We start from the raw sequence: 54524 nt of genomic DNA on the forward strand, positions 1-54524 counted from the left end.
TCACCTCGCTGTTCGTCCGCCGCGCCCAGCTGCTCGCCGGGGGCGTGGGCGCCGGTCTGACGTTCGCCGCGCTGTCCAACAGCTGCCTGATGGGCTCCGTCCTCATGAAGCTGCCCTACAACCGCTCGCGGACCTACGACGTCCGTGACGTGATGGGGCAGCTCGCCGCCCCGGCCCGGGCCTGAGCGACGTGCTGACCGAGCTGGCCACCGGCAACCTGTGGCTGGTGCTGCTGCTGGCGGTCGCGGTCGGGGTGTCGCTGGGCCTGCTCGGCGGCGGCGGCTCGATCCTGGCCGTCCCGCTGCTGGTCTACGTCGCCGGGCTGGACAGCAAGGAGGCCATCGCCACCTCGCTGCTGGTCGTCGGCGTCACCAGCCTCGCGGCGCTGATCCCGCACGCCCGGGCCGGTCGCGTCCGCTGGCGCACCGGTCTGGTGTTCGGCACCGCGGCCATGGTGGGCGCCTACGTCGGCGGCCGGCTGGCGGAGTTCATCCCCGGCACGGTCCTGCTCATCGCGTTCTCGCTCATGATGCTGGCCACCGCGGTCGCCATGATCCGCGGCCGCCGCGCCGTGGCCGAGCGGGAGGGCGGCATGCGCGTCGGCCTGGTCCTGCTGGAGGGCGGCGTCGGCCTGGTCCTGCTGGAGGGCGGCGTCGGCCTGGTCCTGCTGGAGGGCGGCGTCGGCCTGGTCCTGCTGGAGGGCGGTGTCGTCGGTCTGGTCACGGGCATGGTCGGCGCGGGCGGCGGGTTCCTCGTCGTCCCGGCCCTGGTCCTGCTCGGCGGGCTGCCGATGAGCGCCGCCGTCGGCACGTCGCTCCTGGTGATCGCCATGAAGTCGTTCGCCGGCCTCGGCGGGTACCTCGCCAGCGTCCAGATCGACTGGGCCCTCGCCGCTGCCGTCACCGCCGCCGCGGTCCTCGGCTCGGTCGTCGGCGGCACCCTGACCGGGCGGATCCCCGCCGACACCCTCCGACGGGGCTTCGGCTGGTTCGTGGTCGTCATGGGCGTCTTCGTCCTCGCCCAGCAGGCCGGGGACGTGCTCGGCTCGAACCTCGCCGGCAGCATCGGCATCGCCGCGGCTGTGGGCGCGGTGACGGTCACGCGCGCCCTGCTGCCGCGTCGCCGCGACACCCCGCCGACACCCTCCGACGGGGCTTCGGCTGGTTCGTGGTCGTCATGGGCGTCTTCGTCCTCGCCCAGCAGGCGGGGGACGTGCTCGGCTCGAACCTCGCCGGCAGCATCGGCATCGCCGCGGCCGTGGGCGCGGTGACGGTCACGCTCGCCCTGCTGCCGCGTCGCCGCGACACCCCGACGCCTCCGGGCCCGACCAGGGGCACCCCCGAGAAGGGGACGTCGCCCGGGCCCCAGGAGCACCGCGCACCCACGTGACGCGCAGTGACGGGACGCTCGCGGTGCATGACCGCCCGCGCAGCGGGCACCCGTCTCCCGCAGGGCGACGACCGCACGGCACCAGCAGGTGCCCCGGGACGCGTCGACACGCACGACGGCGCAGGAGGTGCCCGGTGGGACAGGGCAACAGGGGCACCGACCGGGAACGGCCGACGGCCCGCCGCAACCGCCCGTGGCGGTCCAGGTCGTCACGGTGGCTGCTGCTCCCCCCGGACCCGACCGTCGTCCGCCGGGCGAGGGGGCTCGTCGAGGACGTCTGCCGTGCGGCGGACCTCGACGAGGAGACCTGCCGGACAGCGGTGCTCCTGGCCAGCGAGACGGTCACCAACGCGGTCGTCCACGCCCGGGGCGACGCCACGCTCGAGGTGAGCGCCGGGGAGGGCCTCGTCCTGGTCGAGGTCGGCGACGAGGACGACCGACGTCCCGGACCGGTCGACGGCGACCCGCAGGCGCAGGACGGACGCGGGCTGGAGATCGTCCGCATGCTGTCCCGGCGGTGGGGGGTACGGGACGACCCTCCGGGCAAGGTCGTCTGGTTCGAGGTCGGGACGCCCCTCAGCGCGTAGCGCCTGCACGCTCAGGCCGCGGCGGTGGTGAGGCTGCGGAGCGCGCTGCCCCCGTCCGCCCAGGCCCGCTGCGCGCGCTGCCCGACGAGCTCGTCCAGGCCGAGGCAGACCGCCGCCCCCCACAGCACGTCCTGGTGCCGGTCGGGGTCGTCCTCGACGAGGCTGCCGCACAGGTCGTGCGCGGCGACCTGCTCGTGCACGGCGTCGGCCTCCACGTGCTCGTCGAAGAACACGACCGCGGCCTCGTCCACGCCGAGGCGCCGCAGGCCCTGGGCCCAGCGCGCCGACGGCAGGGACGACGTCATCTCGAACGCGGCCAGGTGCCCGCACAGCGCCCCGACCAGGCGCCGGTGCAACCCGAACATCGAGATCGCGTTCACCGACGCGAGCGACGGCGCGGCCACCACGTCGAGGTAGGCGTTGGGCGTGTCGTCCAGGCCCAGCTCGCGCATCGTGGTGGCGAACAGCGTCGCGTGCATGCGCTCCGCCCGGCCACCGCCGTACTCGTCGGTCTGGATGTCGACCAGGGCCGCCTTGGCCCGCCCCCGCAGGCGCGGGATCCCCCAGGTGTGCGGGTCGGCCTCCTTGAGCTGGTAGACGGAGCGCTGCACGAGCAGCTCGGCCACCTGCTCCCGGGTCGCCCGGCGCGCCACGTGCACCGCGGTGCTGCCCGGTCCGGGCCGCGCGGCGTCGGCGGTGAGCTCGAACAGCGCCTCGGCCACCGGTCGGTCCGGCTGCGGGGCCGGCCACCGTCGCCGCAGGTCGGCCTCGAAGGCCGCCTCGAGCACCGCCCGGGCCGCGAGCAGGTCCGGGGACCACTCCCAGTCCTCGTCGACGCCGGCCAGGCCGTAGTGCAGCTCGTACACCAGGTAGAGGGCGAGCTGGACGTCCTCGCCCAGGACGCTGTCGGTCGGGCCGGCGCCATTCGGGTCGAGGCCGGTCAGGGCGTCGGCGGCCAGCCCGGGCAGCTCGGGCACGGGGTGCGCCGGGGTGCGCAGCGCGTCGATCAGTGCGGCCGACAGCGGCCCGCGGGGTGTCACGTCCATGCCCTCCCACTTCCCCGCCGACGGGGGCTCAAACGTCGCAGGATTGCCCGGGACCGGACCGGGTAGGGAGTCCTCGTGAGCACCCCACCCCCCACCCGCGTCCGGCTCTGCCCGGACGGCCCGATGCTGCTGAGCGGCGACGTCACCGTCCTCACCGAGGACGGACGCGAGGTGGAGGCGCAGCGCCGGACCGTCGCGGTGTGCCGCTGCGGGCGCTCGGCCCGGGCGCCGTGGTGCGACGGGTCCCACAAGCTCCTGACGCGCCGGTCCCCCTCCACGCCGGCGGGCTGAGCCGGGACGCATGGACGCCGGGGTTCGGGGGTAGGCACCCGTGAGTCCGGCGCGCCGCCGGGCCGGGACGACCAGGAGCCGGGATGCCACCCTCCGACCAGCGACCGATGGTCCGCGCGACCGACCGCGGCTGGGGGGTCGTCGACCCCCCGCCCGGTACCGCACCGGCGGGGTGGACCGACCGGGTGCACGACGTGGTCGTGGTGGGTGCCGGCATCACCGGGCTGACCACCGCGGTGATGCTCCGTCGGGCGGGTGTGGACGTCCTGGTCGTCGAGGCCAGGCAGGCGGGCGCCGGGACCACGGGCGGCACCACGGGCAAGGTCACCGTGATGCAGGGCCAGCACGTCCAGCAGGTCCGCTCCCGCCACGGTGCGGCCGGGGCCGCCGACTACCTGGCCCGCAGCCTCGCCGCCCAGCGGTGGGTCGACGTCGAGACCCGTGGGCTGGAGGGTGTCGTCGAGAGACGCCCCGCCGTGACGTACGCGACGACCGGCTCCGGGCGCAAGCGGCTGGAGCGCGAGGTGGCCGCGCTGGCCTGCGGCGAGGTGTCGCCGACCTGGCACGACACCGTGGCCGAGCTGCCGTACGAGGTGACGGGCGCCATCCGGCTGGAGGACCAGCTGCAGCTGCAGCCCGTCCGGTACCTGCAGCACCTGCAGGACGAGCTGACCCGGCCGGCACGGGCCGGTGAGGGTCGGGCGCAGGTCGTGACCGGCTGGCGCGTCACGGGGGTGAAGGACGGGCGCCCCGTGCAGCTGGCGGTCTCCCGCGGCGACGACGAGCGCGTGCTGCGGGCCGCCCGTGTGGTGGTGGCGACGCTGCTGCCGTTCCTGGACCGTGGTCTGCTGTTCGCCCGGTCGGAGCCGATGCGGTCCTGGTGCCTGACCGCGGAGCTCGACGGGCCCGTGCCGTCCGGCATGTACCTCGGCGTCGACCGACCGACGCGGTCCCTGCGCAGCGGTCCGGGTCCCGGCCGGCTCCTGGTCGGCGGCAACGGTCACACCACCGGCCGCGGCGGCCCCACGTCCGAGCGGCTGGCCGACCTGGACGCCTGGACGCGGCGGCACTTCACCGTGCGTCGGGTGGCGTCGGGATGGGCCGCGCAGGACTACTCCACCGCGGACAGGCTGCCGTTCGTGGGGCCGCTGCGGCCCGGCCGAGACCGGGTGCTGGCGGCCTCCGGCTTCGCCAAGTGGGGCATGACGGGAGGCACGGCGGCCGCGATGCAGCTGAGCCACGCCCTGGCCGGGGGGCCGCAGGACTGGCCCTGGAGCCCGTGGCGCGGGGACGTCGTCCGGCAGGCGGCGGGTTCGGTGCCCATGAACGCCGGGGTGGCCTGGCAGATGAAGAAGGGCTGGGTCCGGGGCGTGGGCCGCAGCGCCGACAGCTCGGTCCCGGTCGACGGCCAGGGCGCCGTGCGACGCTCGGGCGCGCGGCTGTGCGGGATCAGCTCGGTCGACGGGGTGACGACCAGCCGTTCCGCGATCTGCACCCACCTGGGGGGTGTCGTGGCCTGGAACGACGCCGAACGGTCCTGGGACTGCCCCCTGCACGGGTCCCGGTTCGGTCCTGAGGGGGACGTCCTCGACGGTCCCGCGGTGCAGGACCTCTCGTGAGCGCCCGACCGGTCCGAGACGGTGGCGCCGCGCCCGGCGGCACCGCCGGCACGCGCGCGCCTGTCCCGTCCCCCCGCGCGCGCACGCCCGTCAGGCCCGGCCGGCCGTGGTGGAGCCGTCGGTGTGGCGTCGCGGCCACAGGGCCGTGACCAGGCCGATGAGCACCGACCCGCCGTGCAGCCAGTTGTCGGCCGTGTTCAGGTTGAGCAGGTTGCCGTCCTCCTGGCCGGCCACCACGAGGCCGTAGACCAGGGTGGCGCCGTACCCGACGGCGAGCAGCCAGCCGTACAGGCGGGCGCTGCGGTCCTCGCGGCCGAGCAGGAGGCCGCCCACCCCGATCACCAGGTGGACCACGTTGTGCAGCGGGTTGACCGCGAACCCGAGCAGGGTCTGGTCGGGGTCGTGCTCGGTCCAGCCGTCGAACCCCGTGACGAGGAAGCCGGCGAGGCCCGTGAGGGTGAAGGCCGCACCCACCGCCAGTGCCAGCCACTGGGGGACGGTGCGTGCCGTGCGGTGGTCGGTGCGGTTCCGGTCGACGTTCGCGTTGGTAGCCATACGGGCTCCTACCCACGCCCCGCAGCTCCACGCCCCCGTCCGTCGCTCATCGGTGCGGGCTCGTCGACCTCCAGCTGGACGCGCAGCCGTCGCAGCGCCCGGCTGAGCAACCGCGACACCTGCATCTGGGTGATGCCGATCTCGGCGCCGATCTGCGTCTGCGTCATGTCGGCGAAGAACCGCATGGCCAGGATGGCCCGGTCCCGGGGCGGGAGCCCGGCGAGCAGGGCCTGCAGGGCCATCCGGTCCGGGGTGGCCGCCAGCTCGTCGTCGGTGTCCGGGACCAGGTCGGCCCAGCTGCCCTGCTCCCCGTCCGGCGGCGCGTCCAGCGACAGGGCGTGGTAGCCGTTGCCGGAGACCATCGCCTCCAGCACGTCGTCGATGGACGCCTCGAGGTGCCGGGCGAGGTCCTTGACCGTCGGGGCGCACCCCAGCTGCTGGGTCAGCTCCTCGGTGGCCCGGGCGATTCGGGGTCGCAGCTCCTGGAGCCGCCGCGACGGCCGGACGACCCACCGCGTGTCGCGGAAGTAGCGCTTGAGCTCACCGGTGATGGTCGGGGTGGCGTAGGCCATGAACTCCGGACCCCGGTCGCAGTCGTAGCCCCGCACGGCCTTGACGAGCCCCAGCGCGGCCACCTGGAACAGGTCGTCCAGGGCGACCCCGCGGTCCCGGTAGCGCAGGGCGAGCGCACGCGCGGCCGGCAGGTGCAGCCTCACGACCTCGTCGGTGAGGTCCTGCCGCTGGGTCGGGTCGACCGCCGCCGCCAGGCGGCGCAGCAGGTCGGCCGCCGGCGGGTCGGGTCGGTGCGTCCTGCCGTCGCGGCGCGTGGGCCGCGTGTCGCGCCCCTCCTCAAGGGTGGGGTACGTGGTCCCGGTCATCACAGCCTCCGGCTCGGAAGGACGGCACCGGGGCCGGGGCACCACGCGGCGCGTCGCGGCCGCCCCTGATGTATACCTCGCCCCGCCCCCGGTGTCGACACCTCACGACCGGGTCCGGGCCCGTGGCCCACCGACGGGCCCGGACGCACGAACCGCCCACGACCAGCAGGTCGCGGGCGGTCCGTGGTCAGGCGGGTCAGCTGTTGCTGCTGACCTCGTCCTTGACGGCGTCCTGAGCGGCGTGGGCCGCGTCCTTGGTGCGGTCGGCCAGCTGTCCGCCGACCTCCTGCGCCTTGGCCCGGGCCTGCTCGGCCACGGGGCCGAGCTTCTCCTGCTCGACGCGGGTGGCCGGGACGGCGAGGCCGGCCAGGAACCCGACGGCGATGGCCCCGATGGCCAGGCCGAGCGGGTTGGACTCGGCGAGGCCCTTGGCGCGCTGAGCGCCGTCGCCCACCTTGTGGGCGGTGTCGCCCACCTTGTCGCTGGCGCCGTGCGCGCGGTCCTTGACGGACCCCGCTGCGTCGTGGCTCGTGCCGGAGACGGTCTGTCCCATGCCTGTCACCTTCTCCTTGATGCGGTCGGTCAGGTCGTGGACCTTGTCCTTGCTGCGCGCGGGGACGTCGGCCTTGTAGGCCAGCGCCTCGGCCCGCTCGCCCATCCGGGCGCGGGTCTCTTCTATGTCCTCGCGGAGCTGGTCGGGTGCTTCGCCCATGCGACGTCCTCCTTGATGGTCTCGATGGTCTCGGTGGGGACGGGCGACGCCGCCTCCTTGAGCTTCTTCTTGCCCTGCAACGCCAGCACGGCGGCCACGACGGACCACAGCACCAGCACGATCAGCACCGCGAGCCAGAGCTCGAGGAACGCGTCCAGGACCACGATGAGCAGGGTGGTCAGGGTCATCAGGGCCAGCAGCCCCACCACACCGGCGGCGACGAGCATGCCGACGCCCTTGCCGACGCGCTCGCCGGTCTCCTTGGCCTTGGCGGTGGTCTCGACCTTGGCCAGCTCGATCTCCTGCTTGACCAGGGTCGACATGTCGGTCGCCAGACCGCTCAGCAGGTCGCCGAACGACTCCTCGTGCAGCTCCTCGCGCGTGTGGCCGGACGCCCCGACCGGGCCGTGGTGACCCGGGTCAGCGGTCGACATCGGAGGGGCGGTAGAAGCCGGTGGACTCCGGGTCGTTGCCCGGGGTCGGGTCACCCAGGGGCGAGGGGTTGCTGTCCGGCACCGGGGACACGTCCGGGACCGGCGGCACGGCCGGCGGGACGTCCTGACCGGGCTCGGGCGCGATGGACGCGTGCGTGCCGTAGTCGGTCGTGCTGGTCCGGAAGTCGTTGCCCAGGGGGTCGGCCCCCAGGTCGTCGGTGTAGCCGGTGCCACCCGTGGCGGCGTAACCGGTGCCCGCGCCGGCCGCGCCGACGAAGTCGGCGCCGGTGCGCAGGTCGACGTCACGCTCGGCGCCGAGGGCCTCGTAGCTGGAGCCGTAGCCCAGCGACTCCGACGACTGACGACGGGCGTCGGTGCCGGCGCGGACGACGCGCGAGGCGGCGAACCCGAGCAGGACCCCGCCGGCGGCGACGGCCCAGGGCTGACGACGGGCGTAGGTCTCGACGTCGCCCAGCATGCGGTTGGCGTCGGCCTCGCGCAGGTACTTCGCGGCGTCCTCGGTCCACCCGGCGACGCGGTCGGCGATCTGGGCGAACGTGTCGTCGCCGCGCTCCCGCATCTGGTCGCCGACGGCGTGCAGGCTGTCCGCCTTGTCCTGCAGCTGCTCCCCGGCCTGGGTGCTGCGGCCGTCGACCTGGTCCTTGGCCTTCTCCTGGGCCTGCGAACCGACCTCGCGGGCCGTGTCCTTCGCGGACTCTGTGGTGTCGTGCACCGTCTGGTTCACGGGGACTACCTCCATGGTCGAGCGTTCTGTTGCGGTCGAGAGCCCAGTACCCGGCGAACCGGACACCATGCACGGCATCGGTCCTGCCGTTCCTCGTGCCCGTCTCGCCCCGCCCGGTGTACCGGCCAGCGACACGACACGCGGCCCCGACGGCGAGGACCCCGGATCGGCGCCCGTTCGGTCGCTGGTCGGTCCGCCTCCGGCAGGAACGGCGCCAGCGAGCAGCCCCGGCCACCCCGCCACCTTTGCTACGGTATTCCGGTAAACCGAACTTCCTACGACTTATCGGAGGCCGGGTGGGCGACGACCGTCTGCGGGCGCTGGAACGGCGGGTGGCCGCGCTCGAGCAACGGCTCGCCGACGCAGCCGACAGCGGCGACGCAACCCCCACCGACACCCGGTGGGCCGACACCTTCTGGGCGCTCGAGGGTGTCCGCGCCCGCAGCGGTGCCGCCTCCCACGTGCTGTGGACGGGCGACGTCACCCTGCCCACCGGTGCCGTGGCGCAGTGGCAGCAGACCGCCGACACCGACGACCTGCTGGGCCGCGACTGGGACGGGCCGGCCGCGGTGGTCGGTGCGCTCGGGCACCCCGTCCGGCTCAGGCTGCTCCAGGAGCTGCTGCGCGGCGTCGCGAGCGCGGCCGACCTGACCGAGGCCGCCGGCACGGGCAGCACCGGGCAGACCTACCACCACCTGCGCCAGCTCGTGGCGTCCGGGTGGGTCCGGCAGACCGGGCGGGGGCACCACGAGGTCCCCGCCGAACGGGTGGTCCCCCTCCTCGTGGTGATCGGAGCGTGCACGCGATGAACCGCCGGCTCACCGCCGTCCTGACCGCCCTGGCCGCGGCCACCGCCCTCACCGTCGTCGCCGCCGTGACGCTGGCACCCCGGCCGGCCCGGCTCGACGCCGCGCGCACCGGTGACGCCGCCGTCGTCGAGCGGGCGGTCGAGGCCGTCGGCAGCGAGCGGCTCAACGCCGTGTCGGTCGCCGTGGTCAGGCCCGACGGGGAGGGCGGGCGCACCGTCACCACCGGCGCGGCCGGACGCACCCGCGGCGACGGCACCCCGGTCACCGAGACCACCGCGTTCGAGACCGGTTCGGTGATGAAGCCGCTCACCGGGCACCTGCTGGCGGACCTGGTCGCCTCCGGCGACGCCGACCTCGACCGCCCCGTCGGCGACCTGGTGCCCGGCACCCCGCTGGCGGGCACCGGTGCGGGCACCCTGGGCGAGCTGGCCACGCACCGCTCCGGGCTGCCGCGTCTGGTCATGTCCCCGACCGAGCTCGCCCGGGGCCTGCTCGTCCCGTTCGGTGCGGACCCCTACACCGGCACGGCCGACAGCCTGCTCGCGCGGGCCGGCGAGGACGGCGTCCCCGGCCGTGGCGACCCGCTGTACTCCAACTACGGCGCGGCCGTCCTCGGGCACGCGCTGGCCGCGTCCCAGGGCACCGGCTACGGGGCCCTGCTCACCGAGCGCGTGCTGGGCCCGCTGGGGATGACCGCGACGGTCGTCCTGGACGAGGGGGACGACCTGCCGCAGGGGCGCGCGGCCGGGGGCGCCGCCTCGGGCGTGCCGCGCTCCCCGTGGCTGGCCGAGGCCTGGCAGCCCGCCGGCATCGGCACCTGGTCCACCGCCCAGGACCTGGCCCGCCTGCTGGTCGGAGTGCTGGACGGGACCGCCCCCGGGGTCGCGGCCGTCGAGCCGCTCGCCGACCTGGACGGCGACCGGGTCGGGCTGTTCTGGATCACCAGCGAGCACGGGGGCCGCACCCTCACCTGGCACGACGGGGCCACGGGCGGGTCGACGGCGTTCGTGGGCGTCGACCGGGACAGCGGCGTGGGCCTGGTGCTGCTCAGCGACACCGACACGGCCACCACGGCCGGGGCCCTGGACCTGCTGGCCGAGCTGGCCGCCGAGGCCGAGGCGGGCCGGTGACGGTCGTCCTGGACCTCGTCGCGGTGGTCGTGCCCGTGCTGGTGTGCCTGGTGTTCCCCGCCGCCCTGGTCTGGCAGGTGAGCGGCGACCTGCGCCGGCGCGCCGCCGGCCGTCCGGCCCCGACCAGGACGGCCGGGGTGTCCGGCGCGGCCCAGGCGGTCCTGTTCCTCACCGTCGGCACCCTGAACGCCCCGTGGGGCACCGTGCCCGTGCCGCTGTGGTGGCTCGCGGTGTGGCTGCTCGCCCTCGGTGTCGTGGTCCTCGCCCTGCGGTGGCGACGGTTGGCCCCGAACGGTCCGAGGCCGCGGCGGGAGCTCCTCGGGGCCTCCGTCTGGGTGCTGCTGGCCGGGGCGCTGCTCGCGGTGGTCTGAGCGCTCTCAGGCGTCCATCTCGGCGAGCATGGTCCGCATCCGGTCGATCTCGATGTTCTGGTCGGACTCGATGTGACCGGCGAGCTGGAAGACCATCATCTCCTCGCCGCCGCCCTCGGCGAACAGCTCCTGCACCATCGTGATGGCGCCCTCGTGGTGGCGGGTCATGAGCTCGATGAACAGGCGGTCGAACTCCTCGCCGGTGGCCGCCTCGAGCGCGGCCATCTCGTCCTCCGTGGCCATCCCCGGCATCAGGTCGCCGTCCATCATCATCATGCCGTCGGAGTGGCCGCCCTGGGCGCCGAAGACGGGGTCCCAGGCGGGGACCTCCTCGCCCTTGTCCTCCAGCCAGTCCTGCATCTGCTCGATCTCGCCGACCTGGGTGATGTCCATCCGCTCGACGAACAGCTGCAGGCTCTCGTTCTCCGAGCGCTCCTGCACCATGCTCGTCATCACGATGGCCTGCGCGTGGTGGCCGATCATGTCCTGCATGAAGGCGACGTCGACCTCGGTGTGCGGGGCGGGCGCCACGCTCGGCATGACGGTCGCGTCCAGCTTGACGCTGTCCTCGCCCGGAGCCCCGGGCTGCACGACGTTGGGGGCGCGCTGGGTGCTGGGGGCGGCCACGGCGTCGTCGCCGTCGGAGCAGGCGGCGAGGCCCAGGCAAGCGACGGCGAGGGTCGCGGTGACCACGGTACGGAGGGGGCGGGGCGACATCCGGGCTCGAGGTCCATTCGTGGGGTGACGGGCGATCTGCCCGTGCGGGGGCTGGTCAGGGGGCCCCATCGTGCACACAGAACCCTCCCGAACGGAAGGTCTGCTGCGCGCCCGCCCGGGGCAGCACCACCCCCGGCACGCGGGTCAGGGGCGGAAGAGGACCTTGACCATGCCGTCGTCCTTGGCCTGGAAGTCGGCGTAGGCCTGGGGCGCGTCGGCCAGCGGGAGACGGTGGGTGGCGAAGTCGTCGACGCCCAGGGGGTCCTCGTCGGTGAGCAGCGGCAGGATGTCGTCCACCCAGCGGTGGACGTTGGCCTGCCCCATCCTCACGGTGAGCTGCTTGTCGAACATCGTGAACAGCGGCATCGGGTCGGCCGCACCGGCGTACACGCCGGACACCGACAGCGTCCCGCCGCGACGGACGAGGTCGATGGCCAGGTCGAGGGCGTGCATCCGGTCGACGCCGGCCTTGCGCATGACCTTCTCGGCGAGCGCGTCCGGCAGCAGCCGCGACGCCTTCTGCACCGCGCCGGCCGCCGGGGACCCGTGCGCCTCGAGGCCGACGGCGTCGATCACGGCGTGGGGGCCGCGACCGTCGGTCAGGTCCTTCACCTGCTCGACGACGTCCTCACCGAGCACCAGGGCGGGGATGCCGCGACCGAGGGCCCGCTCGACGCGCTCGGGCACCACGTCGATGCCGATGACCTCGACCCCGCGGTGCAGGGCGATCCGGGCCGCCATGTCGCCGATCGGCCCCAGACCCACGACGACCAGGCTGTCGCCCGGCTGCACACCGGCGTACTCGACCCCCTGCCACGCCGTCGGCAGGACGTCGGACAGGTAGACGAACCGGTCGTCGGACGGCCCGTCCGGGACGGGGATGGGCAGCTGGTCGGCGAAGGGCACCCGCAGGTACTCCGCCTGCCCGCCGGGGACCTGGCCGTAGAGCTTGGTGTAGCCGAACAGCGAGCCCCCGGTGCCGTGCTCGCGGTTCTGGGTGGTCTCGCACTGGGAGTGCAGACCGGCCGTGCACGTGAAGCAGGTCCCGCAGGACACGTTGAACGGGACGACCACGCGCTGGCCGACCTTCAGGTGCCGGACCCCGGGTCCGACCTCCTCGACGACACCCATGGGCTCGTGGCCCAGGACGTCACCGGGCTCCAGGAACGCACCGAGCGGCTCGTACAGGTGCAGGTCCGACCCGCAGAGGCCGGTGCTGGTGATGCGGACGACCGCGTCGGTGGGGTCCTGCAGGACGGGGTCCGGGACCTCCTCGACGCGGACGTCGCGGGTGCCGTGCCAGGTGAGTGCCTTCATACCGGGCTCCTACCCTCGCCTCGACACACGAAACCGCCCCTGGGACGATGCGGTGTGTCCACCGAGGAGATGCAGACGACCCACGGCCCGTCCGCCGGTCAGACCGCCGGTCAGACCGCCGGTCAGACCGCCGAGGAGCTCGCCAGCGCGCTCGCCGAGCAGCAGCTGCGGGTCGAGGCCATCACCGGCGACGGCGACGTCGGCGGGCTGGGGACGATCCTCGGCGAGATCGACATCGCCCACGAGGAGCTGCGGGTCGCCGAGGAGGCCCTCCGCGCCCAGCAGCGGCGCCTGGACGACCTGCTGGCCGAGCGCTCGGACCCGCGGGCGTGGCGTCGGGGCCTGATCGCGTCGCTGCCCGTGGCGGCCCTGGTCACCGACCTGTCGGGTGTGGTCCTGGAGGTCAACGCCGCCGCCTGGGCGCTGCTGGGCCGACCCCGCGACGAGATCCTGCAGCACCCGCTGGGCGACCTGGTGGCCGCCTCCGACCACGACCGGCTCGGCGAGGCGCTGGCCGCGGTGACCTCGGCGCGGTCCACGTCGGCGGTCCGCCTGTCGCTGCTGTCCAAGCAGGGCGGGAGCCGACCCGTGGAGCTGGTGGCCGGTTCCGACACCCCGGACGCCCCGGGCGCCCTCATCACCTGGGTCGCCACCGACGCGTCCGTCGACGACGTCGAGCACCCGGGCGCCGCGATGCGCACGGCGGAGGCGTTCGCCGAGATGTGCCGGTTGCCGCTGCAGGCCGGGGCCGACACCCGTGACGTGCTGGCCCGGGCGGCGCTGCTGGTGGAGAAGGCCCTGCCGCACAGCGACGGGGTCAGCATCACGCTGGGGCCGCCGGCCGAGCCCGAGGCGCAGGCGACCGACAACACCATGGCCCAGGCCGTGGACGGCGCCCAGCTCCAGGCCGGCGAGGGCCCGTGCCTGTCGGCCTACACCAGCGGCACGGTGGTGGTGTGCCAGGACCTCAGGGAGGACCCCCGGTGGCAGCGGCTCGCCCCGCTGGCCGTGCCGCTGGGCGTCGCCGCCGTGCTGGGCTGCCCGATCCGGACGGACAAGCACTCCCTGGGGGTGCTCAACATCTACTCCCGGCGGACCGACGTCTTCGACGAGCGTGACCGCTACGTCGCGGACCTGCTGGTGTCGGCGGTGCTGGCCGTCGTCCAGGAGACCCGCGACCGGCAGGAGCTGACGGCACTCAGCCGCCAGCTGCGGGAGGCGCTGGACTCCCGTGCCGTCATCGACCAGGCCAAGGGCATCCTCATGAGCCGGGGCCGCTACGGCGCGGACACCGCGTTCGCCCAGCTGGTCGCGGCGAGCCGGCGCAGCAACGTCAAGGTCCGTGACGTCGCCCAGCTGGTGGTGGACGACGCGACCCGCGAGGCGGTGGAGACCGGCGAGCCGGGTGGTCCCGCGACCGGCGGTGCGGACCGGGCGGACGGGGCTCAGCCGGGGACGGGCGCCGCGATCGACCGGTAGACGCGCGCGGCCAGGTCCACCGGGACCAGGGCGTCGCGGCGGTCGATGGGCAGCTCGGCCTGGCCCAGCACCAGCAGGCCGCCGGGCCGCAGCGAGGCCAGCAGCCCGTCCAGCACCGTCACCTGCACGGCGTCGTCGAGGTACATCAGGACGTTGCGGCACAGGACCAGGTCGAACGGGGTGGCCGCGTCCTCCGGCGGCGCCTCACGCACGTCGTGGCGCCCGATCGACACGTGCGCGGCCAGGGACCCCGACACCTGCCACCCCGGCCCGGAGGCCTCCAGGTGCGGCTCGAGCAGCTCCGCCGCGTCCGGCGACAGCGGGGTGCGGGGGTAGCGCCCGCCGTGCAGCAGCCGCAGCGCGTGGGCGTCGACGTCGGTGGCCAGCAGCCACCAGGACGGCAGGCGGCCCGCCCCGACCGCCTCGGCCAGGCACGCCGCGACCGTCCAGACCTCCTGACCCTCGCCGCAGCCGGCCACCCAGGCCCGGACCCCACGGTCGCCGGCCCGGCCCGCCAGCGCGGGCAGCGCGGCGCGCAGGGCCTGCCAGACGTGCGCGTCACGGAACCAGCCCGACACCTGGACCAGCAGGTGGTCCAGCAGCGCCTCGGCCTCGTCCTGGTCCTCCGCCACGCGCTCGAGGTACCGGTCCAGGTCGCTGAAGCCGACCACGGCGGCCCGCTGCCCGGCCCGACGCGCGATCCCGGCCAGTCGGTAGCCCGTCAGGTCGTACCCCGTCCGCTCGAGCAGCAGTCGCAGCATCCGCTCCAGCACCGCCGGGTCGACGGCCCGGGGGTCGGTCACGCGTCGGCCATGACGACGTCGGCCACCAGCTCCCGCACCCGGGCACCCAGGCCCGCGGCCGACGCGACGGCGTGGTGGTGGGTGGCGGCCAGGGCGCTGCGCGGCATCCCGGTCACCAGCGCGTCGTCGGGGTCCTGCACGAGGACCTGGCCCCCGGCGTGCTCGACCGCCGCCGCCCCCGCGGCCCCGTCCTGCATCGCCCCCGACAGCACCACGGCCACGACCCTACGCCGGAGGACCTCGGCGGCCGACGCGAACAGCACGTCGACCGAGGGCCTGACCCCGTTGCAGGGCGGGGCGTCGGACTGCCTCACCAGGTCGGTGCCGGCCAGGTCGTCGTGGACGACCTCCAGGTGACGGTCCGGCGGGGCGAGCAGCACCGTCCCGACGTCGAGCCGCTGCACGGCCGCGGCCTGCCGCACCGGCAGGGAGCAGCCGGGGGCCACGATGTCGCAGAGCCGGTGCTGCGGCCGTCGGGGCTGGTGGACCACCGCGAGCACGGCGGCGGGCAGGTCGGCCGGCAGGTCGGCCAGCAGCCGTCGCAGGACCATCAGCCCACCCGCCGACGCACCCACCAGCACCAGGGCGGGGACGGCGCCACCAGCCCGGGCGGGGGCTATCGGTCGGCCCTCGTCCCGGTCCCGCCGTCCTCCTCCAGCTCCTCCCGCAGCCGCCGCAGGGCGCGGCTGAGCAGCCGTGACACCTGCATCTGCGTGACCCCGATCTCGGCCCCGATCTCGGACTGCGTCTTGTCCGCGAAGAACCGCAGCGCCAGGATCCGGCGCTCGCGCTCCGGCAGCCGGGCCAGCATGCCCTCCAGCGCCAGCCGGTCCGGCGTCGCGCTCAGGGCGGTGTCCTCGTCGGCGACCGTGTCCGCCCACGACCCGCTCTCGCCGTCGGGCGGCGCGTCCAACGACGACGTGGCGTAGCCGTTGCCGGACACCATCGCCTCGACGACCTCGTCCTGGTCCACCTCGAGGGCCGCCGCGAGCTCCTTGACCGTCGGGGCCCGACCGGTGTCCTGGGACAGGGACTGGGTGACCTGGGCCATCCGCGAGCGGAGCTCCTGGAGCCGCCGCGGCGGCCGGACGGCCCAGCCGGTGTCGCGGAAGTACCGCTTGATCTCCCCGGTCATGGTGGGCGCCGCGTAGGCGAGGAAGTCCTTCCCGCGCTCGGCGTCGTAGCCGTGCACGGCCTTGACCAGGCCGAGCGACGCCACCTGCACCAGGTCCTCGGCGGGCACGCCCCGCTCGCGGTAGCGCATCGCCAGCGAGCGGGCGACGGGCAGGTTGAGCAGGACGACCTCGTCGACGAGGCGCTGCCGTTCCGTCGGGTCGGTCTCCCGGCTCAGCCGGGCGAGCAGGTCGGCGGTCGCGTCGGCCGTGGCCTGCCGCTCCCCGCTGCGGGCCTCGGCGGCGGTCGGTCGAGCGGCGGGGGCGCCTTCGAGCACCCCGGTCACGCGTGCACGGCGGGAGCCACGGCCCCGGCGTGCCGGACGTCGACGACGTCGGCCGGGTCGACCGCCTCGCCGCCGGAGGGCTCCCCGAGCCTCCCGCGGGCCCGGTCGTGGACCCGGGAGGTGGCGTCGGCCAGCAGCTCGGGGTCGAACACCGCGTGGGCGCGGTCCCGCCCGGCCAGGCCGTAGGCCTCCAACCGGAACGGGTCCTGCAGCAGGGCGGCGACCCCGTCGCGGGTGTGGACCCGGTCGCGGGGCTCCACGAGCAGCCCGGTCACGCGGTCCACCACGAGCTCGTCGGCCCCGCCGACGGCGGCCGCGACCAGCGGGCGCGCCTCGAACATGGCGGCGAGCACGCCGAGCCCGCGGCCGGGGGTGCTGGACACGTCCACGACGAGGTCGGCCGTGGCGCACAGCGTCGACGCGGGCGCCAGCGCGACCTTGCAGCGCGTCCCGAGCCGCCGCACCACCGGCAGCTCGCGGAGCCGTTCCTTGACGGCGGCCGCAGCGGTCTCGTCCATGCCCGTGCTCCGCGCCACGAGCAGCCGCGCACCGGCGTGGTGCAGCACGGCCTCCGCGACCGGTCGCAGGCTGCCGACGTCGCCGGGGTCCCCCACCGACAGCACCAGCGGGTCCTCACCGGACGGCGACCGGGGCGCCTCGCCCTGCGGCAGGCGGGTGAGCGCCGGGCCGACCGCGTGCAGCCGGTCGGGCAGCACCCCGCGACGGACGGCGACGTCCCGGGCCCAGGTGGACTCGACGACGACGTGGTCGGCCGCGGCCAGCGCGGCCCAGCCCAGCCGGGCCATGACGGTGCCGTCCGCACGGTCGTCACCCGGGAACGAGGGCAGCTGGTCCACGTGGGCGACGACCGGGGTGCCGGTCTCGCCGCGGGCCGTCACCGCCACCGCGGTGGCGCGCCAGCCGACCGCGTGGACGATGCCGTCGGCCGCCACGCGGGCGAGCTCGCGGGCCAGCAGCCCCGCGGAGGCGATGCCGTCCGCACGCTGGTCCCGCACCCGGACCGGCACGTCGAGGACGACGTCGGGACGCAGGTGGTCGTCGCCGTCCGCGGCGGTCACGCCGGGGTCGAAGGCGGACACGAGGCGCACGTCGGCACCTCGGGCCCGCAGCCGGGAACGCAGGGCGGCGGCCTCGGCGAGCATGAACGCGGCGACGCCGCGGGACCGGCGGTCCGTGGGACCGATGAGGATGGTCGTTCGCATGATCCAGCTCCCAAAGATGGCTGGACGAAGGCACCGTTTGCTTGAGCGCCTGCGACAGACCCGGGGGTCGGTCGCGTCCGCCATGTGTATCCCCACATCCGGGGCATGTCTAACCGGACGGCGGGTACCGGACGACATGCCGTCGACAGGGTTGAGATCGGCGCCGGGAGGGGACTCGACGGGGATGACCCAGCAGCCTGACCACCCGACCGGGCACCAGGACGGCTCCACCTCGGCGGAGCAGCCACCGTCCGAGGTCCTCACGGGCTACCCGCCCGAGGCGGCCCCGGCCGCGGACGACGGCACCGAGGCCGTGGCCGTCCCCGGTGAGCAGACCGACCCGGATCGTCGGCTCGACGTGTTCCCCGAGGACGACCGGCCCGCCACCGCCGACTGACCGCGCCGCCCCTGCTCGTCGTCCCTGCGACGTCCCGCGCCGGCGCCGGGCGTGCGGCCTCAGCGCCGGGCGTGCGGCCTCAGCGCCGGGCGTGCGGCATCAGCGCGCCGTCGGGGACGACGCCCAGGCGACCGGCCTGGAAGTCCTCGACGGCCTGGACCAGCTCGCGTCGGGTGTTCATGACGAACGGCCCGTGCTGCGCGACCGGCTCGCGGATCGGCCGGCCGCCCATCACCAGGACGTCCAGGACCGGCTCGTGGGCGTCCTGGCCGCGGTCGGCGTCCACACGCAGCACCCCGCCCGGACCCATCACCGCCAGCTGTCCCTTGCGCACCGCGTCGCCACCACGGCCGACCCGGCCGCGCCCGGACAGCACGTAGACGAGGGCGTTGAAGTCCGTGCGCCACGGCAGCTCGAGCCGGGCCCCCGCCGTCACCGTCGCGTGCACGAGCGTGATGGGGGTGAACGTCGACCCGGGCCCGCTGTGCCCGTCCACCTGGCCCGCGATGAGGCGCAGCAGCGCACCGCCGTCGGGGCTCGCCAGCAGCGTGACGTCGTCGCCCTCGAGCGACTGGTACGCCGGCGGTCGCATCTTGTGCGCCGCGGGCAGGTTGACCCAGAGCTGGAAGCCGTGGAACAGCCCGCCCGACACCACCAGGGACTCCGGTGGGGTCTCGATGTGCAGGATGCCCCCGCCGGCCGTCATCCACTGGGTCGCGCCGTCGGCGATGAGGCCGCCGCCACCGTGGGAGTCCTGGTGCTGCATCGCCCCGTCGAGCATGTACGTGACGGTCTCGAACCCGCGGTGCGGGTGCCAGGGCGTGCCCTTGGGCTCACCGGGGCTGTACTCGACCTCGCCCATCTGGTCCAGGTGGATGAAGGGGTCCAGGTCCTGCGGGGAGACACCGGCGAACGCACGACGCACGGGGAAGCCCTCGCCCTCGTAGCCCTGGGGGGCGGTCGTGACGGAGCGGGTGGCCCGTACGGTCGCGTCCGGCGGGACGGCCACCCTCGGCAGGGTCACGGTGTCTGCGGTCACTGCGGGCATGTCGTCCTCCTAGGTTGTTCAGTATTGAACTACCTGGGCCGGCCCGCGTCCACCCCGCGACCACGCGCCACCCGTGCGCACGCACGAACCCCGCCCCCCAGGAGCGGGGACGGGGTCCGACGGGTGCGGGGCGGCTCAGAGCGGCGCGGTGCTGCCCGTGTCGACGTCGCCGCGCCACGAACCGGTGGCGGTGCCGCGCTCCTCGATGAACTGCTTGAAGCCCTGCAGGTCCTTCTTGGCCTGGCTCTCGACGATGCCGAGCGCGTCACCGGCCTTCTCGACGAGGCCCTCGGGCTGCCAGTCCATGGCCAGCGTGACCTCGGTGCGGGTGTCGTCCAGCCGGACGAACGTGACCCGGCCGGCGTGGGTTGGGCCGTCGGTGCTGCGCCAGGACACGCCCTGGTCGGGACGCTGCACCAGCACCTCGGCGTCGAACTCGCGGCTCACGCCGGCGATCTTCATCACCCAGTGGGTCCGCCTGTCGTCCAGCTGCGTGATCGTCTCGACCCCGCTCATGAACCGCGGGAAGTCCTCGAACTGCGTCCACTGGTCGTACGCGGTCTGCAGGGGGACGTCGACCTCGATGACGCTGGTGATGGTGTCCATTGCTGGGTCCTCTCGTCCGGAGCACGTGCTGCGAGCAGGTGACGGGAGCGCCTTCGGGAGCGCTCCCCCCTTCTGGCTACCCGCAGCCCCACCCGGCAAACCTCGGGCGGTCAGGCGTCGAGCGCGTGCACCGCCAACCGGGCGAGGCCCTCCCAGGCCAGCTCCACCGTGGTGGCGTCGTGGGCGAACCGGAGCCGGACGTCACGGTGGCCACCGGGCACGGACACCCGGACCACCAGACCGCGGCGGTCCAGCCGCACGGGTACCGCGGACCTCGCCCCCCGACCGCCCGGCCCGGCGGTCACCAGGCGCTCCAGGCGGGCGCAGAGGTCACGGTCGTGCTGCAGCGCGAGCAGCAGGTCCGCCTCCCAGGAGGCCAGCGGGTCCGGCGCCGCGTCGCGGTACTCCTCCTCGTCGACCGGGACCGGCTCCCCGTCCGCCGGGTGCCACACGATCTCGACCGGGTCCAGGCGCACCCGCAACCCCGCCCGGGCGCCACCCCCGGGCGCCACCCGCAGCCAGCCGGCGAGCGCCAGCCGACCGCGCACCCGGTCGGGGCCGGCCAGCGGCGCGACGTCGGTCAGGCCGACGCAGACCCCGAGGTCGCCGTCCTGCCGCCGCGCGGCGGACAGCCGACGGTGCAGGGAGGTGCCGTCCGGCACGTCCCACGCGAGCCCCCCGCCGGGCAGCGCGGTCAGCCCCTCGACCACGGCGCAGGACCCGTCGTCCCAGACGACGTCGACCGACCCGGCGGCCTCGACGGCCGAGCGGGCCCGCGCGGCATGAGCGGGTGCTCGGGTGGTGGCCGACCGTGGGCGTGAGGCTGTCATGGTTTCGAGGTTAGGCTACCCTTAGCGATAAGCACAATGGCATCAGCCGCAATTCGCGGTGAGCCGGCCCCGAGGAGGAACGTGCGCACCAACGGCCCGAAGATCAAGCTCTCCCGCGCCCTGGGACTGGCCCTGACGCCCAAGTCGCTCCCCTACCTGGAGCGTCGCCCGTACCCGCCGGGGGAGCACGGCCGCAACCGGCGCAAGGAGAGCGACTACCGGCTGCGCCTGATGGAGAAGCAGCGGCTGCGCGCGCAGTACGCGGTGAGCGAGGCCCAGCTGCGGCGGGTCTTCGCGAAGGCCTCGAGGTCGGGCGCCAAGACCGGAGAGGTCCTGGTCGAGGAGCTGGAGCGTCGCCTCGACGCCGTGGTGCTGCGGTCGGGGATGGCCCGGACGATCCACCAGGCGCGCCAGTTCGTCGGGCACGGGCACATCCAGGTCAACGGCCGTCGCGTCGACCGACCGTCCTACCGGGTGTCCGTGCACGACGTGGTCCGGGTGGACCCCCGCCGCCGCCACCTCCCGCCCTTCGTCGTCGCGGCGGCCGGCGCCCACGCCCTGGAGCGGGTACCCAGCCACCTGGACGTGGTGCTCCCGGCCCTCACGGTCGGGATCCAGGACGACCCCCGACGTGCGGACCTCCCGGTGGTGTGCGACGAGCAGCTGGTCGTCGAGTTCTACTCCCGCTGACCAGCCGGTCGCGGGGTCTCAGCCGGGCGTGACCTCGACCGTCACCCGACGGTTGTCGTCGGCCTCGGCCTCCTCGGCCTGGGTGGCCCCCGCAGCCACCACCTCGACCCGCTCGGCGGGGACCCCCCGCCGACCGAGCAGGTCGACCACCCGCAGCGCCCGCTCCAGCGACAGCTGCTTCTCCAGGTCGCGGTCGTTGCTGGGCTCGGCGTGGCCGATGACCCTCACGGTGGCGGCGGGGTCGCCGAGCAGGTCGTCGGCGACCCCGTCGAGCGCGTCTGCCGCCCCCGGCGACGGCGTGTCCGCCCCGCTGTCGAACCTCAGCTCGACCACGGCGGCGCCGGCTGCCGTGGAACCGTCGTCCGTGGCGTCGTCCGCGGCGACGGGCTCCGACGACGTCGTCGGGCTCACGACGGGCCCGGCGACCGCTGCGGCGTCCCCGTCGTCGCGCGCCGACGGGGCCAGGGCGAGCTGACCCGCCACCAGCAGGATCAGCAGGCTCGCGGCCACGCCGACGACCGGACCGGGCTCCCGACGCCTGGGGGCGTGGTAGCGGATGCCGTGCTCGTAGCCCTTCGTCCCGGCGGACGTCACGTGGGCGACCTCGACAGCTGCGCCCTGAGCCGGGCGATCTCCGCGTCCTTCTCGACCAGGTCCAGCTCGATCCGGCCCTGGACGAGGGACAGGGCCTCGTCGCGGGTCAGCCGGGCGGTGAAGAACCGCCGCCCCCACCACAACCAGCCGACGAGCACGCCCGCGGCGAACGCGGCGATCGTCAGCACGACCGGCAGCACGGCGGCTTCCACAGCATCTCCTTCGTCGAGGTCACTGACGGTGATGATGACGGCCGCACGGCCAGATCGCCAGCAGATGACCGGAACGCTCCGCCGCCCCTGGGGGACGCCCCACCGCAGGTCACCGGGCGTGTGTGCACGACCACGGTGCGTCCCCGGGATTGGTGGTGCGGCTTCTCGGGTACCCCGAGCGCGGTTCCGGTACGCCACGTACCGTCACCACGAGCGTCGCGGGCGTCCCGTCCACGACTCACCGTGACACCGACCTGCTGACGTGACGGAGCGCCCCATGACCGCCGAGCCCACCCTCCGGCCCTCCCGCCGCCCCCGCCGGGCCCTCGTCGTGCTGGCCGCCGCCGCCCTGGCCCTGGTGACCGTGCCGGGGGCCGCGGCGAACGCCACCGCCACCGGGGACCCGGCCTACCTGCGGCCCGCCCACCTGGTGCCCGAGCTGGGCGCCATGGACGTGCGACTCGCCCCGTTCGCCGACGAGGGCGAGGGCGTGGCCGCCGAGGACCGCCCCCTGCTGGAGACCACCGCCGCCTACGGGGCCGTCGGTGAGTACGGCGCCATGACCCCCGGCCGGTACGCGGTCACGCTGCGCCCGGCAGGCACGCCCGTGTCGGAGCCGCCGCTGCTGAGCCTGACGGTGGACCTCGAGGCCGGTCAGGCGTACACCGCGGCCGGGCTGGGCACGAAGGACGACCCCCGCCTGGAGCTGCTCGACGACGACCTGACACCTCCCGGGGACGGGCAGAGCCGGGTCCGGCTGCTGGCGGCCTCGGCCGCGGCCCCCGTCGTGGACGTCGAGGCCGTCGACGGGCCGGTCCTCGGCACGGACGTCGCGCTCGGGACCCCCACGGGCTACGAGAGCGCGCCGGTCGGGCCGTGGACGGTCCAGGCCACCGGTGACGGCGCCAGCGGCACCACGGACCTGGTCCTGGACAGCGGCAGCGTCTACACGCTGCTGGTGCTGGACGGCGAGGGCGACGAGCTGGTCGTCCGCCCGGTCGTCGACGCCGTCGGGGCCGGCACGACCCCGCAGGGCGGGGCGGCCACCGGGTTCGGCGGCGGCGTCCCCGACGACGCCCGGACCCCGTTGTGGATCGGCGCCGGCGTGCTCCTGGTGCTCGGCGCCAGCGCGCTGACGGCGAGCGCGCTCGTGCGCTCACGGCCGTGGGCGCGCACCACCGCCCGCCACGTCGCGGGGTGAGCGACGTGGGGGGCCTCGAGGCAGGACCCGGGCCCGGCCGAGCCCGGCACCGGACCCGACCGCGCCACCCCACCGGCCGTGGGGTCGTGGTGGTCCTCGCCGTCGCGGCCGTCGTCCTGGCCGCGGGCGGGCTCGCGTCGCTGGTCGCCGGCGACCGGTCCGCGACGGCAGTCCCCCGTTCCGGGTCCGGCACCGAGCGCGCGACCACCGCCGGCCCGACCGCTGCGTCGATTCCCGCGTCAGCCGCGCCGACCGCGCCCCTCGGGACCGGCCCGGCGACCGGCCCGTCCGCCGCCTCCGCGGCGACGCCGGCGACGGGTCCCGCGGTCCCGGGACCCCAGGGGGTGGTCGCCGCGAACGGCGCCCCCGCCCCCGTCTCGCTGCGCGTGCCGACGATCGACGTCGACCTGTCCTCGCTGGTCCGCCTGGGCGTCGCGGGGGACGGCACGATCGAGGTCCCCGAGGACCCCGACGACGCCGGCTGGCTGACCGCGAGCGCGTCACCGGGGCGCACCGGACCCGCCGTCATCGCCGGCCACGTGGACACCCGGGACGGCCCGGCCGTGTTCGCCCGGCTCGGCGAGCTGGCCCCCGGCGACGAGGTGGTGGTCGGGCTCGAGGACGGGACGGCCGTGACCTACGCCGTGACCGGGTCCGAGACGTACCCCAAGACCGAGTTCCCCACCGAGCGCGTCTACGGCCCCGCCCCGGCGCCGGTGCTCCGGCTCATCACCTGCGGGGGTGACTTCGACCGCTCGGTGTCCAGCTACGAGGACAACGTGGTGGTGTACGCGGTGCTCGTCGGCTGAGTCGCTCCGGTCTCACCCGGTCCTCACGACGCCCCCACCCCGCGGTCCGACGGTCCCGGCCGCGGTGCGCGGCTGAGACCCTGACCCGGTGAGCGACACCCCCACCGTCCTGGTCCCCCACCCGCTGCGGGCGCTGTGGTCCCGCTACCGCGCGTACCGGCCCCGGCTGGTGCTGGCCGTGGTGATGTCGGTGGTCAACAAGGTGCTCGACGTCATGCCCGAGCTGATCATCGGCGCCGCGATCGACGTGGTCGTGCGTGGTGAGGACTCCCTGGTCGCGACCGTGCTCGGCGTCGACGACCGGTTCGCCCAGCTGGGGTGGCTCGCCCTGCTGAACGTCGTGGTGTGGGTGGGCGAGTCCCTGAGCGACTACGCCGCGTCGGTGCTGTGGCGGGGGCTCGCGCAGGCCGTCGAGCACGACCTGCGGGTCGAGGCCTACGGCCACGTGCAGTCGCTGGACGTCGGCTGGCACGAGGCCCGGACGACGGGCGGCACGCTCGCGGTGCTCAACGACGACGTCAACCAGCTCGAGCGGTTCCTGGACGTCGGGGCGCCGACGATCATCGCGACGACGGTCAACATCGTCCTGGTGGGCGCCGTGTTCGCGGTCAGCTCGTTGCAGCTGACCCTGCTGGCCTTCGCCCCCATCCCCGTCATCGTCATCGGGTCGCTGTGGTTCCAGCGCCGCCTCGAGCCGCTGTACGCGCGGGTCCGGGAGTCGGTCTCGGTCCTCAACGGGACGTTGGCGGCCAACCTGGGCGGTCTGCCCACCATCAAGGCGTTCACCGCCGAGCAGCGCGAGCTCGACCGGGTGACGACGGCGTCCTCGGAGTACCGCGCGGCCAACACCCGGGCCATCCGGTCCTCGGCCGCGTTCGTCCCGCTGATCCGGATGGCGATCCTGGCCGGCTTCACCACGACGCTGCTGCTGGGCGGCTGGGCGGCGCTGAACGACGAGATCGAGATCGGCCTGTACTCGGTGCTGGTGTTCATGACCCAGCGGCTGCTGTGGCCGCTGACCGACGTCGGCGAGACCCTCGACCTGTACCAGCGGGGCATGGCCTCGGCCCGGCGCGTGCTCGCCCTGCTGCACGAGCGCGCCCACGTGGTCCCCGGCGCCGGTGTGCTGCCCGGGCCGGCGTCGGGCGGGGTCGAGCTGCGCGGCGTGACGGCCGGCTACGACGACGGGCCGGACGTGCTGCGCGGCGTGGACCTGGTCCTCCCGCCCGGTGAGGTGCACGCCGTGGTGGGGGCCACCGGGGCGGGCAAGTCGACCCTGCTGCGCCTCGTGCTCCGGTTCCAGGACCCGCGCGCCGGTCAGGTGCGCCTCGACGGCGTCGACGTGCGGGAGCTCGGCTGGGAGGCCCTGCGCGGGGCGATCGGCTACGTCAGCCAGGACGTGTTCATGTTCCGCGGCAGCGTGCGCGACAACATCGCCTACGGCCGCCCCGACGCCACCGACGCCCAGGTGCACGACGCCGCCCGCGCGGCCGAGGCGCACGACTTCGTCGTCGGGCTGGCCGACGGCTACCAGACCCTCGTCGGCGAGCGTGGGGTCACCCTGTCGGGCGGTCAGCGGCAGCGCCTGGCGCTGGCCCGCGCGATCCTGCGCGACCCGGCGCTGCTGGTGCTGGACGAGGCGACGTCCGCGGTCGACAACGAGACCGAGGCGGCCATCCAGCGCTCGCTGGCCCGGGTCACGGCCGGTCGCAGCGCCCTGATGGTCGCCCACCGGTTGTCCACCGTCCGCGACGCCGACAAGATCTGGGTGCTGGAGGGGGGCCAGGTCGTGGAGTCCGGCACGCACGACGCGCTGGTCGCCGCCGGGGGCTCGTACGCGGCGATGTGGTCGGTTCAGACGGGCGCCGGGCACGCCCGCGTGACGACCGGGACCCTCTCGACGACCGGGACCACCTCGACGGCAGGAGCGACGCCATGACCTACTCGATCATCGCCCGCGACCCCGAGACCGGGCAGATGGGCGTCGCGACGCAGTCCCAGGCGTTCGCCGTCGGCAGCAGCGTGTCCTGGGCCGCACCGGGCGCCGGCGTGGTGGCGACCCAGTCGATGGGTGAGCCGATGTACGGCGACCTCGGCCTGGACGCCCTGCGGGCCGGTCTCACCGCGGACGAGGCGCTGACCGCGCTGCGCAGCGTCGACCCGCACCCCGAGCGCCGCCAGGTCGGCATGGTCGACGCGGCGGGCCGGTTCGCGGTCTACACCGGGGAGGCGTGCGTCGCCGCGGCCGGGCACCTGGTCGGGGACTGCTCCGTGTCGCTGGCCAACATCGTCCGCGGGCCGCAGGTCTGGGAGGCCATGGTCGAGTCCTTCGAGGCCTCCACCGGCTGGCTGCCGCGCCGGCTGCTGGGGGCGCTGCGCGCGGCGGAGGACGCCGGCGGGGACGAGCGGGGCCAGCGCTCCGCCGCGGTCGTCGTCGTCCGGTCGCAGCGCAGCGGACGCCCCTGGCAGGACCAGGTGGTCGACCTGCGCGTGGACGACGCCCCCGACGCGGTGTCCGCGCTGTCGCGGCTGGTCGAGCACACCGACGTCTACCACCGCACGGTCGAGGCGTTCGAGCTGGCGCTGGACGGGCAGGGGGCGGCGGCCGTGGCGGCGCTGCCGGAGCAGGTGCCGACCCCCGCCGGTGAGCCCGACCTCACGCTGTGGCGGGCGGTCGTCCTGGCGGCCGCCGGCCGGGCCGAGGAGGCCCGGGACCTGGGGGTGGGGCTGGCGGCGGCCAGGCCCGACTTCGTCGAGGTCGCCCGGCGCTTCGTCCCCGCCGGGCTCGTGGACGCCGAGCTGCTCGACGTCGTGCTGCTCGACGTCCCGCCGCCGGACGGGCAGCCCGGGCAGACCCCGCCGTCGGCTACCGTTCCCTCCGGCGAAGGGGAGTAGCCCTCACGCCACCGGTCGACGCGCCCCGGTCCCGAGCCGTGAGAGAAGCCCCCGTGTTCGGTCTGCCCCCGTTCGACCTGGCGGTCGCGCTCAGCGCGTTCGTGCCGCTGCTGCTGCTCGAGCTGCCCGACAAGACGTTCATCGCCACCCTGGTGCTGTCGAGCCGGTTCCGGCCGCTGGCCGCCTGGGTGGGGGTGGGTCTGGCGTTCGGCGTGCAGACCGCGATCGCCGTGACCGCCGGCGGGCTGCTGTCGCGGCTGCCCGAGGCGCTCGTGGCCGGCGCGGCCGCGGTGCTGTTCGCCGCCGGCGCGGTGGTCCTCTACCGCGACAGCCGCTCCGGCGCCGCGCTGGACACCGACGGCGGGACCGCGACGGACGAGCGTCGGACCCCCTTCCTGCGGGCGGCCGGGACCAGCTTCGTCGTGCTGTTCATCGCGGAGTGGGGCGACCTGTCGCAGCTGTTCACCGCGGGGCTGGCGGCCCGCAGCGCCGACCCGGTGTCGATCCTCGTGGGCGCCTGGGCCGCGCTCCTGCTGGTGGCGGGGCTCGCCGCCACCATCGGCGCCTCGCTCGCGAGCCGGCTGCCGCTGCGGGCGGTGCGGCTGACCGGGGCCGGCGTGTGCGTCGTGCTGGCCGTGCTCGCCGGGCTCCAGGCGGTGGGGGTGCCGGTCCCGCTGTGAGCCCGACCGGCGCGCGTCAGGCGTGCCCGACCGGCTCGTGGTCGCGGTGCCCGACCGGCTCCAGCTGGAACGTCGAGTGCGCGAGGTCGAAGTGGTCCTCCACGCACCGGGACAGCTGGTCGAGCACCTCACCCACCGCGCCCCGCTCGACGCAGGCCGCGTCCACCACGACGTGCGCCGACAGCGCGGGCGACCCGCTGGTGATGGTCCAGGCGTGCAGGTCGTGCACGTCGACGACGGCGGGCACCTCGAGCAGGTGCCGGCGGACCTCGTCCAGGTCCAGGCCGCGGGGGGTGGCCTCCAGGAGGACGTGGACCACCTCGCCCAGCAGCGACCAGGCGCGCGGCAGAACGAGGGCCGCGACCAGCAGCGACGCCACGACGTCGGCCCTCGTCCAGCCCGTGGCCCAGATGGTGAGGGCCGCGACGACCACGAGGACCGACCCCAGGAGGTCGGCCAGCACCTCCAGGTAGGCGCCGCGCAGGTTGAGGCTCTCCTGGTGGGCGGGGCGGAGCACGAGCAGCGCCACCACGTTGGCCAGGCCACCCACGACCGCGGTGCCCAGCATGAGCCCGGTGGCGACCTCGGGCGGGGTGTCCCAGCGCCGGACGGCCTCGCTCACCACCCACACCGCGACGCCGAGCAGCAGCAGGCCGTTGACCAGGGCGGCCAGCACCTCGGCGCGCTGCCAGCCGTAGGACCGGGTCGCGGTGGCCGGGCGGGCGGCGAGCACCGCGGCCCCGAGCGCGACGGCGAGCCCGAGCGAGTCCACGAGCATGTGCCCGGCGTCGGCCAGCAGCGCCAGCGACCCCGACAGCACCCCCCCGACCACCTGGACCACGGCCACCGAGGCGGTGACGACCAGCGCGACGACCAGCCGGCCGCGGTTGCGGCCGGTCGCCGTCACGCCGTGGTCGTGGGGGTGCACCGGCGCAGCATATGCATGTATGCGCATGTCTGTCCACGTGCTGCGGGGCCCCGACGGTCGTGCGTCGTCGGGGCCCCTGGACGAGCGGCGGTCAGGTGGTGCCGAGCCGGCGCACCGCCTCGTCGTGCAGCCGGACGACCTCGGCCCGGACCTGCCGGCGCGAGGTCAGCGGGTCGTGCCAGGGGATCCGGACGAGCCGCTCCTCGCCGTCGACCACCGCGACGTAGGTGCCCGCCTCGGCGTCCAGGTGCGTCAACCACGCCTGGGTCGCCGAGCGCACGCCGCCGCAGCCGCGCACGATCGTCAACGTGTCCTCGGCGTGGTCCTCCCGCATGTGCCGGACGACGTCCGCGACCGCGTCGGGGTCGAGGAAGGAGTCCTCGCCGTCGGCGCCCGGGACGTCCGCCTCACCACGGCCGCGTCCGGCGCCGGAGGCCCGGACGGTCGCACCGCCGAGCCCGAGCAGACCGAGCCCGAGCAGCAGCGGGAGCAGGACGCCCGCGCCCGTGCGGGCCAGCCGGTCCGAGCCCGCCGTCGAGCCGGAGACCCCGGGGCCGCCGGCCGCCCCGCCGCCACCGTCGCCGTCCCCGTCGCCCCCGTCCTCGTCGTCCCCGTCGTCCGCAGCGGGCGCGACGACCGTCAGGTCACCTTCCGCCCGGACGCCGGACTCCCCGACGAGCACCAGGGTGTGCGCCCCGAGCGCCGTCCCGGCCGGGACGACGACGGTGGTCTCGAGGGTGCCGTCGGTGTCGCTGCTGACGGAGAGCAGCCGGTGCGGGTCCGAGAACAGCCACACCTCGACCTGCTCCTGCGGGTCGAACCCGGTCGCGCTCACCGTGACCGTGCCGCCGGGCTCGACCGACGACGCCGACAGCTCGGCGCGCAGGACCTCCAGACCGGGGCAGGCGCCGGGTGCGTAGGGCACACCGTCGGCGTCGCGCCCGTCGGTGCACGTCGGGTCGCCGGGCGCGGGGGGCGGGGTCGCCCCCTCCTCGACCAGCAGCGTCACCGACACCGGGTCCAGCGCCTCGCCCGCGTCGTAGAACCCGCCGAACGCGGGGGCACCGGCCTCGGTGAGCGTGGCCGGCAGGTCCGACAGCTCGACCACGCCGTCCACGGGGGTCAGGGACTCCCCCGTCAGGTCGAGGTCGGCGAGGGCCACGTCGTCGGCCACCACGTCGGCCCCCCCGAGGGACCGGCTGCGGACGTCGGCGACCAGGGACGCCTCGCCGTCGGCCACCACGACCGACAGGTCGGAGACGACCAGACCGAGCAGGGGTTCCCCGTCGACGACGTGACCGCTGAAGGACACCGACCCGTCGGTGGTGGCCACCAGGCTCTCGGCCGTCGCCTCGCCGCCGGTGACGGGGAAGCGGAACGTGCCGCTCCCGTTGCGGGTGGCGGGGTCGGCGACGTCGATCGTCCCCCGGGCGACGGACCCGGTGACGTAGGTGCGGAACGACTCCTTGACGCCCCAGTCCACGGCGCCCCCGACGATCTCGAGGTCGTCGCCCGCTTCGGGCGGCGGGGCGTGGACCGTGACGACCGCGCTGCCGCGACGGTCGTCGCCGGCGCCGGTCACGGCCACCAGGACCGGGCCCGGCGGCTGGTCGGCCGGGACGGTGAAGGTGAGGGCGTAGGCCCCCACCCCGTCGGCGACGGCCCCGGACGGCGAGACGAGCAGGTCCCCGAGCTCCACGCGCACCACCTCGCCGGCGTCCAGGCCGGTGGCGGTGACGCCCAGCGACGTGCCGGCCGTGACCTCGTCCCGGTCGGGTACGACCTCGAACGTGGCCGGACCGGGACCGACGGGCGGCTCGTCGCTCAGGGGCAGCGCGACGAACGCGTCCTGGGTCCGGTCGCCGCTGCGGTCGACGGGGGCGTTGTCGGTCGGGTCGAGGGACGAGAACGCCGCGACGAAGCACCCGGCCTCGGCGCAGTCGACCTCGACGCCCTCGTTGCTGAACCGGGTCTCGACGTCCTCCAGGGTCACCTCGAGGGTGCCGTCCTCGGCCGTGACGACGCGCTGGGCGCCGCTGAACGGCGAGGGGTGCGCGTCGCCGGACGTGCCCTGCGGCGTGAGGGCCACGTACAGCGCCCGCTCCGGCGCGAAGCCGGTGCCGCTCACGTCGAGGTCGTCGCCGTCGGCCACCGCCGTGCCCTCGGGCAGCGTCAGGACCGGGGTCGTCGGCTCCGGCTCCGGCTCCGGCTCCGGCTCGGGCTCCGGCTCGGGCTCGGGCTCCGGCTCGGCGAAGGTGATCGGGGTGGCGGTCTCCTGCGCCGCGTTGAGCACGCCACCCGCGGGGTAGGTGTAGACGCCGAGGACGCCCTGCACCTGCGCGGGCCGCTCGACCTCCAGCGTCACCTCGAACGTGCCGTCGGACTCGAGCAGCACCAGACCCGGCAGCTGACCCACCGCGTCGATCGTGGCCTGCGGCATCACCCAGGCCTGCTCCAGCACCCGACGCGACGCACCCGTCGCGCCCTGGCTCGGACGCCACTGCGCGTCGAAGTCACCGACCACGACATAGGCCCCCGCGGGGGAGCCCACCGGCACCGGCGGCCGCGTCGCCGCGTTCGCGGCCGGGTCGAACCCGCTGCCGCGCACGGTCAACGGACCGCCCTCGACCGGCAGCACCGACACCGGCTCACCGGCTGCGTCCACCAGCTCCACCACCGGCTCCCACTCCCCCGGCTCGGGCGTCGGCTCCGGCTCCGGCTCCGGCTCCGGCGTCGGCGTCGGCTCGGGCTCCGGTTCCGGCTCGGGCGCCGGCGCCACGGTGCCGCGGACGGACACCGGGTCCAACGCGGACCCGGCCTCGTAGAAGTCGGCGAACGCCGGGACGGCCTCCGCGGTGAGGGTGGCCGCCAGGCCGGTCAGCTCGAGGACGCCGTCGGGGTCGGGCTCGATGTCGGCCGTCGTCACGTCGACGTCGGCGAAGGCCACGTCGGGGTAGCTGACGGGCTCGCCGGAGGCCAGCCCGCGGCTGACGACGTCGGCGCGCAGCACGCCACCGTCGGCGGCCACCTCGAGCCGCACGTCGCTGATGGCCACGTCCAGCAGCGGACCGGCACCCATGTCGTGACCGGTGAACCGCACCCCACCGGCGACGGAGACGGTCAGGCCGTCGACGTCGGACGTGCCCCTGCCCTCGGCGAAGCGGTAGGTGCCGTCGGGCAGGGTCGTGGCCGGGGCGTCGAGGGTGACGGCCCCCTTGGCGATCGGTCCCTGGATGTACTGCCGGAACGACTGCTTGACGCCCCAGTCCAGCGAGACGTCGGACACGGGAGCGGTGGCGTACGTCCCGGCGACCTCGGCGGCGGCCGGGGACGCCAGCACCGCCGGGGTGCCCAGGGCCAGGACGGGCCCCAGCAGGGCCGCGACGAGCACGGCACCCCGCCGTCGGGACCGGGTGGTGCCGGATGCTGCGCTGCGCACGGGTGATCTCCTCGTGGTGCGGTTCTCGGGTCGTGGGTGGGGGGTCATCGGAGTGCCTGCGCCGGTTCGTCGCGGCGGCGCCGTGTCACCAGCAGGACGGTCGTGCCGAGCGCCAGCAGGACGGCGGCGGCGCCCCCGACCGCCGCGACGGAGGCCCCGGTGCGGGCCAGGGCACCCGGGGCGCCGGACCCGGCGACGGGTTCGTCGCCGGCCTGGCCGCCGGACGCGGCGGACCCGGCGCCTGCCTGGTCCTGCTCACCCGCGGCGGCGCCGCCGGAGTCGTCGCCCGACCCGTCCTCGGTCGTGGCCCCGGACGCCCACGTCACGGGGATCCTGACGTCCTGGCTCCGGTCGCCCGCCCGGGTGTGGTCGGCGCGGACGAACAGCGCGCAGCCGCTGGGCGCGGAGGCCGGGTCCAGGCAGTCGGCGAACTGGTCGGCGGCGGAGACCTGGATCGTGACGTCGAACGTGCCGCCGGGCCCGTAGGGCGTGGCCAGCCCCTCGCCGTAGGCCGGCGGGTTGGAGGACACCCAGGCCGACGAGGACGCCGACCCGCTGGTGTCGATGCCGCCGATGCACGGCGTGGCGAGCGCACCCGCGCCCCGGTCCACGCACAGCGCGACGTAGACGCCCTTGGTCGGGTCGAACCCCGAGCCGGACACGGTGACCCGCTGACCGTCGGGGTCGAGGTCCTGGGTGGCCGAGGCCGTGGCGGACGGGCCGGCGGAGGCCGAGGCCGGGGCGGCCGTCGCCCCCACGGTGGTGACGAGGGCGAGCGCACCGAGCAGCAGCGCGATCAGCAGCGAAGGGGGACGGGACCGCACGGTCACGGGTTCTCCTGGTGGGTCGGAGGTGGTTTGATGAGGCTTACCTAAGCAGATTAAGAAGGAGAACTGAACCTATGTCGTCGGTGCCCTTGTCGGAGACGCTCAGATCAGCCAGCACGGCGGCGCACGAAGGCGCGCGGTCCCAGGGGTTCATGCAGGCCCTCTTCGACGGGGCGGTCCCGATGAGCTCGTACGCCCGCTACCTGGTGCAGCTGCAGCCGGTCTACGCGGCGCTGGAGCACGGCCGCGGGCAGGTCGACGACGACCGGCTGACGTCGCTGCTCGACCCCGCGCTCGACCGCTCGACGGCGATCACGGCCGACCTGGACGTGCTGCGGGCCGCCGGGGCGCAGGTGCCGTCGGCACCGTCCGACGTCGCCCTGGTCTACGCCGCCCGCATCACCCGGTGCGCGCTGGAGTGGCCGGTGGGGTTCCTGGCCCACCACTACACCCGCTACCTGGGCGACCTCAGCGGTGGCCTGGCGATCGGGGGTGTCGTCCGGCGCACCTACGGCCTGGCGGCGGACCGGGGGGCATCCTTCTACGTCTTCGAGGGGGTGCACCCCGGCCGGTTCAAGCAGGCCTACCGCGCCTGCCTGGACGGCCTGCGGCTGGACGACGGCGAGGTGGCCGCCATGGCCGAGGAGGTGCTGGCGGCCTACGAGCACAACGTGGCCCTGGTCGAGGACCTGACCACGACCGGCACCACGACCGGCACCACGGGCACGTCGACCTCCGTCCCGTCCCAGCCGGCGGTCGCCCCCGTCCCGGCGCGGGCATGACGGGCCGCTCCCGGACGCCCCGCGCGGCGACGCTGGCGGCCTGCCTGCTGCTGCTCAGCGGGTGCGCCCAGGCCGGGGCGTCCGCACCGGGCACCGCCGCGTCGGGCGCCGCGGCGGGCGCCACCTCGAGCGACGGTGCCGCCGCGGGCTCGGCCGGACCCGACGCCTCGGCGGGGTCGCCCGTCACCCCGACGGTCGTCGAGGCCTGCCCCGCCGCGCCGGCGGCCCCGGACGACGCCCCCGGCCCGTCGTCGACGACGGCAGCAGCGGCCACGGCCTCGGCCTCGGCCAGGACCGACGGCGGTCTCGCCGCCGGCCCGGCGACCGTCCCGGCGGATCCCGACATCGAGGTCCTGGCCGACCCGGGTCCGGCGACCCTGCCCGTGCAGGTCCGCTCCTGCGACGGCGAGCTGGTCACGGTCGAGGCCACCGACCGGATCCTCGCCGTCGACCTGCACGGCACCCTGGCCGAGATCGTGTTCAGCCTCGGACTGGGCGACCAGGTCGTCGGCCGTGACACCTCGACCGGCTTCGAGCAGGCCGCGCACCTGCCGGTGGTCACACCCGGCGGGCACGACCTCAACGCCGAGGCCGTCCTCGCCCTCGACCCCACGGTCGTGCTGACCGACACGAGCATCGGCCCGCCCGAGGTGCAGCAGCAGCTGCGCGACGCCGGCGTCGCCGTGGTGTTCCTCGAGCCCGCGCGCACCGTGGCGGGCGTCGGCGAGCAGGTCCGGACCGTGGCCCGCGTGCTGGGGGTCCAGGCCGCGGGCGAGCAGGTGGCGGGCGACCTGGACGACGCGCTGACACAGGTGCTGGCCGACGTCCCCGACGACGGACCCGCCCCTCGCGTGGCGTTCCTCTACGTCCGCGGCACGGCCGGGGTCTACCTGCTGGCCGGGCCGGGCTCCGGGGCCGACGAGCTGATCCGGGCCGTGGGCGGGGTCGACGTGGGCACCGACATCGGCCTGGACCGGGCGTTCGTCCCGCTGACCAGCGAGGCGCTGGTCGGCGCCGAGCCCGACGTGCTGCTCGTCATGACCGGGGGCCTGGAGTCCGTCGGCGGCGTCGACGGGCTGCTGCAGCTGCCCGGCATGGCGCAGACCCCGGCCGGCGAGGCGCGACGCGTGGTGTCCGTCGACGACACCGAGGTCCTCACGTTCGGCCCACGGCTGCCGCGCCTGGTCGAGCGGTTGTCGCAGGCCCTCCACCGGTGACGGCACCGACCCGGACCCCGGTCGACGTGGCGGCACCGCCGCCACCGGGGCGAGGCGCCCGGCGTCTCGGCGCCGCCGCCGTCCTGCCGGCGCTGGGTGTCGTGCTCGCGGTCGTCACCGTGGTCGCCGTGGGGCGAGGCCAGCTGGCCATCGCCCCCGCCGAGGTCCTGGGCCTGCTGGCCCGGTGGGCCGGCCTGACCACCGGCCCCGTGCCGACCCACCCGCAGGCCGAGGCCGTGCTGCTGCAGGTGCGCCTGCCCCGGGTCGCGCTGGCCGTGCTGGTCGGCGGCGCGCTCGCCGCGGCGGGCGCCGTCATGCAGGGCGTGTTCGGCAACCCGTTGGCGGAGCCCGCGGTGGTGGGGGTGTCCGCGGGGGCCGCCGTGGGCGCCAGCACGGTCATCGTGACCGGGACGGCAGCCCTGGGCGGCTGGTCGGTCGCGGCCGGGGCGTTCGTCGGCGGTCTGCTGACGACCCTGCTCGTCTACTGGTTCTCCCGCTCGGGCCAGCGCACCGAGGTGGTCACGCTCGTGCTCACCGGCATCGCGGTGAACGCGGTCGCCGGGGCCGCCATCGCGTTCCTCACCTTCGTGGCCGACCCGCAGGCCCGCGAGCAGCTGGTGTTCTGGCAGCTGGGCAGCCTCAACGGCGCACGCTGGCAGTCGGTGCTGGCCGTGCTGCCCCTGGTCGTCGTGGGGCTCGTGGCCTCCGGCTACGTCGCCCACCGCCTGGACCTGCTGTCGCTGGGCGAGCGTCCCGCCCGCCACCTGGGGGTCGACGTCGAGCGGCTGCGGCTGGGCTGCATCGTCGTCGTCGCGCTGCTGGTCGGCGCCGCCGTCGCGTTCGCCGGGATCGTGGGCTTCGTCGGTCTGGTCGTCCCGCACCTGGTGCGCATGGTGTGCGGGCCGGGCCACCGGCTCCTGGTCCCCGCCAGCGCCCTGACCGGGGCGGTCGTGCTGGTGCTGGCCGACCTGGCCGCCCGGACGCTGGTGCCCAACGCCGACCTGCCGCTGGGCATGCTGACCGCGCTGGTCGGCGGGCCGTTCTTCTTCTGGCTGCTGCACCGGACCCGCTCGCGCCAGGGGGGGTGGGCGTGACCGCCCTGCTGGCCCGCGGCGTGGGTGTCGAGCTGGGCGGCCGACCGGTCCTGACCGACGTCGACCTGACGGCCCTGCCCGGCCGGGTGCTGGGCCTGGTCGGGCCCAACGGCGCCGGCAAGTCCAGCCTGCTGGGGGCGCTGGCCGGTGACGTGCCCGTCGCCGCCGGCACGGTCCACCTGGGTGAGGCCCCCCTGGGCCGGTTGTCACCGCGCGAGCAGGCCCGGCTGCGGGCCGTGCTGCCGCAGCGGACCGCGGTCAGCTTCTCGTTCACCGTGGGCGAGGTCGTGGCGATGGGTCGGGCCCCGTGGGCCGGCACCGCCGACGAGGACCGGGACGACGACGCGGTGGCCGAGGCGATGGTCGCGACCGACGTGGCCCACCTGGTGCACCGGTCGTTCAGCACGTTGTCCGGGGGCGAGCAGGCCCGGGTGGCGGCCGCGCGCGTGCTGGCGCAGGCGACGCCCGTCGTGCTGATGGACGAGCCGACCGCGGCCCTGGACCTGCGTCACGTCGCGATGCTGCTGGGCACGGCCCGCGAGCGGGCCCGGGCCGGCGGGACGGTCGTGGTGGTGCTGCACGACCTGACCGCCGCCGCCCAGTGGTGCGACGACGTGGTGCTGCTGGACCGCGGCCGGGTGGCCGCGGTCGGACGGCCGGAGGAGGTGATGGTCGAGGGGTTGCTGGGCGAGGTCTACGGCTGCGCCGTCGACGTCGTCCCCCATCCGCGCACGGGCTCGCCGGTGGTGCTGCCCCGGTAGCGCAGCAGCACGTGGCTGAGCACGACACCCACCACGACGCTACGCACCTGGTCCCCCGCGGGAGCTCTCGATCGCCCGCCGCCGGGCGAGGCGGTGCTCGCGCCGGATCTGCGCCTCGGCGAACCGCCGGTGCTCCTCGGGCGTGCCCGGCAGCACCGGCGGCACCGGACGCGGGCGGCCGTCGGCGTCGACCGCCACCAGCACCAGGTAGGCGGAGGCGACGTGGGTGGGTGCGACAGAACGGTCCCAGCGGTCCGCCGTGGCCCGGACGCCGACCTCGACCGACGTGCTGCCCGCCCAGTTCACGCTGGCGTCCAGGTGCAGGACGTCGCCGACCCTGACCGGGACCAGGAACGTCATCTCGTCCAGCGACACCGTCACCGTCGCGGACTCGCAGTGCCGGGCCGACACGACCCCGGCGATGGAGTCGACCAGCCGCAGGACGACGCCGCCGTGGACCGTGCCCATGAGGTTGGTGTCGTGGTCGTCCATGATCTGCGACAGCCGCAGCCGGGAGACCTCGGGCGGGCGGCCCACGACGGCGTCGCTCACGAGCCGGCCCGCGCGTCGACCTCGTAGCTGGTGGTCGGCGGGACCCGGTGCTCCTGACGGCTGTCGTCCCCGTTCACGTGATCCTGGCCTCGGCGCGTGACGGCCGGGTCGGGTGCCCGGTGACGTCGCCGACGTCCAGCCACAGCAGCGCCACGTCGTCGCGCAACCGACCCCCGACGTGCGCCCGGACCGCCGCCACGACCGCGGCGAGCAGCTGCTCGCCGCGGGCCCCCGGCAGCGAGGCCAGGGCGGCCGGGACGTCGATGAACGCACCGGTGGGCGACCGGGCCTCGCTCAACCCGTCGCTGTGCAGCAGGAGCCCGGTGACGCCCGCCGGGAGGACGCCCGGGCCCATACCGCCCGCGCCCAGACCGAGGGGCACGTCGACGGGCAGGTCGGCCTCGACGAACCGGCCGGCCCGGACGCACCAGGCCTGCGGGTGCCCGCAGCTGATCCCGTGGACCTCGCCGTCTCGCACCTCCAGCAGCAGCGCGGTGACGAAGTCCTCGGACTCCCCCTCGGTGGCGACGATGCCGTCGAGGGTGGTGGCGACGTCCTCCAGACGAGGCTCGCGCCGGGCCGCGTCCCGGAAGGCGCCCAGGACGTAGTTGGCCATCCGGACCGCGGACAACCCCTTGCCCCGGACGTCGCCGATGACGACACGCACCCCGTGCCGGGTGTCGAGCACCTCGTAGAAGTCGCCACCCACGTGGGCCTCGGCGTCGGCGCCCAGGTAGCGCGAGGCCAGACCCACCCCGCCGACCTGCGCGGGCAGCGGTCGGATGATGGCCTCGGTCACCGCGGTGACGACGCGCGCGGCCTGGGCCAGCGCGACCTCGCCCCGTACGCGCGCGGCGGCGACCAGGGCCGCGACCACGGTGAGGACGGCGATGACCGCCAACCGGGTCAGCTGGGCCCCGGCCTGCCCGTCCTGGGCCTGCAGCCCGAACAGCGCGGCGGCCAGCAGGGTGAGCGACCCGACGAGGGCGACGGTCCGCGGGGTCCCGAACACCGCCGACAGCATGGGGGCCACCACCAGGACGCCCACGAACGCCGTCTTGGGTCCCTCGGCGAGGTCGGCGGCCAGGATGGCCACGACCAGCGCGCACGGCAGGCCTACCGCCAGCCACGGCCTCTCGAGCCGCCACCAGGACCCAGCTCGCACACCACTCCCCACGCCACCGACAGCGACCCGCCCACCGGCCACGTCGTCCGGACCGGAGGTCGATGGTCGCACCTGCCCGCACCGCTCACCAGTTCCTGCGGCGACCGGGTGGGTCCCGGGTGACGGCTCAGCGTTGCCGGACCGCGAACCGCCGCCCGGTCATCTCGGCGACCTCGACCGCGAGGACGTGCTCCTTCCGGCTCTCCAGCCAGACGTCCAGCCGCTCGTCCACCGCGCGCCGGCCCGCCTCGTCCTCCACCTCGACCGCGGGGCCCTTGGCCACCACGCTCCAGGCCCGACCCTCGTCGTCCACCCCGTCCACCTCGACCGCCACGTCCCGGCCGACGGCGGCGAACAGCTTGGTGCCGGCGGCGGTCCGCATCAGGACGCGCTGCCCCAGCACGGCGTGGTTGACCGGGAAGATCTCCGGTGCCGAGTCCACGACCACGGCGAGCCTGGACACCTCGGACGCGGCCAGCAACGCCCAGCAGGTGCCCGACTCGAGCTCTTCCACGCCCCGGGGGTCCGCCATCCCCCCACGGTGCGCCCGCCGGTGGCGTCGCAACAGGGCCGAAGGTCCCGGGCGCCGACCCGGGACGTCGGAGGCGGGTGGGATGGGTGGCGCGGCGGGACCTCAGGCCTCGGCGCGGACCGAGGCCTCCCAGTCGCGCTTGACCAGGCGCCACGCCTCGTCGTTCATGGAACGGCGCCAGTACCCCGACGCCGACAACCGGTCCCGGTCGACGCCACGCTCCAGCAGCAGGTGCCGGCGGACCTCGCGGACCTCTCCCGCCTCGCCGTGGACGAAGGCGTGGACCCGACCCGGCGGGAACGTCAGGTCGCGCACCGCGTCCAGCAGCAGGTGGTCCGCCCCCGGGTCGTCCTCCCGGTGCCGCCAGGTCAGCCGCAGGTCCCCGGGGCAGGTCAGCTCCACCCGGTCGGCGACGCCGTCCACCTCCAGGACCGCGTGCACCGGGGCGCCGACGGGCACGCGCTCCAGCGAGGCGGCGACGGCCGGCAGCGCGGACTCGTCCCCGACCATGAGGTGCCAGTCGGCCTCGGGGTCGGGCCGGTAGGACCCGCCCGGCCCGGTCAGCTGGAGCACGTCACCGGGGCGGGCGGTCGCGGCCCAGGCCCCGGCCACCCCGGGGTCACCGTGCCCGGGCCCGCCGAGGCCGTGGAGCACGAAGTCGATGGTCATCGTCCGCGTCGCGGCGTCCCACGCGCGGACGGTGTAGCGCCGTCGGAGCGGACGGTGCTCCGGGTCGACGGTCGCGCGCACCTGCTCCAGGTCGCACGGCATGACGTACGGCGCCCCCGGGGGCGCGAACGCGAGGTTGACGTAGGAGTCGCTGAACGGGCTCGGCTCGAAGTCCGCGAGCCCGTCCCCGCCGAGCACCACCCGGGTCAGGTGGGGGGTCAGGCGCCGGACGTCCTGGACGACGCCGTGCATGCCGTTCGGGTTCATGTCCCCGAACCTAGCCACCCGGATCGGACGGCCTGGCTCGGGGACGGCTGACCGCGTCAGCGACGCTGCTCCAGCCACCAGAGCTGCCGGTCGGCGCAGCCCTGGGGGTCGCGCAGCGAGCAGGTGGAGCAGACCCGTCTGGTCCCGGTCTCGGGCGGGAAGCGGGCGTAGTACTCGCGCAGCGCGTCGGTCAGGTCTGCGTCGTCCGGGACGACCTCGTCGGGCGACGGCCGTTGGTAGGCGAGGCAGCAGCCGCCCTTCTGACCGAGGTAGACCGGGCCCCACGGTGCGGACGCCGTGCGGACGGTGGGGCTGACCCGCCACGGGGCGCCCGGGGCGGTGAGGGCGGCCCGGAGCCGGTGCACGACGTCCTCGCGCACCGGCAGGTCCGGCTGGAGGGTGGTGCTCATGCCGATGCCGTCGGCCACCTCGGCCCACAGGCTGCGAGCGCCGACCCGGGCGATGCCGCGCAGGGCGTCCACGACGGGACGGACGGAACGGACCAGCGAGTCGACGGTCCGGGTCACGACCTCGGCCTCGTCCGCCACGACCTCGACGCCGTCCCGACCGGCCCACGGGTGGTGGGGGGTGACCAGCACGGTGCAGCCGTCCAGCGACACCCGGTCGACCCAGCCGTCGGGGTGCAGGCGCCACCGCAGCGGCGCGGTGTCGGCGAGGACCCCGGCCCCACCGGCGGCCAGGACGAACCCGACCGCGTCGGCCACGGTCCCCGCCGTCCACGCGACCAGCCACTTGGCCGCCATCTGCGGCGTCCCGCCGTCGTCGCCCAGGATCCGCCGGTGCGCCGCCCGCAGGAACGCCGCGTCGTCACCCAGGACGTGGGGCCCCTCGACCCAGGTGCGCTCGGCCGGGTCCACCGGGGTGGTCTCGTGGACGGCCAGGTGCGCCTCGAGGTGGACGTCGAGCCACTGCTGCGGCGTCTCGGCCTGCAGCAGGAGCACCGAGGGCGCCGGTCCCGGGGTCGTGACGGTCACGCGGCACCACCACCGACGGCACCCACGGCACCCACGGTGGCCCGGCGACCGCGGCGGCCCACCGGCACGACCATGGGGGTGCCGGTCACCGGGTCGGGGACCACGCGGCAGTCGAGGCCGAACACCTGCAGCACGAGCGCCTCGGTCACCACGTCGGCCGGGGGGCCCTCGGCGACGACGCGGCCGTCCTTCATGGCGATGAGGTGGTCGGAGTAGCGGGCCGCCTGGTTGAGGTCGTGCAGCACCAGGACGACGGTCCGCCCCTCGTCGGCGTTCAGGTCGGCCAGCAGGTCGAGCACCTCGACCTGGTGGGCCAGGTCGAGGAACGTGGTCGGCTCGTCCAGCAGCATGAGGTCGGTGCCCTGCGCCAGGGTCATCGCGATCCAGACCCGCTGCCGCTGACCGCCGGACAGCTCGTCGACCGACCGCTCGGCCAGGTCGAGCGTGCCGGTCGCGACCAGCGCGGCGGCCACCGCGGCCTCGTCCTCCGCGCCCCGCTGCCGCAGCCACGACTGGTGGGGGTAGCGACCCCGGGCCACCAGGTCGGCCACCGTGATGCCGTCGGGGGCGGTCGGCGACTGGGGCAGGATGCCCAGCCGCGTCGCGATGTCACGGGTGCGCATCCGGCGGATGTCGGCCCCGTCCAGCACGACACGGCCGCCCGTCGGCTGCAGCAGGCGCGCCAGGCCGCGGAGCAGCGTCGACTTGCCGCAGGCGTTGGCCCCGACCACGCAGGTCACGCGGCCCGTCGGGACCGACACCGACAGCCCGCGGACCACCTCGGTGCCGTCGTAGCCCAGGCGCAGGTCCTCGCACCGGAGCCGGGCGTCCACGACCGCCCCCTGCACCTGTGCCGCGGCGCTGCCGGTGGTCTCCATGACGGTCATCAGCCGGTCCTTCCGACGCGGTTGGCCCGGGCGAGCAGCCACAGCAGGTACGGGGCCCCGACGAGCCCGGTGACGATGCCGACCGGGAGCTCGGTGGGCGAGAAGATCGTGCGCGCGACCAGGTCGGAGGCGAGCACGAGCAGCGCCCCGACCCCGGCGGCGGGGACGAGGGTGAGCGGCGCCCGGACGAGCCTCCGGGCGATCGGCCCGGACACGAACGCGACGAAGGCGATCGGCCCGGCGGTGGCGGTGGCCACCGACGCGCAGCCGACGGCGACGACCACCAGCACGGCCCGGGACCGCTCCACCGCCACCCCGATCCCCTGAGCCGTGTCGTCGCCCAGCTGCAGGGCCCGCAGCGGCCGGGCCAGCAGCAGGGCGGCCGGCACCAGGACCACCAGTGCGACGGCGAGGGGCGCGACCTGGTCCCAGCCCCGCCCGTTGAGCGACCCGGTGAGCCAGACCAGGGCCCGGTGGACGTCGGTGATGTCGGCCCGGGTCAGCAGGAACCAGGTGGTCGAGCTGAGCACGGCCGCCACGCCGATGCCCACCAGCACCAGCCGGTACGCGGACAGCCCGTTGCGGTAGGCGAGCAGGTAGATCGCCGTCGTGGTGAGCAGCCCGCCCACGAGGGCCGCGACGGGGAGCGAGACCGTCCCGGTGCTCACGCCCAGCGCGCTGCCCGCGACGACGACCAGGACCGCGGAGGTGCTGGCCCCGGCGGTGACGCCGATGATGTCCGGGCTGGCGAGCGGGTTGCGCGCCAGGCTCTGGAAGATCGCCCCGGACAGCCCGAAGGCCACCCCGACACCCACGGCCGTCACGGCCCGGGGCAGGCGCAGCGTCCCCACGACGAACTCGGCGTCCGGGGTCCCGCGCCCGAGCAGCGCGGGCAGCACGTCCCGCAGCGGGACGGCGAAGTCGCCGGTCGTCAGGGACAGCACGAAGGTCACGAGGCAGCCCAGCAGCAGCGCGACGGACACCACGACGGCGCGGCCCCGGCCTGTCGTGCGGGTGCGCCGGAGCAGCTCCAGCACGGCCGGGTCGGTCGCGGGCACCGGGGCGCCGGCGGGACGTGCGGTCGGCGTGGTCGACGTGGTCGACGTGGTCATGGCCTCACACCTGTGCCAGCGTGCGTCGACGGACCAGGGCGATGAACACCGGGGCGCCGATCAGCGCGGTCAGGATGCCGACCTGCACCTCGCCCGGTCGGGCGACCACCCGTCCGAGCACGTCCGCGGCCAGCAGCAGCGAGGGCGCCAGCACGGCGGACCACGCGAGCACCCAGCGGTAGTCGGGCCCCACGATCGCGCGGGCCACGTGCGGCACGGTCAGCCCGACGAAGCCGATCGGACCCGCGGCGGCGGTCGCGCCCCCCACGAGCAGGACGACCGCGAGGGCGGAGAAGAGGCGCGAGGCGCCGACCCCGGCCCCCAGCGAGCGGGCCACGTCGTCGCCCAGGGCGAGCGCGTTCAGCGACCGGCCCGCGCACAGCGCCATCGCCGTGCCCACGAGCAGGAAGGGCGCCACCTGCGCCACCACCGTCATGTCGCGGCCGGCGACCGACCCGACCGCCCAGAACCGGTACTCATCGAGCGTGGCCACGTCCAGCAGCAGGATCGAGGAGGTGATCGAGTACAGGAACGCGGTGACGGCCGCACCCGCCAGGGCCAGCTTGATCGGGGTCGCCCCGTCCCGCCCGAGGGCACCGAGCGCGTACACCGCGACCGAGGTGACGGCGGCACCCGCCAGGGCGAACCAGACGTAGCCGCTCAGGGAACCGACCCCGAAGACGAAGATCCCCACGACGACGGCCAGCGCCGCGCCGGCGTTCACCCCGAGGATCCCCGGGTCGGCCAGCGGGTTGCGGGTCAGGCCCTGCATCAGCGCACCGGCCAGGCCGAGGCCCGTCCCCACCATGATCGCCACGAGCGTGCGGGGCAGCCGCAGGGACGTGACGATCAGGTGGTCCTCGACCGTGCCGTCGAAGGCCCGGAACGCCTCGACCACGTCCGCCGCCGGGATGGGCTTGGCCCCCACCGCGAGGCTGGCCACGGCGAGCGACGCCAGCACCACCAGCGCGACCAGCAGCCCGACCAGGCGGGCGGGAGCCGACGACAGCAGCCCGCCCCGACGCCGGGAGGGGGCCGCCGCACGCGTCGTCACCGTGGTCGTGGTGTCCACCTGTCTCCCGGGACGGAATAAGCGTGTCTCTGACCTGTTATCTGGTGAGGCTAACCTAACCCCTGGAAGGTGGCGAACGTGCAGGCAACGGGCACAATGGCTCCTGTGAGCCACGACCTGATCGACACGACGGAGATGTACCTGCGGACCGTGCTCGAGATGGAGGAGGACGGCGTCGTCCCGATGCGGGCGCGCATCGTCGAGGCCCTCGGCCACTCGGGCCCGACCGTGTCGCAGACGGTGGCCCGGATGCACCGCGACGGCCTGGTCGACGTCACCGACGACCGCCGGCTGCAGCTGACCGAGGAGGGTCGCCGCATCGCGACCGCGGTCCTGCGCAAGCACCGTCTCGTGGAGCGCCTGCTGGTCGACGTGATCGGCCTGGAGCTCGACCACGCCCACGAGGAGGCCTGCCGCTGGGAGCACGTGGTGTCCGACCGGGTCGAGGACCGGCTGGTCGAGCTGCTGGGCGCCCCGACCACGTCGCCGTTCGGCAACCGTATCCCCGCCCGCGCCGACGGCAGCCACCCCGGCGGCCTCGACGTGGACCAGGTCGCGATCAGCCAGATCACGGCGACCACCCTGGCCACCGTGGTCCGGCTGGGCGAGCCCGCGCAGAGCCCGCACGCCCTGCTGGTGGCCCTGGTCGACGCCGGCGTGGTCGCCGGGGCCGAGGTCGAGGTGTCGGTCACCGACGACGGGGCACGGCTGGTCGGACGCCCCGGGGGCAACCCGGTGCGCCTGGAGGAGCCGACCACCCGGCACGTCCTCGTGCGACCGCTGGGCTGAGCCCCGGCCCGGCCCCTAGGGTTCGCGCCATGGCAGGACGACGCGAGGACCTGGGCGACCAGGCGAAGGACTCCTACGAGGACGTCAAGGACAGCGACGAGGTCGACACCCTGCAACGGGTCGGTCGGTACGGCTACGTCGTCTACGGCCTCGTCCACGTCGTCCTGGGGGCGCTCGCGGTCAGCCTGGCGTTCGGCGGTGGCAGCGAGGAGGACGCGTCGACGACCGGGGCGATGCAGACCCTGGCCGAGCAGCCGTTCGGCATGGTCCTGATCTGGGCCATCGCGGTGGGGATGGCGGCGCTGGTCGTCTGGCAGCTGCTCGAGGCCGTGCTGGACCCCGACGACGAGGGGGCCAAGGGCCGGGTCAAGGGGGGCGGCAAGGCCGTCGCCTACGGGGTCGTCGCCGCCGGTGCCTTCAGCATCGCGCTGTCCGGGGGCTCCGGGGGCTCCGGCGGCAGCACCGAGGAGTCGATGACGCAGCGGCTGCTCGCCCTGCCGCTGGGCCAGGTCCTGGTCGGTGCGGTGGCCGTCGGGATCCTCGTGGTCGCCGCGTACCACGTGCACAAGGGCCTCTCGCGGAAGTTCTTCTCCGACGTGGAGACCGCCGACCTGTCCGCCAAGGGCCGCAAGGTCGTCGAGTGGACCGGTCTGATCGGCTACCCGGCCAAGGGCGTCGCGTTCGGTGCGATCGGGGTGCTGTTCATGCTCGCCGCGATCCGCGGCAGCAGCGAGGAGGCCGGTGGCATGGACGAGGGCCTGGCCGCCCTGCGCGAGGCCCCGTTCGGGACCGCCGTCCTCGTCGCGGTCGGGCTCGGCTTCGCGCTGTTCGGCGTCTACTGCCTCGCCCGCGCCCGCAGCGCCGGCGACTTCACGGGCTTCGCCGGCCGCTGACGGGCCGAGCACCCCGCCTCAGGAGCGGCGCACCACCGCGACGTCGACCGGGCTGCGGTGCAGCAGGGTCTGGCTGGTCGAGCCGAGCAGCAGCCCGCCGAAGCCACCCCGGCCGCGAGAGCCGACGACGACCATGCGGGCGCTGACCGCCTCGCGCAGCAGCACCGGCCCGGGGCGGCCGCGCTCGACCAGCCGGGTCACCCGGACGTCGGGGTACACGTCGGACCAGCCGGCCAGCGTCTCCGACACCATCCGGACCGCGTCCTCCTGCAGCTCCGCCGCCGTCGGGATGGGGGCCTGCAGCTCCGGGGCCCCGATCCACAGCTCGTCCCAGGCCATGACGGCGTGGAGCGGGCAGCCGTGCCGTTGGGCCTCGGCCATGGCGAACCCGACGGCCTCCTGGGCCTCCCCCGAGCCGTCGACCCCGACCACGACCGGGGCGTCGGCGGACATCCCGCGCGTCTCCGCACCGCGGACCACCACCACGGGGCAGACCGCGTGCGCGCTCACCGGCACCGCCACGGCACCGAGCAGCAGCCCGGTCAGCCCGCCGTGCCCGCGGGAACCCACCACGACCAACGACGCGGAGCGGGACGCCTCCCGCAGGCCGCCCGCCGCGGCGCCCAGGTGCAACGACCCGGTCACCGTCACCGACGAGTCGACCGAGCGCGCGTACTCCACCGCCTCGTCGCACGTCCGGCGGGCCTGCGCGGAGTGGCCGGCCTCCGCGCCCTGCGCAGCCAGCTCCTGCCGCAGCACGGCCCCGCTGCCGCCGTAGGCGTGGAGCAGGTGCACGTCCAGGCCCTCGTCCTGCGCGTACGCCACCGCCCAGTCGACCGCTCGGTACGACTCCTGCGAGCCGTCGACACCGACAACGACAGGCCCTCTGGTCCCACTGCCCTTGACCACCACGTCCACTCCCTCGTGCTCGTCCGACCGGGGTCCCATCCTGGCCGCCGGGAGCGCATCCGACCAGGACCTAGGTCACCGTCACCGCGATCGGGCCCGAGCGCCTCAGCGGGGCGGGTTGGCCCGGGCCGGCCACTGCCTCGGGACCGACCGCAGCAACGGCAGCACGCGCGGCGCGACCACGGTCGACAGGACCACCACGCTCGTGGTGCGGGCGACGACGCCGGAGCGGCTGATGGCCAGCAGGGTGTCCTGCAGGCCCTCGTGCGACGCCGCGGCGACGGTGCACATGACGTCACCGGCCCCGGTCACCGCGTACGCCTCGACGATGCCCGGCACGGCGGTCAGGTCGCGGGTGGCCTGCTCCAGGCCGCCCTGCGAGATCTCGAGGGTGATGAACGCGCGGACGCCGAACCCGGCCGCCGCGACGTCGACGTCGGGGCCGTAGCCCGTCACGACGCCCGCGTCCTCCAGCCGCTGCACCCGGGCCTGCACGGTCGCCCGGGCCACGCCGAGCGAACGGGACAGCTCCAGCACGCCGGCCCGTGGCTGCTCCCGCAGCGCCGCGATCAGCGCGACGTCGAGCGCGTCCAGCTCCATCGGTCCCTCCCGGGTAGGCAGATCGTCCAGGTGCGTGCCCGGTCGACGAGCCGGACTGTACGCCTCGTGCACGCCTTCGGGCCTCGCTTGTGCATCACATCGGCCTGACGCTGTCCTGGGGCCAGGAACCGCCGGACGCAGTCCCGCACCCACCGGAGCGAAGGAGCCCCATGACCATCGAGCAGACCCTCACCGACGCCGAGCGCCTCGCGCACCTGGACGCCGACACGCTCAAGCAGCTCGTCGGGCTCGTGGAGTACGACGCCGCGAACGACCCGTTCCCCCTGACCGGCTGGGACGCGATCGTCTGGGCCTGCGGCAACGCCACCCAGGCCGCCGCCTACTACCAGCACGTCTTCGGCATGCGGCTGGTGGCGTACTCGGGCCCCGAGACCGGCAACCGCGACCACCACGCCTACGTCCTCACGACGGGCGCCGTCCGCTTCGTCCTCAAGGGGGCCGTCGACCCCGGCAGCGCCGTCGCGGACCACCACCGGGTGCACGGCGACGGCGTCGTCGACATCTCGCTCGAGGTGCCCGACGTCGACCGCTGCATCGACCACGCCCGGACCCAGGGCGCCCGCGTCGTGGTGGAGCCCCACGACATCACGGACGACCACGGCACCGTGCGCACCGCGACCATCGCCACCTACGGCGACACGGTGCACACACTGGTCGACCGCAGCCGCTACACCGGGCCCTACCTGCCCGGCTACGTCGAGCGCAGCAGCGGCATCGCCGACCCGGCGCCGGAGGTGTTCCAGGCCCTCGACCACGTGGTCGGCAACGTGGAGATCGGCCGGATGGACACCTGGGTCGACTTCTACAACCGCATCCTGGGATTCACCAACATGGCGGAGTTCATCGGCGACGACATCGCGACCGAGTACTCCGCCCTGATGAGCAAGGTCGTCGCCAGCGGCGACCACCGGGTCAAGTTCCCCCTCAACGAGCCGGCCGTGGGCAAGAAGCGCAGCCAGATCGACGAGTACCTGGACTTCTACCGCGGCCCCGGCGCGCAGCACCTGGCGCTGGCCACCGACGACATCCTCGCGGCGGTCGACCGGCTCCGGGGCGCCGGTGTGCAGTTCCTCGCCACGCCCGAGTCCTACTACACCGACCCCGAGCTGCGGGCCCGGATCGGCGAGGTCCGCGTCCCGATCGAGGAGCTGCAGAGCCGCGGCATCCTCGTCGACCGCGACGAGGACGGGTACCTGCTGCAGATCTTCACCAAGCCGCTGGGCGACCGGCCGACGGTGTTCTTCGAGATCATCGAGCGGCACGGCTCGCTGGGCTTCGGCAAGGGCAACTTCCGCGCCCTGTTCGAGGCGATCGAGCGCGAGCAGGAGCTCCGCGGCAACTTCTGAGCCACCCGCCGCCCCCTCCACGCACGACGGCACACCGCGTCGACCAGGTCGACGGGGTGTGCCGTGGTGCCGGGACGGTCTCGACGCCGGGGCGCCGTCGCGTCCAGCGGGGCTCAGCGCTTGAAGGCGTCCTTGACCTTCTCGCCGGCCTGCTTGACGTCGGCCTTGGACTGGTCGTTCTTGCCCTGGCGCTCGAGGTTGTCGTCACCCGTGGCGCCGCCGATGCCCTCCTTGGCCTTGCCGGCCAGCTTGTCGACGGTGTTCTCGGTCTTGTCGGCGTCCGACATGGTGCCTCCAGATGAAGTCGTGGTCCGCGACGCATGGATCTGCGTCTGCGGCGTACAGGACAGGGGTACCCACACCACGCGCTCGCTAACACCGGGGGGTGGGACTCGTCGCAGGGCCGCGGCGTGGGACCGGTAGGACCGGAGGGGTGGTTCGTGATGGCCGTCGAGGTGGACGTCAGGTCGCGCACGGTGCTGGTCACCGGCGGGCACCCGCTGCTCGTCCCGGCGCTCGTGGGTCGGCTGCTGACCGGCGGCCACCGGGTGGTCGTGCCCGCCGCGCCGCTCCTGCCCGGGCTCACGGTGCTGCCGTCGTGGCCCCGCACCGGCGACCCCGCGGCTGCGGCCCCCGAGGTCGTGGAGCACGACCCCGAGGACCCGGACGTGCCCGCCTCGTTGCGCCACGGCGTGGACCTCGTGCTGCACCTGACCACCGGGCCCGTGGGCGACAGCCTGGCGACGCGCAGCACGGCCGTGCTCGACGCGCTGTTCGCGCTGCGGGTCGCCGAGGTCAACGGGGCCCGCCTCGTGGTGGCCTCGGTCGACGGCGACGGCGCGCACACCAGCACGGTGGAGGGCCTGCTGGCCGGCTACCGGTCGGCGCACGACGTGGACGCCGTGCTGGCGCGCGTGACCGACTGCTACGGCCCGGGCCTCGCGGCGGGCACCCCCGGTGCGGTGTCCCGGCTGCTCGAGGTGGCGGTCACCACCGGCACCGTCGTGGTCGACGCCAGGGACCACCGGCGTCACACGCCCTGCTACGTCGAGGACGCGGTCGACGGCCTGCTGGCCCTCGCCGCCCGGGTCGGCCCGGGACCCGCCGAGGGCCCCACGACTGCGGTGCACCTCGGCCCGACGCCGGGCCTGTCCACGCCCGAGCTGGCCGAGCAGGTGTGCCGTGCCACCGGCGCCGACGTACGTGTCGTCGGCCTGGCCGCACTCCGGGACACCTCCTGGCCCACCCTCCTGCCGGGCCCCGGGACCACCGCCCCCGGGACCCGGGCCGAGCCGGACCGGTCGTGGGGGTGGCGACCGCGGGTCGACCTGCCCGAGGGTCTCCGCCGCTGCGTGGCGGCTCTGCCGGCGCTGGCCTGAGAGGCTCGCCGGACCGGGGGACGGTGCGGGACGGCAACGCCCGGCGTCGGAGCCGTGGCGGAGCACCGCATGCACCAGGGCGGACAGGGCGGGGCCACAGGTCGCCCGCGTACGAGGGGTGCCGGCCGACCTGAACGGGACGTACCCGTCCGACCCGGGCTCCCCCGTTCGGACCGATCTCGCGTCGTCGCGGCCAAGCCCGCCCCGACGGGGGATCCGGTGCCTAGCGTTCGAGGCGTGAGGACGACAGGTCTCGGCCCCGACCACGGGGCCCCGGCGGGGGTGGACCCGCTCGGCAGCGCCGCCCGGCTGCGGCAGGCCAGGCTGGACCCCGACGTCCTCGCCGACCGGGTGCTGCACGTCGGCGTCGACGCCGTCGTGCTCACCCTGCTGCTCGCGCTGCCCGCGCTGGTCGCCACGCTCGCGACGCTGCTGGTCGACGTCCCCGTGGCCGTGCCGCTGCTCGCCGTCGTCGCCGCCGTCCTGGTGACCGTGACCGGTGTCGCGGTCACCTGGCCGCACCACGACGGCGGGCGAACCGCCGGCATGCGGTGGGTGCGGCTGCGCGTGGTGGACGCACGGGGCGGTGCGCCCTCGCGGGCAGCCCTCGCCGTGCGGGCGCTGCTCCTGCCGGTCGACGTCGTGGTCGGGCTGCCGCTGGTGCTGCTGCGCGCCGACCGCCGCCGCCTGGGTGACCTGCTCGCGGGCACCCAGGTCGTCCGCGACCTCAGCGCAGCGGCGGCTGCGGCTCCTCGTCCGGGTACTGCGACGAGTCCTCGGGCCCCGTGGCGTCCAGCCGACGTCGCTCGTCCTCGCTGAGCTCCAGCGACGCCGCGGCCACCGAGTCGACGATGGTCGCCGGGCGGGTGCTCCCTGGGATCGGCACCACGGCGCCGGACCGCGAGAGCAGCCACGCCAGCGCCACCCGGTGCGGGCTGACGTCGTGAGCCCGGGCGACGTCGGCGAACTCGACGTACTGCGAGCCGACCTCGCCCGCCCGGTCGGCCCCGCCGAACGGCGACCAGGGCACGAACGCGATCCCGTGGCGGGCGCACGTCTGCACCACCTCCGCGTGACGGCGGAACCGGGGCGAGAACTCGTTCTGCACCGCGACGACCCCGCCGTCGTCGGGTCCGCCCGCGACCTCCAGCGCCACGTCCAGCATCTGCGGGGTCACGTTGGACACGGCCACGTGGCGGACCAGACCGGCCTCGCGCAGCGCCAGCAGGTTGGCGACCTGCTCCGCGTAGGGGCGCCCCGGCTCCGCACGGTGCAGGTAGTAGACGTCGACCACGTCACGGCCGAGGGCGACCAGGCTCGCCTCGCAGGCCCGGCGCAGGCCGTCCGCGCTGGCGTCGCGGACGGCGCCGTCCGCGGTGCGGACGATCCCGGCCTTGCTGGCCACGACCACCGTCGAGGCGTCACCGGACCAGGTCCGCAGCGCCTCGGCCACCAGGGCCTCGTTGTGGCCCATGGCGTCCCAGTCCGGGGCGTAGATGTTGGCGGTGTCGACGTGGGTGACCCCGGCGTCGAGGGCGGCGTGGACGGTCTCCAGCGCACGGTCGCGGTGGTCGAGCATCCCCTCCCACGACAGCGGCATGGCCCCCAGCCCGACGGGGTGCACCCGGAAGTCACCGAGCCGACGCGTCGCCGGTCCGCCGGTGTCCTGGGGGGTGCCGGGCTGGTCGGTCCGCTGGTCGGTGGGCTCGCTCACCCCGGCATCCTGCCAGCCCGGCCGCAGGCCGGGGCGTGGGACGGCGGTAGGCCGGACGGGCTACCCCGGCTACGGAGGTCGGCCCGGGCTACCGATCACCCGTGTGGTCCCCCTGCTGGCGGGGCCGTGCCCACGGACGGGCGGACGACGGGCAGGAGGCCTGGGTGAGCGGGACCGACGCACCACCGGAGGACTGCCGGGAGGCGCTGCAGCACGCTGCCGCGATGTCCGACAGCGCCCTCCTGCTGGTCCGCGACGGCGACCCGCCCAGCGTCGCCTGGCTCAACACCGCCGCCGCCGACCTGCTGGCCCGCGACGCCACGTCGGTCGCCGGGCTGCCGCTGGCCGGCGTGCTCACCTGGTCCGCCGGGGCCCCGCTGCTGCACCAGGTCCGCACCCAGCGGCGGCCGGGGGTCCTGACCGGGGCCGACGGCAGCGCCCACCCCGTCGAGATCACGGCGCACCCCGTCCCGGGCCAGGCCATGTGGGCCGTCACCGCGGTGCCCGAGCACGACGCCGTCGGTCGTGGCCGGGCGCACGCGGCGGCCGCCGAGGCCGCCGAGCGCCGGTTCCTCGCCCTCACCGAGCAGAACCCTGTGCCGACGGTGCTGTCCGACGTCGGCATGCGGCTGGCCCACGTCAACGACGCCTTCGCCCGGCTGACCGGTCTGCCGGTCGACTCGCTGCTGGGCACCGGGTGGCTGCGCCTGGTCGACGCGGACGACCTGGACGCCGTCACCGACTGCGCCCGGCAGGCGTTGGAGGGCACCCACGCCGACGTGGTCGTCGGCTTCGCGACGGTCGGCGGCGGTCGCCGCCTCGTCCACCTGCGCCTCGCCCCCGCCCACACCCCGGGGCACGGGCCCAGCTTCGTCGGCACCGCGGAGGACGTCACCGAGCGCCTGGCCTTCGAGCAGCAGCTGGCCTACCAGGCGCGGCACGACGCACTGACCGGCCTGCCCAACCGGTCCGCCCTGTTCGAGCAGCTGCAGCAGTCCCTCGCCCGCCCCCCGGCCCTGGCCGGGCACGGCGGGACCCCGGTGCCCGCGGCCGGCGCCGGCGGGCCCGACGTGGCCGTGCTGTTCCTCGACCTGGACAACTTCAAGACGATCAACGACTCGCTCGGCCACGACGCCGGGGACTCCATGCTGGTCGAGATCGCCCGCCGGCTGCGCGGGGCGGTGCGCGACGGGGACGTCGTGACCCGGATGGGGGGCGACGAGTTCGTCGTGGTCTGCCACGGCGTCGTCGACGACGCCGAGGCCGAGGTGCTGGCCCGCCGCGTGCTGGACGTCTGCACCAGCCCGCTCACCGTGAACGGCGTGCTGGTGCACCCGTCCGCCAGCATGGGCGTGGCCCGGGCCGGGGTGGGCCACAGCGGCGCCCAGGACCTGCTGCGCGACGCCGACATCGCGATGTACGACGCCAAGGCGCGCGGCAAGAACCGGTTCGCCGTCTGCGACGAGCGCTCGCGCGACGTCGCCCGGGACACCCTCCAGCTGCTGGCGGACCTCCGGGTCGCCATCGACACCGGCCAGGTCACCGTCGCCTACCAGCCGGTCGTTCACCTGGGACCGGTCCCCGACGGCGAGGCCCCGGACCGTCGCCCCCTGCCCGCCGTGGAGGCGCTGGCCCGCTGGGACCACCCCACCCGCGGCCCGGTCCCGCCGGCGGAGTTCGTCGCGCTGGCCGAGGGGCACCAGCTCATCACCTCGCTGACCGCGCACGTGCTGGACGTCGCGTGCGCGCAGATGGCCCGCTGGCGCGACACGCTGGGACCTCTCGCCCCGGCCAGGCTGAACGTCAACCTGTCCGCGCTGCAGCTGGGCGACCCCCGCCTGCTCGGCACCGTCACGCAGGCCCTGGAGCGCCACGGCGTCCCGGCCACGGGCCTCTGCCTGGAGATCACCGAGTCGGCGATCATGGCCGACCCCGTAGCGAGCCGGGACACCCTCACCTCGTTGCGCCGGGCCGGCATCTCGGTGGCGATCGACGACTTCGGGGTCGGCTACTCCTCGCTGGCCTACCTGCAGCACCTGCCCGTGGACCACCTCAAGATCGACCGGTCGTTCGTCGCCGAGCTGGCCACCGGGGGCCAGGGCGTGGTGGCGGCGGCCGTCATCTCCCTGGCCCGTGCCCTGGGTCTGTCGGCGGTCGCCGAGGGGGTCGAGGAGCCCGTGCAGGCGGCCCGGCTGCGACAGCTGGGCTGCGAGCTGGGTCAGGGCTGGCTGTGGGCCCGCGCGCTGACCGGCGACGAGCTGGGCGACTGGGTCCGTGCCCGCTCCGCCCGGGCGGAGCACTCCGCCGCCGAGGACCCCTCGTGAGCGTCTGGCGGGACGCGACGACCCTGCCGGGGGCCGACGACCCCGCCTCCGACGGGGGGCCCTGGGACTCCGGGCGTGGCGTCGTGGTGCTGGAGGAGCTCCTGGGGCGGTTGGACCAGATCCCGACGCAGCGTGCGGTCGCCCACCAGATCGTGCGGATGACGCGGGACGACGACATGTCGGCCCGCCGGCTGGCTGCGGTCCTCGGCGCGGACGCCCCGCTGACCGCCCGGTTGATGCGCCTGGCCAACTCCGCCTACTACGGCCTGTCCGGCCGGGTCCGCACCGTCCCGTTCGCCGTGACGGTGCTCGGGTTCACGACCGTGCGCAGCCTGGCCATGGCGGCCGCGGCGGGCCTGGGTGGTCACGACTCCGTCCCGGCCGGCTTCTGGCACCGCAGCGCGTGCACCGCGGTCGCGGCGGCCGAGCTGGCCCGGCCGCTCCGCGTCAACGCGCCGGACGCGTTCTGCCTGGGGCTGCTGGTCGGCATCGGGCAGGCCCTGCTGCACCGGGTCGACAGGGACGTCTACTCCGAGCTGCTCGGCGCCACGACCGACCGGGTCTCGCTGCTGGAGGCCGAGCGGGCACGCTACGGCGCCTCCCACGTCTCGGTGTCGGCGACCGCGCTGGCGGCGTGGGCGTTCCCGCCGGACATGCCCGCGACGCTGCGGGTGGTGGACCGGTGGCCCTCGAGCCGGCCGACCGAGAACGGCGAGAGCGCCGC

At 75.4% G+C, this 54524-nt stretch carries 59 protein-coding genes (2 of these 59 running past the window's edge); 27 read left to right on the forward strand and 32 right to left on the reverse strand.

Annotation, left to right across the window (positions count from 1 at the left end):
• The 3 genes from ACR80Q_RS11985 to ACR80Q_RS11995 all read left to right on the forward strand — a co-directional run.
• Positions 1–185, forward strand: the end of a protein-coding gene (locus ACR80Q_RS11985; RefSeq protein WP_435377854.1) for a rhodanese-like domain-containing protein. Its footprint begins 400 nt before the window's first position; the window shows 185 of its 585 coding nt (coding positions 401–585); its start codon lies off the left edge, out of view; its stop codon occupies positions 183–185.
• Positions 186–190: 5 nt separating this feature from the next.
• A complete protein-coding gene (locus ACR80Q_RS11990; RefSeq protein ID WP_435377855.1) occupies positions 191–1270 on the forward strand; it encodes a sulfite exporter TauE/SafE family protein in 1080 nt (359 codons plus the stop codon).
• A 253-nt stretch (positions 1271–1523) separates the two neighbouring features.
• Positions 1524–1976 (forward strand): ATP-binding protein, encoded by a 453-nt coding sequence (locus ACR80Q_RS11995; protein ID WP_435377856.1) that lies wholly within the window; start codon positions 1524–1526, stop codon positions 1974–1976.
• 11 nt (positions 1977–1987) lie between these two features.
• Here the strand turns inward: ACR80Q_RS11995 and ACR80Q_RS12000 are convergent, their stop codons facing one another.
• On the reverse strand, positions 1988–3022 hold the full coding sequence (locus ACR80Q_RS12000; RefSeq protein WP_435377857.1) for an iron-containing redox enzyme family protein: 1035 nt from the start codon (positions 3020–3022) through the stop codon (positions 1988–1990).
• Between the two features lie 75 nt (positions 3023–3097).
• Here ACR80Q_RS12000 and ACR80Q_RS12005 point away from each other — a divergent pair, with 75 nt between their 5' ends.
• Together ACR80Q_RS12005 and ACR80Q_RS12010 are read left to right on the forward strand one after the other, a co-directional pair.
• On the forward strand, positions 3098–3313 hold the full coding sequence (locus tag ACR80Q_RS12005) for a CDGSH iron-sulfur domain-containing protein (RefSeq protein ID WP_435377858.1): 216 nt from the start codon (positions 3098–3100) through the stop codon (positions 3311–3313).
• An 83-nt stretch (positions 3314–3396) separates the two neighbouring features.
• On the forward strand, positions 3397–4932 hold the full coding sequence (locus ACR80Q_RS12010; RefSeq protein WP_435377859.1) for an FAD-dependent oxidoreductase: 1536 nt from the start codon (positions 3397–3399) through the stop codon (positions 4930–4932).
• A gap of 90 nt (positions 4933–5022) precedes the next feature.
• Here the strand turns inward: ACR80Q_RS12010 and ACR80Q_RS12015 are convergent, their stop codons facing one another.
• The 5 genes from ACR80Q_RS12015 to ACR80Q_RS12035 form a co-directional block, all read right to left on the reverse strand.
• Positions 5023–5487: a DUF4383 domain-containing protein gene (locus ACR80Q_RS12015; RefSeq protein ID WP_435377860.1), complete on the reverse strand. Its 465-nt coding sequence runs from the start codon at positions 5485–5487 to the stop codon at positions 5023–5025.
• An 8-nt stretch (positions 5488–5495) separates the two neighbouring features.
• Positions 5496–6365, reverse strand: coding sequence for a SigB/SigF/SigG family RNA polymerase sigma factor (locus tag ACR80Q_RS12020; RefSeq protein WP_435377861.1), 870 nt, complete (start codon positions 6363–6365; stop codon positions 5496–5498).
• A 196-nt stretch (positions 6366–6561) separates the two neighbouring features.
• The gene (locus tag ACR80Q_RS12025) at positions 6562–7077 is read right to left on the reverse strand and encodes a DUF3618 domain-containing protein (protein ID WP_435377862.1); all 516 of its coding nucleotides are present in this window, start codon (positions 7075–7077) and stop codon (positions 6562–6564) included.
• Complete coding sequence (locus tag ACR80Q_RS12030; protein WP_435377863.1) at positions 7041–7511, reverse strand: phage holin family protein; 471 nt, start codon at positions 7509–7511, stop codon at positions 7041–7043. Before ACR80Q_RS12030 ends, ACR80Q_RS12025 begins: the two co-directional genes overlap by 37 nt.
• Complete coding sequence (locus tag ACR80Q_RS12035; RefSeq protein ID WP_435377864.1) at positions 7498–8256, reverse strand: hypothetical protein; 759 nt, start codon at positions 8254–8256, stop codon at positions 7498–7500. Before ACR80Q_RS12035 ends, ACR80Q_RS12030 begins: the two co-directional genes overlap by 14 nt.
• Positions 8257–8552: 296 nt before the next feature.
• Here ACR80Q_RS12035 and ACR80Q_RS12040 point away from each other — a divergent pair, with 296 nt between their 5' ends.
• Genes ACR80Q_RS12040 through ACR80Q_RS12050 form a run of 3 tightly spaced genes read left to right on the forward strand, consistent with a single transcriptional unit; the run spans position 8553 to position 10566 of the window.
• On the forward strand, positions 8553–9065 hold the full coding sequence (locus ACR80Q_RS12040; protein ID WP_435377865.1) for a helix-turn-helix domain-containing protein: 513 nt from the start codon (positions 8553–8555) through the stop codon (positions 9063–9065).
• The gene (locus tag ACR80Q_RS12045) at positions 9062–10195 is read left to right on the forward strand and encodes a serine hydrolase domain-containing protein (RefSeq protein WP_435377866.1); all 1134 of its coding nucleotides are present in this window, start codon (positions 9062–9064) and stop codon (positions 10193–10195) included. The genes ACR80Q_RS12040 and ACR80Q_RS12045 overlap by 4 nt, the downstream gene beginning before the upstream one ends.
• Complete coding sequence (locus ACR80Q_RS12050; protein ID WP_435377867.1) at positions 10192–10566, forward strand: hypothetical protein; 375 nt, start codon at positions 10192–10194, stop codon at positions 10564–10566. Before ACR80Q_RS12045 ends, ACR80Q_RS12050 begins: the two co-directional genes overlap by 4 nt.
• A 6-nt stretch (positions 10567–10572) precedes the next feature.
• Here ACR80Q_RS12050 and ACR80Q_RS12055 read toward each other — a convergent pair whose 3' ends face one another.
• Both ACR80Q_RS12055 and ACR80Q_RS12060 read right to left on the reverse strand, forming a co-directional pair.
• Positions 10573–11259 (reverse strand): DUF305 domain-containing protein, encoded by a 687-nt coding sequence (locus ACR80Q_RS12055; RefSeq protein WP_435377868.1) that lies wholly within the window; start codon positions 11257–11259, stop codon positions 10573–10575.
• Positions 11260–11427: 168 nt separating this feature from the next.
• Positions 11428–12600 (reverse strand): alcohol dehydrogenase catalytic domain-containing protein, encoded by a 1173-nt coding sequence (locus ACR80Q_RS12060; RefSeq protein WP_435377869.1) that lies wholly within the window; start codon positions 12598–12600, stop codon positions 11428–11430.
• A 54-nt stretch (positions 12601–12654) separates the two neighbouring features.
• Between ACR80Q_RS12060 and ACR80Q_RS12065 the strand changes: the two genes are divergently transcribed.
• A complete protein-coding gene (locus ACR80Q_RS12065) occupies positions 12655–14079 on the forward strand; it encodes an ANTAR domain-containing protein (RefSeq protein ID WP_435377870.1) in 1425 nt (474 codons plus the stop codon).
• On the opposite strand, the gene ACR80Q_RS12070 is transcribed toward ACR80Q_RS12065, so the two are convergent.
• The 4 genes from ACR80Q_RS12070 to ACR80Q_RS12085 are packed head-to-tail and all read right to left on the reverse strand — an operon-like array spanning position 14046 to position 17564.
• On the reverse strand, positions 14046–14882 hold the full coding sequence (locus tag ACR80Q_RS12070; RefSeq protein ID WP_435377871.1) for a CheR family methyltransferase: 837 nt from the start codon (positions 14880–14882) through the stop codon (positions 14046–14048). The two genes, ACR80Q_RS12065 and ACR80Q_RS12070, sit on opposite strands and share 34 nt — an antisense overlap.
• The gene (locus ACR80Q_RS12075) at positions 14879–15463 is read right to left on the reverse strand and encodes a chemotaxis protein CheB (RefSeq protein ID WP_435377872.1); all 585 of its coding nucleotides are present in this window, start codon (positions 15461–15463) and stop codon (positions 14879–14881) included. The genes ACR80Q_RS12070 and ACR80Q_RS12075 overlap by 4 nt, the downstream gene beginning before the upstream one ends.
• Before the next feature lie 35 nt (positions 15464–15498).
• The gene (locus ACR80Q_RS12080) at positions 15499–16341 is read right to left on the reverse strand and encodes a SigB/SigF/SigG family RNA polymerase sigma factor (RefSeq protein WP_435377873.1); all 843 of its coding nucleotides are present in this window, start codon (positions 16339–16341) and stop codon (positions 15499–15501) included.
• Positions 16338–17564, reverse strand: coding sequence for a glycosyltransferase family 4 protein (locus ACR80Q_RS12085; protein WP_435377874.1), 1227 nt, complete (start codon positions 17562–17564; stop codon positions 16338–16340). Before ACR80Q_RS12085 ends, ACR80Q_RS12080 begins: the two co-directional genes overlap by 4 nt.
• Positions 17565–17748: 184 nt before the next feature.
• Here ACR80Q_RS12085 and ACR80Q_RS12090 point away from each other — a divergent pair, with 184 nt between their 5' ends.
• Positions 17749–17961: a hypothetical protein gene (locus ACR80Q_RS12090; protein WP_435377875.1), complete on the forward strand. Its 213-nt coding sequence runs from the start codon at positions 17749–17751 to the stop codon at positions 17959–17961.
• Positions 17962–18040: 79 nt separating this feature from the next.
• On the opposite strand, the gene ACR80Q_RS12095 is transcribed toward ACR80Q_RS12090, so the two are convergent.
• The 3 genes from ACR80Q_RS12095 to ACR80Q_RS12105 form a co-directional block, all read right to left on the reverse strand.
• Positions 18041–19009, reverse strand: coding sequence for a pirin family protein (locus ACR80Q_RS12095; RefSeq protein WP_435377876.1), 969 nt, complete (start codon positions 19007–19009; stop codon positions 18041–18043).
• A gap of 135 nt (positions 19010–19144) precedes the next feature.
• Positions 19145–19615, reverse strand: a complete 471-nt coding sequence (locus tag ACR80Q_RS12100) for an SRPBCC family protein (RefSeq protein WP_435377877.1) — start codon at positions 19613–19615, stop codon at positions 19145–19147.
• Positions 19616–19725: 110 nt separating this feature from the next.
• Positions 19726–20445, reverse strand: coding sequence for a hypothetical protein (locus tag ACR80Q_RS12105; RefSeq protein ID WP_435377878.1), 720 nt, complete (start codon positions 20443–20445; stop codon positions 19726–19728).
• A gap of 81 nt (positions 20446–20526) precedes the next feature.
• On the opposite strand from ACR80Q_RS12105, the gene rpsD reads away from it, so the two are divergent.
• Positions 20527–21135 (forward strand): 30S ribosomal protein S4, encoded by a 609-nt coding sequence (gene rpsD / locus ACR80Q_RS12110; protein ID WP_435377879.1) that lies wholly within the window; start codon positions 20527–20529, stop codon positions 21133–21135.
• 18 nt (positions 21136–21153) lie between these two features.
• On the opposite strand, the gene ACR80Q_RS12115 is transcribed toward rpsD, so the two are convergent.
• Positions 21154–21729, reverse strand: coding sequence for an OmpA family protein (locus ACR80Q_RS12115; protein ID WP_435377880.1), 576 nt, complete (start codon positions 21727–21729; stop codon positions 21154–21156).
• Positions 21726–21941 (reverse strand): hypothetical protein, encoded by a 216-nt coding sequence (locus ACR80Q_RS12120; protein ID WP_435377881.1) that lies wholly within the window; start codon positions 21939–21941, stop codon positions 21726–21728. Before ACR80Q_RS12120 ends, ACR80Q_RS12115 begins: the two co-directional genes overlap by 4 nt.
• A 277-nt stretch (positions 21942–22218) precedes the next feature.
• On the opposite strand from ACR80Q_RS12120, the gene ACR80Q_RS12125 reads away from it, so the two are divergent.
• From ACR80Q_RS12125 to ACR80Q_RS12145, 5 genes are all read left to right on the forward strand, one after another.
• Positions 22219–23142 (forward strand): DUF4397 domain-containing protein, encoded by a 924-nt coding sequence (locus ACR80Q_RS12125; RefSeq protein ID WP_435377882.1) that lies wholly within the window; start codon positions 22219–22221, stop codon positions 23140–23142.
• A gap of 86 nt (positions 23143–23228) precedes the next feature.
• Positions 23229–23951, forward strand: a complete 723-nt coding sequence (locus tag ACR80Q_RS12130; RefSeq protein WP_435377883.1) for a class F sortase — start codon at positions 23229–23231, stop codon at positions 23949–23951.
• An 88-nt stretch (positions 23952–24039) separates the two neighbouring features.
• Positions 24040–25890 (forward strand): ABC transporter ATP-binding protein, encoded by a 1851-nt coding sequence (locus ACR80Q_RS12135; protein ID WP_435377884.1) that lies wholly within the window; start codon positions 24040–24042, stop codon positions 25888–25890.
• Positions 25887–26846 carry a DUF1028 domain-containing protein gene (locus tag ACR80Q_RS12140; protein WP_435377885.1) on the forward strand — a complete coding sequence of 320 codons (960 nt, stop codon included), beginning with the start codon at positions 25887–25889 and terminating at the stop codon, positions 26844–26846. Before ACR80Q_RS12135 ends, ACR80Q_RS12140 begins: the two co-directional genes overlap by 4 nt.
• Before the next feature lie 38 nt (positions 26847–26884).
• Entirely contained in the window at positions 26885–27526 is a 642-nt protein-coding gene (locus ACR80Q_RS12145) for a TMEM165/GDT1 family protein (protein WP_435377886.1), read from the forward strand.
• 16 nt (positions 27527–27542) lie between these two features.
• Here ACR80Q_RS12145 and ACR80Q_RS12150 read toward each other — a convergent pair whose 3' ends face one another.
• The 3 genes from ACR80Q_RS12150 to ACR80Q_RS12160 all read right to left on the reverse strand — a co-directional run bounded on the left by ACR80Q_RS12150 (position 27543) and on the right by ACR80Q_RS12160 (position 32723).
• On the reverse strand, positions 27543–28481 hold the full coding sequence (locus ACR80Q_RS12150) for a cation diffusion facilitator family transporter (RefSeq protein WP_435377887.1): 939 nt from the start codon (positions 28479–28481) through the stop codon (positions 27543–27545).
• Between the two features lie 64 nt (positions 28482–28545).
• A complete protein-coding gene (locus ACR80Q_RS12155) occupies positions 28546–31893 on the reverse strand; it encodes an HtaA domain-containing protein (protein ID WP_435377888.1) in 3348 nt (1115 codons plus the stop codon).
• A gap of 44 nt (positions 31894–31937) precedes the next feature.
• Complete coding sequence (locus ACR80Q_RS12160) at positions 31938–32723, reverse strand: hypothetical protein (RefSeq protein ID WP_435377889.1); 786 nt, start codon at positions 32721–32723, stop codon at positions 31938–31940.
• A gap of 71 nt (positions 32724–32794) precedes the next feature.
• On the opposite strand from ACR80Q_RS12160, the gene ACR80Q_RS12165 reads away from it, so the two are divergent.
• Genes ACR80Q_RS12165 through ACR80Q_RS12180 form a run of 4 tightly spaced genes read left to right on the forward strand, consistent with a single transcriptional unit; the run spans position 32795 to position 36574 of the window.
• Complete coding sequence (locus tag ACR80Q_RS12165) at positions 32795–33502, forward strand: biliverdin-producing heme oxygenase (RefSeq protein WP_435377890.1); 708 nt, start codon at positions 32795–32797, stop codon at positions 33500–33502.
• Positions 33499–34719, forward strand: a complete 1221-nt coding sequence (locus ACR80Q_RS12170) for a heme/hemin ABC transporter substrate-binding protein (protein ID WP_435377891.1) — start codon at positions 33499–33501, stop codon at positions 34717–34719. The genes ACR80Q_RS12165 and ACR80Q_RS12170 overlap by 4 nt, the downstream gene beginning before the upstream one ends.
• Positions 34716–35813: a FecCD family ABC transporter permease gene (locus ACR80Q_RS12175; RefSeq protein ID WP_435377892.1), complete on the forward strand. Its 1098-nt coding sequence runs from the start codon at positions 34716–34718 to the stop codon at positions 35811–35813. Before ACR80Q_RS12170 ends, ACR80Q_RS12175 begins: the two co-directional genes overlap by 4 nt.
• On the forward strand, positions 35810–36574 hold the full coding sequence (locus ACR80Q_RS12180; RefSeq protein ID WP_435377893.1) for a heme ABC transporter ATP-binding protein: 765 nt from the start codon (positions 35810–35812) through the stop codon (positions 36572–36574). The genes ACR80Q_RS12175 and ACR80Q_RS12180 overlap by 4 nt, the downstream gene beginning before the upstream one ends.
• Positions 36575–36613: 39 nt before the next feature.
• Here ACR80Q_RS12180 and ACR80Q_RS12185 read toward each other — a convergent pair whose 3' ends face one another.
• The 8 genes from ACR80Q_RS12185 to ACR80Q_RS12220 all read right to left on the reverse strand — a co-directional run bounded on the left by ACR80Q_RS12185 (position 36614) and on the right by ACR80Q_RS12220 (position 43825).
• Positions 36614–37126, reverse strand: coding sequence for an acyl-CoA thioesterase (locus tag ACR80Q_RS12185; protein ID WP_435377894.1), 513 nt, complete (start codon positions 37124–37126; stop codon positions 36614–36616).
• A 73-nt stretch (positions 37127–37199) separates the two neighbouring features.
• Entirely contained in the window at positions 37200–38291 is a 1092-nt protein-coding gene (locus tag ACR80Q_RS12190; protein ID WP_435377895.1) for a PP2C family protein-serine/threonine phosphatase, read from the reverse strand.
• A 127-nt stretch (positions 38292–38418) separates the two neighbouring features.
• Positions 38419–38823, reverse strand: a complete 405-nt coding sequence (locus tag ACR80Q_RS12195; RefSeq protein WP_435377896.1) for a pyridoxamine 5'-phosphate oxidase family protein — start codon at positions 38821–38823, stop codon at positions 38419–38421.
• Positions 38824–38925: 102 nt separating this feature from the next.
• Positions 38926–39759, reverse strand: a complete 834-nt coding sequence (locus tag ACR80Q_RS12200; RefSeq protein ID WP_435377897.1) for a siderophore-interacting protein — start codon at positions 39757–39759, stop codon at positions 38926–38928.
• Between the two features lie 56 nt (positions 39760–39815).
• Positions 39816–40754 carry a hypothetical protein gene (locus ACR80Q_RS12205; protein ID WP_435377898.1) on the reverse strand — a complete coding sequence of 313 codons (939 nt, stop codon included), beginning with the start codon at positions 40752–40754 and terminating at the stop codon, positions 39816–39818.
• A complete protein-coding gene (locus ACR80Q_RS12210) occupies positions 40751–41632 on the reverse strand; it encodes an ABC transporter ATP-binding protein (RefSeq protein ID WP_435377993.1) in 882 nt (293 codons plus the stop codon). The genes ACR80Q_RS12205 and ACR80Q_RS12210 overlap by 4 nt, the downstream gene beginning before the upstream one ends.
• Before the next feature lie 8 nt (positions 41633–41640).
• Positions 41641–42753 carry a FecCD family ABC transporter permease gene (locus ACR80Q_RS12215; RefSeq protein WP_435377899.1) on the reverse strand — a complete coding sequence of 371 codons (1113 nt, stop codon included), beginning with the start codon at positions 42751–42753 and terminating at the stop codon, positions 41641–41643.
• A 4-nt stretch (positions 42754–42757) separates the two neighbouring features.
• The gene (locus ACR80Q_RS12220) at positions 42758–43825 is read right to left on the reverse strand and encodes a FecCD family ABC transporter permease (RefSeq protein ID WP_435377900.1); all 1068 of its coding nucleotides are present in this window, start codon (positions 43823–43825) and stop codon (positions 42758–42760) included.
• Between the two features lie 96 nt (positions 43826–43921).
• Here ACR80Q_RS12220 and ACR80Q_RS12225 point away from each other — a divergent pair, with 96 nt between their 5' ends.
• Entirely contained in the window at positions 43922–44614 is a 693-nt protein-coding gene (locus ACR80Q_RS12225; RefSeq protein WP_435377901.1) for a metal-dependent transcriptional regulator, read from the forward strand.
• A gap of 29 nt (positions 44615–44643) precedes the next feature.
• Positions 44644–45507, forward strand: a complete 864-nt coding sequence (locus ACR80Q_RS12230; RefSeq protein ID WP_435377902.1) for a DUF1206 domain-containing protein — start codon at positions 44644–44646, stop codon at positions 45505–45507.
• A gap of 18 nt (positions 45508–45525) precedes the next feature.
• Here the strand turns inward: ACR80Q_RS12230 and ACR80Q_RS12235 are convergent, their stop codons facing one another.
• Positions 45526–46455 (reverse strand): universal stress protein, encoded by a 930-nt coding sequence (locus ACR80Q_RS12235; RefSeq protein ID WP_435377903.1) that lies wholly within the window; start codon positions 46453–46455, stop codon positions 45526–45528.
• 66 nt (positions 46456–46521) lie between these two features.
• Complete coding sequence (locus tag ACR80Q_RS12240; protein ID WP_435377904.1) at positions 46522–47016, reverse strand: Lrp/AsnC family transcriptional regulator; 495 nt, start codon at positions 47014–47016, stop codon at positions 46522–46524.
• A 170-nt stretch (positions 47017–47186) separates the two neighbouring features.
• On the opposite strand from ACR80Q_RS12240, the gene hppD reads away from it, so the two are divergent.
• Positions 47187–48383 carry a 4-hydroxyphenylpyruvate dioxygenase gene (gene hppD / locus ACR80Q_RS12245; RefSeq protein WP_435377905.1) on the forward strand — a complete coding sequence of 399 codons (1197 nt, stop codon included), beginning with the start codon at positions 47187–47189 and terminating at the stop codon, positions 48381–48383.
• A gap of 113 nt (positions 48384–48496) precedes the next feature.
• Here the strand turns inward: hppD and ACR80Q_RS12250 are convergent, their stop codons facing one another.
• Entirely contained in the window at positions 48497–48670 is a 174-nt protein-coding gene (locus ACR80Q_RS12250; protein WP_435377906.1) for a CsbD family protein, read from the reverse strand.
• 156 nt (positions 48671–48826) lie between these two features.
• Between ACR80Q_RS12250 and ACR80Q_RS12255 the strand changes: the two genes are divergently transcribed.
• Positions 48827–49762, forward strand: coding sequence for an NAD-dependent epimerase/dehydratase family protein (locus ACR80Q_RS12255; protein WP_435377907.1), 936 nt, complete (start codon positions 48827–48829; stop codon positions 49760–49762).
• A 237-nt stretch (positions 49763–49999) separates the two neighbouring features.
• Entirely contained in the window at positions 50000–50581 is a 582-nt protein-coding gene (locus ACR80Q_RS12260) for an RDD family protein (RefSeq protein ID WP_435377908.1), read from the forward strand.
• On the opposite strand, the gene ACR80Q_RS12265 is transcribed toward ACR80Q_RS12260, so the two are convergent.
• A complete protein-coding gene (locus ACR80Q_RS12265; RefSeq protein ID WP_435377909.1) occupies positions 50490–51476 on the reverse strand; it encodes an aldo/keto reductase in 987 nt (328 codons plus the stop codon). The genes ACR80Q_RS12260 and ACR80Q_RS12265 overlap by 92 nt on opposite strands.
• 164 nt (positions 51477–51640) lie before the next feature.
• Here ACR80Q_RS12265 and ACR80Q_RS12270 point away from each other — a divergent pair, with 164 nt between their 5' ends.
• On the forward strand, positions 51641–53800 hold the full coding sequence (locus tag ACR80Q_RS12270; RefSeq protein ID WP_435377910.1) for a putative bifunctional diguanylate cyclase/phosphodiesterase: 2160 nt from the start codon (positions 51641–51643) through the stop codon (positions 53798–53800).
• A protein-coding gene (locus ACR80Q_RS12275) for an HDOD domain-containing protein (protein ID WP_435377911.1) crosses the window boundary here: on the forward strand, positions 53797–54524 show its 5' portion. The gene runs 172 nt beyond the window's last position; 728 of the gene's 900 nt are visible here — the first part of the coding sequence; the start codon lies at positions 53797–53799; its stop codon lies off the right edge, out of view. The genes ACR80Q_RS12270 and ACR80Q_RS12275 overlap by 4 nt, the downstream gene beginning before the upstream one ends.

Source organism: Aquipuribacter aurantiacus (assembly GCF_051216895.1).
GTDB lineage: Bacteria > Actinomycetota > Actinomycetes > Actinomycetales > JBBAYJ01 > Aquipuribacter.

Bases quoted from the DNA above. Each gene is read 5' to 3' on its own strand.
- ACR80Q_RS12105 (WP_435377878.1), bottom strand. From the start codon at position 20,445: ATGACAGCCTCACGCCCACGGTCGGCCACCACCCGAGCACCCGCTCAT.
- ACR80Q_RS12210 (WP_435377993.1), bottom strand. From the start codon at position 41,632: ATGGAGACCACCGGCAGCGCCGCGGCACAGGTGCAGGGGGCGGTCGTG.
- ACR80Q_RS12060 (WP_435377869.1), bottom strand. From the start codon at position 12,600: ATGAAGGCACTCACCTGGCACGGCACCCGCGACGTCCGCGTCGAGGAG.
- ACR80Q_RS12140 (WP_435377885.1), top strand. From the start codon at position 25,887: ATGACCTACTCGATCATCGCCCGCGACCCCGAGACCGGGCAGATGGGC.
- ACR80Q_RS12010 (WP_435377859.1), top strand. From the start codon at position 3,397: ATGCCACCCTCCGACCAGCGACCGATGGTCCGCGCGACCGACCGCGGC.
- ACR80Q_RS12125 (WP_435377882.1), top strand. From the start codon at position 22,219: ATGACCGCCGAGCCCACCCTCCGGCCCTCCCGCCGCCCCCGCCGGGCC.
- ACR80Q_RS12230 (WP_435377902.1), top strand. From the start codon at position 44,644: ATGGCAGGACGACGCGAGGACCTGGGCGACCAGGCGAAGGACTCCTAC.
- ACR80Q_RS12030 (WP_435377863.1), bottom strand. From the start codon at position 7,511: ATGTCGACCGCTGACCCGGGTCACCACGGCCCGGTCGGGGCGTCCGGC.
- ACR80Q_RS12215 (WP_435377899.1), bottom strand. From the start codon at position 42,753: ATGACCACGTCGACCACGTCGACCACGCCGACCGCACGTCCCGCCGGC.
- ACR80Q_RS12250 (WP_435377906.1), bottom strand. From the start codon at position 48,670: ATGTCGGACGCCGACAAGACCGAGAACACCGTCGACAAGCTGGCCGGC.
- ACR80Q_RS12090 (WP_435377875.1), top strand. From the start codon at position 17,749: ATGACCCAGCAGCCTGACCACCCGACCGGGCACCAGGACGGCTCCACC.
- ACR80Q_RS12240 (WP_435377904.1), bottom strand. From the start codon at position 47,016: ATGGAGCTGGACGCGCTCGACGTCGCGCTGATCGCGGCGCTGCGGGAG.
- ACR80Q_RS12100 (WP_435377877.1), bottom strand. From the start codon at position 19,615: ATGGACACCATCACCAGCGTCATCGAGGTCGACGTCCCCCTGCAGACC.
- ACR80Q_RS12025 (WP_435377862.1), bottom strand. From the start codon at position 7,077: ATGGGCGAAGCACCCGACCAGCTCCGCGAGGACATAGAAGAGACCCGC.
- hppD (WP_435377905.1), top strand. From the start codon at position 47,187: ATGACCATCGAGCAGACCCTCACCGACGCCGAGCGCCTCGCGCACCTG.
- ACR80Q_RS12165 (WP_435377890.1), top strand. From the start codon at position 32,795: ATGTCGTCGGTGCCCTTGTCGGAGACGCTCAGATCAGCCAGCACGGCG.
- ACR80Q_RS12170 (WP_435377891.1), top strand. From the start codon at position 33,499: ATGACGGGCCGCTCCCGGACGCCCCGCGCGGCGACGCTGGCGGCCTGC.
- ACR80Q_RS12200 (WP_435377897.1), bottom strand. From the start codon at position 39,759: ATGAACCCGAACGGCATGCACGGCGTCGTCCAGGACGTCCGGCGCCTG.
- ACR80Q_RS12015 (WP_435377860.1), bottom strand. From the start codon at position 5,487: ATGGCTACCAACGCGAACGTCGACCGGAACCGCACCGACCACCGCACG.
- ACR80Q_RS12085 (WP_435377874.1), bottom strand. From the start codon at position 17,564: ATGCGAACGACCATCCTCATCGGTCCCACGGACCGCCGGTCCCGCGGC.
- ACR80Q_RS12235 (WP_435377903.1), bottom strand. From the start codon at position 46,455: ATGGGACCCCGGTCGGACGAGCACGAGGGAGTGGACGTGGTGGTCAAG.
- ACR80Q_RS12150 (WP_435377887.1), bottom strand. From the start codon at position 28,481: ATGCGCATACATGCATATGCTGCGCCGGTGCACCCCCACGACCACGGC.
- ACR80Q_RS12225 (WP_435377901.1), top strand. From the start codon at position 43,922: ATGGCTCCTGTGAGCCACGACCTGATCGACACGACGGAGATGTACCTG.
- ACR80Q_RS12095 (WP_435377876.1), bottom strand. From the start codon at position 19,009: ATGCCCGCAGTGACCGCAGACACCGTGACCCTGCCGAGGGTGGCCGTC.
- ACR80Q_RS12000 (WP_435377857.1), bottom strand. From the start codon at position 3,022: ATGGACGTGACACCCCGCGGGCCGCTGTCGGCCGCACTGATCGACGCG.
- ACR80Q_RS12045 (WP_435377866.1), top strand. From the start codon at position 9,062: ATGAACCGCCGGCTCACCGCCGTCCTGACCGCCCTGGCCGCGGCCACC.
- ACR80Q_RS12020 (WP_435377861.1), bottom strand. From the start codon at position 6,365: ATGACCGGGACCACGTACCCCACCCTTGAGGAGGGGCGCGACACGCGG.
- ACR80Q_RS12195 (WP_435377896.1), bottom strand. From the start codon at position 38,823: ATGGCGGACCCCCGGGGCGTGGAAGAGCTCGAGTCGGGCACCTGCTGG.
- ACR80Q_RS12255 (WP_435377907.1), top strand. From the start codon at position 48,827: ATGGCCGTCGAGGTGGACGTCAGGTCGCGCACGGTGCTGGTCACCGGC.